General features: G+C 61.8%; 56 protein-coding genes (2 of these 56 running past the window's edge). 23 read left to right on the top strand and 33 right to left on the bottom strand.

Features of this window, described 5'->3' with window-relative positions:
* Together aat and AC3WWH_RS06805 are read left to right on the top strand one after the other, a co-directional pair.
* A protein-coding gene (gene aat, locus AC3WWH_RS06810; protein WP_057252268.1) for a leucyl/phenylalanyl-tRNA--protein transferase crosses the window boundary here: on the top strand, window positions 1–43 show its end. 572 nt of this gene lie to the left of the window's left edge; only the last 43 of its 615 coding nucleotides appear in the window; its start codon lies beyond the left edge, outside the window; it ends in the stop codon at window positions 41–43.
* 188 nt (window positions 44–231) lie between these two features.
* On the top strand, window positions 232–1161 hold the full coding sequence (locus AC3WWH_RS06805; protein ID WP_058321532.1) for a DUF2167 domain-containing protein: 930 nt from the start codon (window positions 232–234) through the stop codon (window positions 1159–1161).
* A 68-nt stretch (window positions 1162–1229) separates the two neighbouring features.
* Here AC3WWH_RS06805 and AC3WWH_RS06800 read toward each other — a convergent pair whose 3' ends face one another.
* The 5 genes from AC3WWH_RS06800 to gatB all read right to left on the bottom strand — a co-directional run bounded on the left by AC3WWH_RS06800 (window position 1230) and on the right by gatB (window position 4903).
* Window positions 1230–1682, bottom strand: a complete 453-nt coding sequence (locus tag AC3WWH_RS06800) for a DUF2155 domain-containing protein (RefSeq protein ID WP_057252269.1) — start codon at window positions 1680–1682, stop codon at window positions 1230–1232.
* A 125-nt stretch (window positions 1683–1807) separates the two neighbouring features.
* The gene (locus AC3WWH_RS06795; RefSeq protein WP_058321468.1) at window positions 1808–2203 is read right to left on the bottom strand and encodes an NADH:ubiquinone oxidoreductase subunit NDUFA12; all 396 of its coding nucleotides are present in this window, start codon (window positions 2201–2203) and stop codon (window positions 1808–1810) included.
* A 108-nt stretch (window positions 2204–2311) separates the two neighbouring features.
* Entirely contained in the window at window positions 2312–2782 is a 471-nt protein-coding gene (locus AC3WWH_RS06790; RefSeq protein ID WP_093232281.1) for a GNAT family N-acetyltransferase, read from the bottom strand.
* Between the two features lie 114 nt (window positions 2783–2896).
* Complete coding sequence (locus AC3WWH_RS06785; protein WP_058321469.1) at window positions 2897–3397, bottom strand: GNAT family N-acetyltransferase; 501 nt, start codon at window positions 3395–3397, stop codon at window positions 2897–2899.
* 3 nt (window positions 3398–3400) lie between these two features.
* Window positions 3401–4903: an Asp-tRNA(Asn)/Glu-tRNA(Gln) amidotransferase subunit GatB gene (gene gatB, locus AC3WWH_RS06780; protein WP_058321533.1), complete on the bottom strand. Its 1503-nt coding sequence runs from the start codon at window positions 4901–4903 to the stop codon at window positions 3401–3403.
* A 159-nt stretch (window positions 4904–5062) separates the two neighbouring features.
* Here gatB and AC3WWH_RS06775 point away from each other — a divergent pair, with 159 nt between their 5' ends.
* Both AC3WWH_RS06775 and AC3WWH_RS06770 read left to right on the top strand, forming a co-directional pair.
* Window positions 5063–5371: a DUF1294 domain-containing protein gene (locus tag AC3WWH_RS06775; protein WP_058321470.1), complete on the top strand. Its 309-nt coding sequence runs from the start codon at window positions 5063–5065 to the stop codon at window positions 5369–5371.
* 179 nt (window positions 5372–5550) lie between these two features.
* Complete coding sequence (locus AC3WWH_RS06770; protein WP_058321471.1) at window positions 5551–5805, top strand: YjhX family toxin; 255 nt, start codon at window positions 5551–5553, stop codon at window positions 5803–5805.
* Window positions 5806–6018: 213 nt separating this feature from the next.
* On the opposite strand, the gene AC3WWH_RS06765 is transcribed toward AC3WWH_RS06770, so the two are convergent.
* The 4 genes from AC3WWH_RS06765 to AC3WWH_RS06750 all read right to left on the bottom strand — a co-directional run bounded on the left by AC3WWH_RS06765 (window position 6019) and on the right by AC3WWH_RS06750 (window position 9164).
* A complete protein-coding gene (locus AC3WWH_RS06765) occupies window positions 6019–6447 on the bottom strand; it encodes a GNAT family N-acetyltransferase (RefSeq protein ID WP_058321472.1) in 429 nt (142 codons plus the stop codon).
* Window positions 6448–6529: 82 nt separating this feature from the next.
* Window positions 6530–8011, bottom strand: coding sequence for an Asp-tRNA(Asn)/Glu-tRNA(Gln) amidotransferase subunit GatA (gene gatA / locus AC3WWH_RS06760; RefSeq protein ID WP_057252275.1), 1482 nt, complete (start codon window positions 8009–8011; stop codon window positions 6530–6532).
* Window positions 8012–8062: 51 nt separating this feature from the next.
* Complete coding sequence (gatC, locus tag AC3WWH_RS06755; RefSeq protein WP_057252276.1) at window positions 8063–8350, bottom strand: Asp-tRNA(Asn)/Glu-tRNA(Gln) amidotransferase subunit GatC; 288 nt, start codon at window positions 8348–8350, stop codon at window positions 8063–8065.
* A 109-nt stretch (window positions 8351–8459) separates the two neighbouring features.
* Window positions 8460–9164: a metal-dependent hydrolase gene (locus AC3WWH_RS06750; RefSeq protein ID WP_058321473.1), complete on the bottom strand. Its 705-nt coding sequence runs from the start codon at window positions 9162–9164 to the stop codon at window positions 8460–8462.
* A gap of 81 nt (window positions 9165–9245) precedes the next feature.
* Between AC3WWH_RS06750 and ruvX the strand changes: the two genes are divergently transcribed.
* Window positions 9246–9731 (top strand): Holliday junction resolvase RuvX, encoded by a 486-nt coding sequence (gene ruvX, locus AC3WWH_RS06745; protein ID WP_058321474.1) that lies wholly within the window; start codon window positions 9246–9248, stop codon window positions 9729–9731.
* Here the strand turns inward: ruvX and AC3WWH_RS06740 are convergent.
* Entirely contained in the window at window positions 9677–10018 is a 342-nt protein-coding gene (locus AC3WWH_RS06740) for a DUF6105 family protein (protein ID WP_058321475.1), read from the bottom strand. The genes ruvX and AC3WWH_RS06740 overlap by 55 nt on opposite strands.
* Before the next feature lie 126 nt (window positions 10019–10144).
* Here AC3WWH_RS06740 and AC3WWH_RS06735 point away from each other — a divergent pair, with 126 nt between their 5' ends.
* The gene (locus tag AC3WWH_RS06735) at window positions 10145–10360 is read left to right on the top strand and encodes a hypothetical protein (RefSeq protein WP_156433040.1); all 216 of its coding nucleotides are present in this window, start codon (window positions 10145–10147) and stop codon (window positions 10358–10360) included.
* Between the two features lie 31 nt (window positions 10361–10391).
* Window positions 10392–11327 (top strand): AEC family transporter, encoded by a 936-nt coding sequence (locus AC3WWH_RS06730; RefSeq protein ID WP_058321476.1) that lies wholly within the window; start codon window positions 10392–10394, stop codon window positions 11325–11327.
* A gap of 4 nt (window positions 11328–11331) precedes the next feature.
* Here the strand turns inward: AC3WWH_RS06730 and AC3WWH_RS06725 are convergent, their stop codons facing one another.
* Window positions 11332–12984 carry an acyl-CoA dehydrogenase family protein gene (locus AC3WWH_RS06725; RefSeq protein WP_057252281.1) on the bottom strand — a complete coding sequence of 551 codons (1653 nt, stop codon included), beginning with the start codon at window positions 12982–12984 and terminating at the stop codon, window positions 11332–11334.
* A 157-nt stretch (window positions 12985–13141) separates the two neighbouring features.
* Between AC3WWH_RS06725 and AC3WWH_RS06720 the strand changes: the two genes are divergently transcribed.
* The 10 genes from AC3WWH_RS06720 (at window position 13142) to rpmG (ending at window position 25074) form a co-directional block, all read left to right on the top strand.
* Entirely contained in the window at window positions 13142–14083 is a 942-nt protein-coding gene (locus AC3WWH_RS06720; RefSeq protein WP_057252282.1) for an aspartate carbamoyltransferase catalytic subunit, read from the top strand.
* A complete protein-coding gene (locus tag AC3WWH_RS06715; RefSeq protein ID WP_058329337.1) occupies window positions 14080–15372 on the top strand; it encodes a dihydroorotase in 1293 nt (430 codons plus the stop codon). The genes AC3WWH_RS06720 and AC3WWH_RS06715 overlap by 4 nt, the downstream gene beginning before the upstream one ends.
* Before the next feature lie 30 nt (window positions 15373–15402).
* Window positions 15403–16014 (top strand): glycerol-3-phosphate 1-O-acyltransferase PlsY, encoded by a 612-nt coding sequence (gene plsY / locus AC3WWH_RS06710; RefSeq protein ID WP_058321478.1) that lies wholly within the window; start codon window positions 15403–15405, stop codon window positions 16012–16014.
* Window positions 16014–17162: a DNA-processing protein DprA gene (dprA, locus tag AC3WWH_RS06705; protein ID WP_058321479.1), complete on the top strand. Its 1149-nt coding sequence runs from the start codon at window positions 16014–16016 to the stop codon at window positions 17160–17162. The genes plsY and dprA overlap by 1 nt, the downstream gene beginning before the upstream one ends.
* 228 nt (window positions 17163–17390) lie before the next feature.
* Window positions 17391–20057, top strand: a complete 2667-nt coding sequence (gene topA / locus AC3WWH_RS06700) for a type I DNA topoisomerase (protein ID WP_058321480.1) — start codon at window positions 17391–17393, stop codon at window positions 20055–20057.
* Between the two features lie 2 nt (window positions 20058–20059).
* Entirely contained in the window at window positions 20060–22432 is a 2373-nt protein-coding gene (rnr, locus tag AC3WWH_RS06695) for a ribonuclease R (RefSeq protein ID WP_058321481.1), read from the top strand.
* Between the two features lie 26 nt (window positions 22433–22458).
* Window positions 22459–22914, top strand: coding sequence for a DUF983 domain-containing protein (locus AC3WWH_RS06690; protein ID WP_057252287.1), 456 nt, complete (start codon window positions 22459–22461; stop codon window positions 22912–22914).
* Window positions 22911–23615, top strand: coding sequence for an NUDIX hydrolase (locus AC3WWH_RS06685; RefSeq protein ID WP_057252288.1), 705 nt, complete (start codon window positions 22911–22913; stop codon window positions 23613–23615). Before AC3WWH_RS06690 ends, AC3WWH_RS06685 begins: the two co-directional genes overlap by 4 nt.
* 13 nt (window positions 23616–23628) lie before the next feature.
* Window positions 23629–24813, top strand: a complete 1185-nt coding sequence (locus AC3WWH_RS06680; RefSeq protein WP_057252289.1) for an MFS transporter — start codon at window positions 23629–23631, stop codon at window positions 24811–24813.
* 93 nt (window positions 24814–24906) lie between these two features.
* Complete coding sequence (rpmG, locus tag AC3WWH_RS06675; RefSeq protein ID WP_034795357.1) at window positions 24907–25074, top strand: 50S ribosomal protein L33; 168 nt, start codon at window positions 24907–24909, stop codon at window positions 25072–25074.
* Window positions 25075–25658: 584 nt separating this feature from the next.
* Here the strand turns inward: rpmG and AC3WWH_RS06670 are convergent.
* Both AC3WWH_RS06670 and AC3WWH_RS06665 read right to left on the bottom strand, forming a co-directional pair.
* A complete protein-coding gene (locus tag AC3WWH_RS06670) occupies window positions 25659–27026 on the bottom strand; it encodes a PleD family two-component system response regulator (protein ID WP_057252290.1) in 1368 nt (455 codons plus the stop codon).
* Window positions 27027–27043: 17 nt separating this feature from the next.
* On the bottom strand, window positions 27044–27415 hold the full coding sequence (locus AC3WWH_RS06665) for a response regulator (protein WP_003537642.1): 372 nt from the start codon (window positions 27413–27415) through the stop codon (window positions 27044–27046).
* A gap of 156 nt (window positions 27416–27571) precedes the next feature.
* Between AC3WWH_RS06665 and AC3WWH_RS06660 the strand changes: the two genes are divergently transcribed.
* Window positions 27572–27841 carry a DUF3572 domain-containing protein gene (locus AC3WWH_RS06660; RefSeq protein WP_058321482.1) on the top strand — a complete coding sequence of 90 codons (270 nt, stop codon included), beginning with the start codon at window positions 27572–27574 and terminating at the stop codon, window positions 27839–27841.
* A gap of 2 nt (window positions 27842–27843) precedes the next feature.
* On the top strand, window positions 27844–28485 hold the full coding sequence (locus tag AC3WWH_RS06655; RefSeq protein WP_110878281.1) for a hypothetical protein: 642 nt from the start codon (window positions 27844–27846) through the stop codon (window positions 28483–28485).
* 17 nt (window positions 28486–28502) lie between these two features.
* On the opposite strand, the gene AC3WWH_RS06650 is transcribed toward AC3WWH_RS06655, so the two are convergent.
* Window positions 28503–29087: a GNAT family N-acetyltransferase gene (locus AC3WWH_RS06650; RefSeq protein ID WP_058321484.1), complete on the bottom strand. Its 585-nt coding sequence runs from the start codon at window positions 29085–29087 to the stop codon at window positions 28503–28505.
* Window positions 29088–29153: 66 nt separating this feature from the next.
* On the opposite strand from AC3WWH_RS06650, the gene AC3WWH_RS06645 reads away from it, so the two are divergent.
* Both AC3WWH_RS06645 and AC3WWH_RS06640 read left to right on the top strand, forming a co-directional pair.
* Entirely contained in the window at window positions 29154–30446 is a 1293-nt protein-coding gene (locus AC3WWH_RS06645) for a DNA polymerase IV (protein ID WP_058321485.1), read from the top strand.
* A 113-nt stretch (window positions 30447–30559) separates the two neighbouring features.
* Window positions 30560–31789 (top strand): L,D-transpeptidase family protein, encoded by a 1230-nt coding sequence (locus AC3WWH_RS06640; RefSeq protein ID WP_058321486.1) that lies wholly within the window; start codon window positions 30560–30562, stop codon window positions 31787–31789.
* A gap of 109 nt (window positions 31790–31898) precedes the next feature.
* Here the strand turns inward: AC3WWH_RS06640 and dnaE are convergent, their stop codons facing one another.
* Window positions 31899–35396: a DNA polymerase III subunit alpha gene (gene dnaE / locus AC3WWH_RS06635; RefSeq protein ID WP_057252296.1), complete on the bottom strand. Its 3498-nt coding sequence runs from the start codon at window positions 35394–35396 to the stop codon at window positions 31899–31901.
* Window positions 35397–35810: 414 nt separating this feature from the next.
* Here dnaE and AC3WWH_RS06630 point away from each other — a divergent pair, with 414 nt between their 5' ends.
* Together AC3WWH_RS06630 and AC3WWH_RS06625 are read left to right on the top strand one after the other, a co-directional pair.
* Window positions 35811–36383 (top strand): FG-GAP repeat protein, encoded by a 573-nt coding sequence (locus tag AC3WWH_RS06630; RefSeq protein ID WP_058321534.1) that lies wholly within the window; start codon window positions 35811–35813, stop codon window positions 36381–36383.
* Between the two features lie 79 nt (window positions 36384–36462).
* Entirely contained in the window at window positions 36463–36930 is a 468-nt protein-coding gene (locus AC3WWH_RS06625; RefSeq protein WP_058321487.1) for a DUF5680 domain-containing protein, read from the top strand.
* A 136-nt stretch (window positions 36931–37066) separates the two neighbouring features.
* Here AC3WWH_RS06625 and AC3WWH_RS06620 read toward each other — a convergent pair whose 3' ends face one another.
* From AC3WWH_RS06620 to AC3WWH_RS06535, 18 genes are all read right to left on the bottom strand, one after another.
* The gene (locus AC3WWH_RS06620) at window positions 37067–37753 is read right to left on the bottom strand and encodes an ABC transporter ATP-binding protein (protein WP_057252300.1); all 687 of its coding nucleotides are present in this window, start codon (window positions 37751–37753) and stop codon (window positions 37067–37069) included.
* A 16-nt stretch (window positions 37754–37769) separates the two neighbouring features.
* On the bottom strand, window positions 37770–39080 hold the full coding sequence (locus tag AC3WWH_RS06615; RefSeq protein WP_057252301.1) for a lipoprotein-releasing ABC transporter permease subunit: 1311 nt from the start codon (window positions 39078–39080) through the stop codon (window positions 37770–37772).
* A 19-nt stretch (window positions 39081–39099) separates the two neighbouring features.
* Entirely contained in the window at window positions 39100–40428 is a 1329-nt protein-coding gene (proS, locus tag AC3WWH_RS06610) for a proline--tRNA ligase (RefSeq protein WP_058321488.1), read from the bottom strand.
* A gap of 752 nt (window positions 40429–41180) precedes the next feature.
* Entirely contained in the window at window positions 41181–41450 is a 270-nt protein-coding gene (locus tag AC3WWH_RS06605; RefSeq protein ID WP_057252306.1) for a DUF1467 family protein, read from the bottom strand.
* Window positions 41451–41577: 127 nt separating this feature from the next.
* Window positions 41578–41982, bottom strand: coding sequence for a methylmalonyl-CoA epimerase (mce, locus tag AC3WWH_RS06600; protein ID WP_058321489.1), 405 nt, complete (start codon window positions 41980–41982; stop codon window positions 41578–41580).
* 58 nt (window positions 41983–42040) lie between these two features.
* Complete coding sequence (locus tag AC3WWH_RS06595) at window positions 42041–43708, bottom strand: ribonuclease J (RefSeq protein ID WP_058321490.1); 1668 nt, start codon at window positions 43706–43708, stop codon at window positions 42041–42043.
* A gap of 26 nt (window positions 43709–43734) precedes the next feature.
* On the bottom strand, window positions 43735–44499 hold the full coding sequence (locus AC3WWH_RS06590; RefSeq protein WP_058321535.1) for a biotin--[acetyl-CoA-carboxylase] ligase: 765 nt from the start codon (window positions 44497–44499) through the stop codon (window positions 43735–43737).
* Window positions 44499–45941: an NADH-quinone oxidoreductase subunit NuoN gene (gene nuoN / locus AC3WWH_RS06585; RefSeq protein WP_057252312.1), complete on the bottom strand. Its 1443-nt coding sequence runs from the start codon at window positions 45939–45941 to the stop codon at window positions 44499–44501. Before nuoN ends, AC3WWH_RS06590 begins: the two co-directional genes overlap by 1 nt.
* Window positions 45942–45960: 19 nt before the next feature.
* On the bottom strand, window positions 45961–47472 hold the full coding sequence (locus AC3WWH_RS06580; protein WP_057252314.1) for an NADH-quinone oxidoreductase subunit M: 1512 nt from the start codon (window positions 47470–47472) through the stop codon (window positions 45961–45963).
* Window positions 47472–49466 (bottom strand): NADH-quinone oxidoreductase subunit L, encoded by a 1995-nt coding sequence (gene nuoL / locus AC3WWH_RS06575; protein WP_058321491.1) that lies wholly within the window; start codon window positions 49464–49466, stop codon window positions 47472–47474. The genes AC3WWH_RS06580 and nuoL overlap by 1 nt, the downstream gene beginning before the upstream one ends.
* Window positions 49467–49473: 7 nt before the next feature.
* Entirely contained in the window at window positions 49474–49782 is a 309-nt protein-coding gene (gene nuoK / locus AC3WWH_RS06570) for an NADH-quinone oxidoreductase subunit NuoK (RefSeq protein WP_034803568.1), read from the bottom strand.
* Between the two features lie 27 nt (window positions 49783–49809).
* The gene (locus tag AC3WWH_RS06565) at window positions 49810–50424 is read right to left on the bottom strand and encodes an NADH-quinone oxidoreductase subunit J (RefSeq protein ID WP_057252871.1); all 615 of its coding nucleotides are present in this window, start codon (window positions 50422–50424) and stop codon (window positions 49810–49812) included.
* A 138-nt stretch (window positions 50425–50562) separates the two neighbouring features.
* Window positions 50563–51054: an NADH-quinone oxidoreductase subunit NuoI gene (gene nuoI / locus AC3WWH_RS06560; RefSeq protein ID WP_025426590.1), complete on the bottom strand. Its 492-nt coding sequence runs from the start codon at window positions 51052–51054 to the stop codon at window positions 50563–50565.
* 64 nt (window positions 51055–51118) lie between these two features.
* Complete coding sequence (nuoH, locus tag AC3WWH_RS06555; RefSeq protein WP_058321492.1) at window positions 51119–52162, bottom strand: NADH-quinone oxidoreductase subunit NuoH; 1044 nt, start codon at window positions 52160–52162, stop codon at window positions 51119–51121.
* Between the two features lie 20 nt (window positions 52163–52182).
* Entirely contained in the window at window positions 52183–54264 is a 2082-nt protein-coding gene (gene nuoG, locus AC3WWH_RS06550) for an NADH-quinone oxidoreductase subunit NuoG (RefSeq protein ID WP_057252318.1), read from the bottom strand.
* Window positions 54265–54374: 110 nt separating this feature from the next.
* On the bottom strand, window positions 54375–55025 hold the full coding sequence (locus AC3WWH_RS06545; protein ID WP_058321493.1) for a helix-hairpin-helix domain-containing protein: 651 nt from the start codon (window positions 55023–55025) through the stop codon (window positions 54375–54377).
* A 6-nt stretch (window positions 55026–55031) separates the two neighbouring features.
* Window positions 55032–56336 carry an NADH-quinone oxidoreductase subunit NuoF gene (gene nuoF / locus AC3WWH_RS06540; protein ID WP_058321494.1) on the bottom strand — a complete coding sequence of 435 codons (1305 nt, stop codon included), beginning with the start codon at window positions 56334–56336 and terminating at the stop codon, window positions 55032–55034.
* Between the two features lie 11 nt (window positions 56337–56347).
* Window positions 56348–56475: the 3' portion of an NADH-quinone oxidoreductase subunit E gene (locus tag AC3WWH_RS06535; protein ID WP_058321495.1), read on the bottom strand. It continues 1000 nt past the right edge of the window; the window shows 128 of its 1128 coding nt (coding positions 1001–1128); the start codon falls outside the window, past its right edge — the gene reads right to left on this strand; it ends in the stop codon at window positions 56348–56350.

Raw genomic sequence — 56475 nt, 5'->3', positions numbered from 1 at the left:
CATGCTCGGCAACGCGATGAACTCGCCAGACCTTTCGTTCTAGAGCGCCGTGCGTTCAAGTGAACGCACAAAGGACGCTCTGGCACTTTGAATGTAGAGCATCTTCCCGCTTCCAGTGGCTCCACTTGAGAGAGCGGGATGCTCTAGATACTCTTCGTTGGATATCTCCACCTGGAGATGTACTTCGTTCATATGTTCATCCACAGTTCGAACGTTTTCGAGGGCACTTGGATGAACAAGTTTATATTGGCATTGTCGGTTTTCATGGCTTCCAGCACGGCTGCGGAAGCAAAGACATATCGCGAGATGTTCGGCAGCGAGCCGAACCTGTCGCCTGAGTACTCGGCCATCGTCGGGTCGCTTGATTTCAAGCAGGGCAAGGTCTCACTGCCCGCCGCCCAGGCGCAGCTCGATATTCCAGCGGAGTTCTATTTCCTCGATCCTGCCGACACAAAGAAGGTCCTTGTCGACCTGTGGGGCAATCCTCCGGGCTCTGCCGAGGGTCATCTCGGCATGGTGTTTCCCGCCAAGTATGCGCCTGACGCCGACAAAGCCTGGGGATCGGTCATCGATTACCTGAAGGACGGTTACGTCTCGGATGCGGATGCGCTGACCACCGATTTTACCGAACTGCTGGCACAGCTGAAGGAAGCGTCTGCCGAAAACAACATCGAGCGCGAGAAGCAGGGCTACGATCCGATCACGCTGGTCGGCTGGGCCTCCCCTCCCCATTACGATCTGGCAACGCACACGATGCATTGGGCACGCGACCTGATCTTCGGCAAGGATCCAAACGCGCCCCATACCCTGAACTATTCTGTTCGCATCCTCAGCCGCGAAGGCGTGCTGCAGATGAACTTTGTTTCGGGGCTGGAGCAGCTCGACGAAATCAAGTCGGGACTGCCGGGTGTTACAGGCATGGTGCAGTTCGACGCCGGGCAGGCTTACGCAGACTTTAAGGAGGGCGATGCCGTCGCGGCCTATGGCATGGCGGGCCTTATTGCAGCCGGCGCCGGCGCCAAGGTTGCCGCCAAGGCCGGCTTGCTTGCCGTTGCGCTAGCCTTCTTGAAAAAGGGCGGCGTGCTGATCGTAATTGCAGGCGCTGCGGCCATGCGTTTCTTCAAGGGCCTGTTCGGCCGCAAGGAACCGCCAAGCGCATAGCGCCAAGGTGATGAGGGTAGCTGGATTACGGGTAGGCTGCCGCTTTTATGTCCGGCAGCCTCAGCGACCTACTGCTTCGCCGCGGTATCCGGCGGCGGCAGATCGGACGTCGCCTTGCAGGACTGCAGCCAGACATCATAGACCGGGTGCTCGACGGCGTTCAGGCCCGGGCTGTCGGCAAACATCCATCCGGTGAAGATGCGGCGGATCTTGCGGTCGAGCGTGATTTCCTCGACCTCGACAAAGGTCGTGATCTTTTGCGCTTCGGTATCATCGCGGCTGTAGCAGACGCGCGGTGTCACCTGGAGGGCGCCGAACTGGACCGTCTCGCCGATATAGACGTCGAAGGTGGTGATGCGGCCGGTGATCTTGTCGATGCCGGAGAAGACAGCGACGGCATTGGAGAGGCGCGCCGCGTCAACGGCTCCCGCCGAGGCGATCAGCGGCAAACCGGCAAGCAGGGACAAGCCCAACCGCCGTGCTCCTTGGCCGATTGCTTTGCGCAGATCAGAACCTGCCATTGTCGCCTGTCTCCCGCGTGCCCTGTTCATCGTCGATGGATTTCAGGCGCTAACCATCAATTGTGGCCGCGCCGTGATCGAGGAACCCATTCCGCGGCCCGTCGTCGTCTCTGAGAACAGATAATTCAGGAGCCCGGCGTCCAGGCGTCGTAGTCGCCGGTCACGCGCGGACGCTTGCCGGTGGAAGCAATCGAGCCCTGCGGGCGGTAGGCACCGGCCGTGCCGGTCGGGTTCGCGCGATGCGGCTTCTGCCATTCGCGCGGCGTGTATTTCTCATCGGCCGGCGAGACGTCGGTCCGGTGATGCATCCAGCCGTGCCAGCCGGCCGGAATGGCGGAGGCTTCGGCATAGCCATTGTAGATCACCCAGCGGCGGGTGCGGCCTTCTGAGTCCTTGCCGCCCTGATAGTAGACATTGCCGAGTTCGTCTTGACCGACCCGTTGACCATGGCGCCAGGTGTGAAAGCGCGTTCCGATCGTCTGTTCGTTCCACCAGGTGAAAATCTGCAGCAGGAGCTTCATGGATGCCGTCCTTGACCGGCCGTTGGGAAGGCGGCCAGATACCAAAACTATGTTCCCGCTTATGCCCCGCCGCTCATGGCTTGTCCAGTGATTCCGAGGCAAAGGCCGTCATTTCAACGGCATGAGGAAGCCGAAGTGACTGCGCGTGAAGCCGAGCCGCTCGTAGAAACGGTGCGCGTCGGTGCGCACAGCATTGGACGTCAGCCGGACCTTCTTCGCTCCTCGGTCGCGAGCCTCGGCGATCGCGTGGCGCATCATGCGTTCGCCGATCCCACGGCCACGCATATCCTCGCGCGTCTGAACCGCTTCGACGATCAGGCTCGAGCTGCCGCGACCGGAAAGCGACGTATGCAGCGCCGTCTGAAAGGTACCGACGATCTCCCGGGCAAGAACCGCGACAAAGAGTGTCTGCAGCGACGAGGCTTCGATTTGTTCGAAGGCGGCGACGTAGTCTCCGAAGGCTTCCGGAGCGGTCGTATCGCCATGACCACCGAGCTGATCATCGGCAAAGAGTGCCACGATGGCGGACAGATCTTCGCGCTCGGCCTTGCGGATCAAGAGTTCGGCTATCGCGTCCATGGTTCCCTCGGCTCGCTTCGTTCATCGACGGCGGACCAAGCACTGCAGTGCAAAGGTTTCATGACAGAGCCGCCCCCGATGAAGTTATCCACAGGGAGCTGCCAGGACTTGCACTTAGCCGAGAAGCCGCTTTTCCAGGATGATCGCCGGCAGACCGGATTGCTCGTCACCATGGTTGGCCGTCTCACCGACCTCGGCGAAGCCATGCGTTCGATAGAAGGCAAGCGCGTGCAGGTTCTGCGGCTCGACTTCGACGCGCATGCGCTCGGCATCCGGGAAGCAGGTTTCGAGCTCGGCGAAGATGTCGCGGCCGATGCCCTGCCGCTGGAACTTCGACAGCACATAGAGCTGATGCAGCACGGCAGTCTTGGCTTGCGTGTCGGACATGGCCGCAAAACCCATGCCGCCGATCTGGCGACCGTCATCTGCGACCAGGAACTCGGCGTTCTTGCGCGCGACCCGCGCTTTCAGCGCCGGCAGCGAATGCCAGCGCTCCGTCAGTTCGTTGACCTTCTCGACGCCATAGAAGGTGTCGTAGGTCGCATGCCACGTCCCGACCAGCAGGGCGCGAACCTTTTCGAGATCACGCTCGCTGGCCGTCCGCACGAAGAACATCGCTTATTCCTCGATGCCGAGTTTGGCCTTCACGAGGGCCTGCACGGCCTGCGGGTTGGCTTTGCCGCCCGTCGCCTTCATCACCTGACCGACGAACCAGCCGGCAAGCGAGGGCTTGGCCTGGACCTTGGCAACCTGATCGGGGTTGGCGGCGATGATCTCGTCGACTGCCTTTTCGATGGCGCCGGTGTCCGTCACCTGCTTCATGCCGCGCGTTTCGACGATCTGGGCCGGGTCGCCACCTTCGTTCCAGATGATCTCGAAGAGGTCCTTGGCGATCTTGCCCGAGATGGTCTCGGCCTTGATGAGATCGATGATGCCGCCGAGCTGAGCCGGGGAAACGGGAGTCTCTTCAATGGCTTTGCCGGCTTTGTTCAAGGCGCCGAGCAGGTCGTTGATGACCCAGTTCGCGGCGATCTTGCCATCGCGTCCTTCGGCTACAGCCTCGAAGTAGTCCGCGATCGACTTTTCGGAAACGAGCACCGAGGCATCGTAGACCGAAAGGCCGAGGTCTCGAACGAACCGGTCCTTCTTGTCGTCGGGCAATTCCGGCAGATCGGCCTTCAACGCTTCAACGAAAGCATCGTCGAACTCCAGCGGCAACAGGTCCGGGTCCGGGAAGTAACGGTAGTCGTGCGCGTCTTCCTTGGAGCGCATCGAACGGGTCTCGCCCTTGTTCGGATCGAACAGGCGGGTTTCCTGATCGATAGAGCCACCATCTTCGAGGATGCCGATCTGGCGGCGCGCCTCGTACTCGATTGCCTGGCCGATGAAGCGGATTGAGTTGACGTTCTTGATCTCGCAACGGGTGCCGAAACCCTCGCCCGGACGGCGCACGGAAACGTTGACGTCGGCGCGCATGGAACCTTCGTCCATGTTGCCGTCGCAGGTGCCGAGGTAGCGCACGATCGAGCGCAGCTTCGTCATATAGGCTTTGGCCTCATCCGACGAACGCATGTCCGGCTTGGAGACGATCTCCATCAGCGCCACGCCCGAACGGTTGAGGTCGACATAGGACATGGACGGATGCTGGTCGTGCATCGACTTGCCGGCATCCTGCTCGAGATGCAGCCGCTCGATGCCGATCTCGACGTCCTCGAACTGGCCCTGGCGATCAGGGCCAACGGAAATCATGATCTTGCCCTCGCCGACGATCGGATCCTTGAACTGGGAGATCTGATAGCCCTGCGGCAGGTCCGGATAGAAATAGTTCTTGCGGTCGAAGATCGAGCGCTTGTTGATTGCGGCCTTGAGGCCGAGACCGGTGCGCACCGCCTGCTTCACGCATTCCTCGTTGATGACGGGCAGCATGCCGGGCATGGCGGCGTCGACCAGCGAAACGTTGGCATTCGGCGCATTGCCGAACTCCGTCGAGGCACCCGAGAACAGCTTCGAATTGGAAAGCACCTGGGCATGGACTTCCATGCCGATGATGACTTCCCAGTCGCCGGTGGCGCCGGGGATGAAGCGTTTCGGATCGGGGGTGCGGACGTCGACAATGCTCATATCATGCTCTTCTTTGAAGCCTGAATTCTTGGTTTCTCGGTAGAACAATTGGTCCGCCGGTGCAAGTTGTTCGGCAGCATGCAGCCACCATCTCCGGACAGCCGCGCGTTAGGAGCGCCGCTTAACCATCGTTTAGCACCCTTGCGCCAAGATTTGCCGATGTCGACCACCACCGCACTGATATCGTTCGCAGCCCTCATCAACACCTTAAGTTTCGGGCTGTTCTGGTTTGACAAACGGGCGGCGCGCGCGGGCCGTTGGCGCGTCAGCGAACAGACGCTGCTGACGATTGCTTTTCTCGGCGGAAGTCCAGGGGCGATGGCTGCCCGGCACATATTTCGCCACAAGACGCGCAAGGAACCATTCCGAACTCGGCTGGCGCTCATCATCGTTTTTCAGGTGGCGGCCGCGGTGATCGGCACCCTGGCGTTGCAGGGGCACCTTGACGCGCTCGCGAACGTCTTCTAGGAAAGCACCGTCTTTCTGGAGTTTTGATGTTCTCGTATTCGCCTGAGTCCCGGTAAGGGCCCGTCCCCGCAATCTTCCTTTGATTGCGCGCACGGGCCGGAAACGTCACCCCGCTTTCCCAGTGATTTGCGGAACGTTTTCCTGCGTTCTTCCGAACGCTTTTCCGGAACATTCAGACAATGGACATCTCGCGCGCAGAACAGCGCATTCTTCATCATTTGGCCCAGGGCGGCCGCATCGAAATCATTCGCGAAAGCAAAGCGATCACCGAGATCCGCTGCTTCACCCGTGACGGCTGGGTCTACCCCGGCTTCGACCTGGACCTTTTCCGCAAACTGAAGCGCAAGAAGGCGATATCGTCTTCCGGCGGAAATCCCTATCGCATCACGGAACGCGGTTTGCAGCTGGTGCGCTCCGAACTCAACAACCGCTGAGCGGCTGAAACGGCGATACCGGACATCGAATGATGTCCGGTATCGCCGGCGCTTCACGCAAGGAGAAGCAACGAAAAGCCTCCCCTAACGTCAAACACCGGAAACCGCGCATTTCCGGATGGCAGCCGTGCACGGATATGCGCAGGGTGGGCGGTTCTAGTTTTGCTCGGTGAGGACTTTGCTCAGACCGATAAACTCGACATCACTGTCGAGTTACGGGGCGTAGGCGGTGGAAAGCCAACTCACCCCGTAGCCGCGGTTGCGGAAGAAGGTCACGGCTCGGTCGTTGCGCGCATGGGTCTTGGTGGTGGCGACATCGAACCCGTCCGCAACGATGCGACGCTCGATCTCGCCGAGCAGCAAAGCGCCGTGGCCCCTGCCCTGGACCGCCGGCTCGATCCACAGGTCGGATATCGCGTTGTCGAAGTCCTCTCGCGCCACCCAACCGCGAATGCCGCCTTCGGCTTCGATCAGTAAAACAGACAACCAGTGATCGGAAAGAAAACGGAAAAACGAGGCTTCTGCCACACGCCGCATTCTCTCACCATCGGCAAGACCGGCAATGGCGGATTGCCAAGCGGCGAGACCGATCGCCGTCAGCCGGTCGACATCGCCGGCGCGGGCATGACGGATGGCGGGCATGACGCGGGCTCCTTCCGCGACAAGAGTGACTGATCGCCTTCAGAAACAGTGGCGGTGCCGGCCCGGCACCGCCATCAAAGCCTTACCACCACTTGGTGGGCGTGAAGCGACCGGCGGCCTGTTCGATGATATGCGCCGTCTTGAACAGCGTCTCTTCCTCAAACGGCTTGCCGATCAGTTGGAGACCAAGCGGCAGACCCTTGTGGTCGAGGCCGCCGGGAACGGCAATGCCGGGAAGACCAGCCATGTTGACCGTTACCGTGAAGATATCGTTCAGGTACATCTTGACCGGATCGGACGCCAGGTCCTCGTCGGCAATGCCGAAGGCGGAGGACGGCGTGGCAGGCGTCAGGATCGCATCGACACCGGCATGGAAGGCCAGTTCGAAGTCGCGCTTGATCAGCGTGCGGACTTTCTGCGCCTGCAGATAATAGGCGTCGTAATAGCCGGCCGAAAGCACGTAGGTGCCGATCATGATGCGGCGCTTGACCTCCTGGCCGAAACCGGCGGCGCGGGTCTTCTCGTACATGTCGACGATGTCCTTGCCGTCGACGCGCAGGCCGTAGCGCACGCCGTCATAGCGGGCGAGGTTCGAGGAAGCTTCGGCCGGAGCGACGATGTAATAGGCCGGCAGCGCATACTTCGTGTGCGGCAGGGTGATGTCGACGATCTCGGCGCCGGCGTCCTTCAGCCAGGCAATGCCCTGCTGCCAGAGCGCCTCGATCTCCTCGGGCATGCCGTCGACGCGGTATTCCCGGGGAATGCCGATCTTCATGCCCTTGACCGACTTGCCGATGGAAGCTTCGTAATCCGGCACCGGCAGATCGACCGAGGTCGTATCCTTGGTGTCGACGCTTGCCATCGACTTCAAGAGGATCGCGGCATCGCGCACGTCACGGGCGATCGGGCCGGCCTGATCGAGCGACGAGGCGAAGGCGACGACGCCCCAGCGCGAGCAGCGGCCATAGGTCGGCTTGATGCCGACGGTGCCGGTAAAGGCGGCCGGCTGGCGGATGGAACCGCCAGTATCGGTCGCCGTGGCACCGGCGCAGAGATGCGCAGCGACGGCTGCAGCCGAACCGCCGGACGAGCCGCCCGGAACGAGGTCGAGATTGGAGCCCTTGGCGCGCCACGGGTTCTTCACGGCACCGTAGTAGGAGGTCTCGTTCGACGAGCCCATGGCGAATTCGTCCATGTTCAGCTTGCCGAGCATGACGGCGCCGTCGTTCCAGAGGTTCTGCGTCACGGTCGATTCGTAACGCGGCGCAAAACCGTCGAGGATATGGCTGCAGGCCTGCGTGTGCACGCCCTCGGTGCCGAAGAGATCCTTGATGCCGAGCGGGATGCCTTCGAGCGCACCGGCCTTGCCGGCGGCGATACGCGCGTCCGAGGCCTTCGCCATCTCGCGCGCCTTGTCCGGCGTTACGGCGATGTAGGCATTGATCGCCTCATTGGCGGCATCGATCGCGCCGATATAGGCATCCGTCAGTTCGACGGCGGTGATTTCCTTGGCGGCGAGTTTCGCGCGGGCTTCGGCAATCGTGAGGCTGATAAGGTCGGTCATGATGAAATCGGGCTTTCGCAATCGGGAACGTCGGGGCGGCAGGGGGTCTGGTTACTCGACCACCTTCGGAACGAGGAAGAAATTGCGATCGGAATTCGGCGCATTGGCAACGATATCGTCGGCCTTGTTGCCGTCCGACACGATGTCCGTCCGCTTCTTCATCTCCATCGGCGTGACCGAGGTCATCGGCTCGACGCCATCGACATTAACTTCGGAGAGCTGTTCGACAAAACCGAGGATGCCATTGAGCTCGCCCATCATCCGCTCGGCTTCCTCTTCGCTGACGGCGATACGGGCAAGGCGCGCAACGCGCTTCACGGTGGCAAGGTCTACGGACATGATCGTCTCCGGTAACTGGAACTTCCCCCGCTATAATGGCGCACGGCGAGCCACGCAACGGGGGAATTGCCGGAGTACCGGACCTCTCGTCAAAAGGCCCGGCGCAACATCAGACCTCGACGACGACGCCGACGTACGGTGTCTCCACCTTGGTGGATGCACTTTCCATGCCGGCAACGAAGGTCGCGGGGGTCTGGTCGATGATCGGGAACGAGCCGTAATGGCAGGGGATCGCCGTCGAGAACTTGAAAAAGCGCTGGCAGGCGAGTGCCGCCACCGCGCCGCCCATGGTGAAACGGTCGCCGATCGGCACGATGCCGATCTCCGGCTGGTGCAATTCGTTGATCAGCGCCATGTCGGAAAAGATATCCGTGTCGCCCATGTGGTAGAGCGTCGGCTCATCCTCGAAATGCAGTACCAACCCATTGGCATTGCCAAGCGAATGGGAAACGCCGTCCTCGGTGAGTTGCGCCGAGGAATGGAGCGCGTTGACGAAGGTCGTTGAAAACGCACCGAGGTTGATCGTGCCGCCGGTATTTCCCATTTCGAGCGCCTTGACGCCATGCCGCCCGAGCCAGGTAGCGAGATCGGCATTGGCGACCACGGTCGCACCGGTCTCCTTGGCGATCGCAATCGTATCGCCGACGTGGTCGCCGTGACCATGGGTCAGGAGGATGTGGGTGAGCCCGGCGGTCGCGTCCCTGCGATCTTCGTCCCGGAAGGCGGGGTTGCCGGTGAAGAAGGGGTCGATGAGGATTTTGGACTTTGCCGTTTCGATGTGAAAGGCGGCATGACCGAGCCATTTGATCTTCATGACGATCTCCCTGATGATTTGCGTGTCGGAACAGCATATGGAACAGACAGCCCTCCGCGCAAAGATCGAATCGATACCGACATGGCAATTCTCACCATCGAACAGCTGGCATCCCAGCTTCAACAGAACCAGGCGATCGCCGGGCTCGACCTTGGCACCAAGACGATCGGTCTTTCGGTCTCCGATCTCGGTCGCCGTTTCGCGACACCCCGCGAGGTGATCCGCCGGGTCAAGTTCGGGGTGGACGCGGAAGCCCTGTTGTCAGTGGCAGGAAAGGAAAAGGTCGCAGCCTTCGTCATCGGCCTGCCCGTCAACATGGACGGCAGCGAGGGACCGCGTTGTCAGGCGACCCGCGCCTTCGTGCGCAATATGGAGCAAAAGACGCCACTGCCTTTCATCTTCTGGGATGAAAGGCTTTCGACCGTTGCGGCCGAGCGCGTGCTGATCGAGATGGATGTGTCGCGACGGAAGCGGGCCGAACGCATCGATTCGGCCGCCGCCTCCTTCATTCTTCAGGGCGCGCTCGACAGACTGGCTTCGCTCGCGAGGGACGGCCTTTCGGACTGAGCTACGCCGGCACCGAAACGACGGCGATACCAGGCTGCGATCTCACGGCGCTTGCGAAAGCCGATAATGGCAAAAACCACAAAACTATCGAAGACGATCGCACGGGCGACGAGCGGCGGGATCGTCTCTGGCGGAATGCCGAGGACATTGCCGTAGACCTGGAACACGAGATCATGGGTCTGCCGCGTCAGCATGAAGAAGCCGAAGCTCATGTCGTAATAGGAGAGACCATACCACGACGTGAGGAACATGACCGGGCAGGCCCAAAGGATTAGAAACCACTTCATGCGGCTCCCCTTTCCGAGATGCGGCGGTAGACTAGCGGATATATGGCGCGGTCTGCCAGCAACAAGGCAAGCAGGGCCACCGTTGGGACCGCAATATCCAGCGCCAGTCCGGCGAAAAACATCATCATGATGATCAAAAGACCAGCTCTCACCGAACCGCTCCATTCCGGATCTGTTGAAATTCCTGGTCAATTTCGCCCCTACAGGCAAGGCGTGCAACGTAAACCATTTGTTAAGGTTAATTTTCACAAGCTAGGTTTTCTTGCGCTCACGCTTGCGGTTGCGCCCGATCATTCACCACAAAGCTGCAAGCCCATTCCGGTCTCTGCAAAATTCGGGTAGCGGTATCCCTCCCCCTCGCAGGTCCTCCTCCATGACCGTCGTCTTTGAAAGCATCCTCCCGATCTTCCTGCTGGTTCTGCTCGGCGTCTGGCTCAAACGCTCGACATTCGTCGACCAGAGCCTTTGGCTCGGGCTCGAGCAGTTCGGCTACTTCATCCTGTTCCCTGCCCTGCTGTTCTCGACGCTTGCCCAGGCAGACTTTGCCGGGTTGAAAGCCGACGCGACGGCCATCGCGACAATCGGCAGCGTCAGCCTGATGTCGGCCTTCGTGCTGCTCCTCTGGCCAGTGCTGCGAGACCGGCACGTGTCCGGCGCCTCGTTCACCTCAGTCTTCCAGACGGCAACACGCTGGAACGGCTTCATGGCGCTGGCAATTGCGCAGAAGCTTTACGGCCCAATCGGCCTGACGCTGACCGCGCTGGTGATGACGCTCGTGATCATCCCCATCAATCTCTACAATATCGGCGTGCTGGTCTGGTTCGGCGGGGGCAATCGTGACTTCAGGCGCTTCTTCGCAAAGATCGCCACCAATCCGCTGATCGTCGCCTCGGTGCTCGGCATTCTCGTCAACCTGGTCGGACTGAAGATCTACGGCCCCGTGATGACCACGATCGAGATGCTGGCAAGCGCCTCGCTCAGCCTCGGGCTGGTGATGGTCGGGGCAGGTTTGCGCGCTTCCGATGCGCTGAAGCCGAGCGCGACGGCGCTGCTCGCGGTCTTCCTCAAGTTGATCGTCATGCCGGTCTTCATGGTGAGCGCGAGCTATCTGCTCGGCATTCGGGGGGACGCCCTGCTGGTCATCGCGCTTGGCGCGGCCGTGCCGACGGCGATGAACGGCTATCTGCTCGCCAAGCAGATGGATGGCGACGCCGAACTCTATGCGGCGGTCGCAACCGTCCAGACGGTCGTCTCGTTCTTCACGATACCACTCGTCCTCTACCTGACGGCATACGCCGCAGAGGGCTGACGTCTTACGCCGCAGGGGGATAGAGAAGATCGAGAATGTAGGCGGAATCGAAGCGCGAATCGAGCATGCCGTAGGTCGAGCGCCATCCGGCAGCCAGGCGCGATTCGAGGAAAGCGTCGGCGATGCGGCCGGCACCGAGACGGTAGAGTTCTGCTGCTGCGGCGGCGAGCGCCAATTGCTCGACCAGCATGCGCGCAGCACCCTCGTCCCGTTCGCAGAGCGACATGGCGGCGCGCAACACGTCGATCGTCTTGCGGCCGGCTGGTCCGAGATCGCGCGCCAAAACGACGAAGAGCTGCTCGAAGAGGTCCTTGCCCTTGGCGAGTACGCGCAGCACGTCCAGCGCCATGACGTTGCCGGACCCTTCCCAGATAGCGTTGACAGGTGCTTCGCGGTAATGGCGCGCCAGCGCGCGCTCTTCCACATAGCCGTTGCCGCCAAGGCACTCCATCGCCTCGTAAATCAGTGCCGGGGCGATCTTGCAGGCCCAGTACTTGGCAACAGGCGTCATGATCCGCGCATAGGCCGCGTCTTCAGGGCTGTTGCGGGCCTTGTCGAACGCTTCAGCCAGACGGAACGAAAGGGCGCTTGCCGCCGCCACATCGAGCGCCATGTCGGCAAGCACGCGCGTCATCATCGGCTGGCTCACGAGCGGCTTGCCGAAGACCTTGCGGCCGCGGGTGTGGTGCACGGCTTCGGCAAGCGAGGCACGCATCATGCCTGCGGATGCCAACGCGCAGTCGAGGCGCGTCAGCGTGACCATGTCGAGGATCGTCCGGATGCCGGCGTCCGGAGCGCCGAGGATGAAACCGAACGTGTCGGAGAACTCGACCTCCGACGAAGCGTTGGAGCGGTTGCCGAGCTTGTCCTTCAACCGCTGGAAGCGCAGGCCGTTGGCGCTGCCGTCTTCCAGAAGACGCGGCACGAGGAAACAGGCAAGGCCCTCGCGGGTCTGCGCCAGCATGACGAAGGCGTCGCTCATCGGTGCCGACATGAACCACTTGTGGCCATTCAACCGATAGATGCCCTCGCCTACACGCTCGGCCGTCGAGGTATTGGCGCGGACATCGGTACCGCCCTGCTTCTCGGTCATGCCCATACCGACGGTGACGGCCGACTTCTGCATCCAGGGACGGTTCGTCGAGTCGTATTTGCGCGACAGGATCTTCGGCGCCCATTCCTTCTGCACCGCCGGAGACGCGGTGATCGCGGCAAGCGACGCGCTCGTCATCGTCAGCGGGCAGAGATGGCCGCATTCCAGCTGCGCCGTCAGATAGAAGCGGATGGCGCGTGTCTTGTGCGACTGGTTGCGCTCGTCAGCCAGGTTTTCCCAGGCCGACGCATGGAGGCCCGACGACATTGAGCGGCGCATCAGCGCATGCCAGGCCGGGTGGAACTCGACGACATCGAGACGCTCGCCGCGCGGACCATGCGTCTTCAGCTTCGGCGGACCTTCATTCGCCATGCGCGCCAGTTCCTGCGCTTCTGGCGAGGTGACGTAACGGCCGAGCACATCGAATTCGTCGCGCAGCGTCTTGCTCATCGACGAGGTGATATCCACCACGAGCGGATCGGAGCGATAGGCGTTGACACCGGACCAGGGCTTGGGCTGGTTCAGCTCGGCGAGTTTCTGTTCAGTCCGGTTCATCTGATTCATGGGCCGGTTCTAGCGCAAGTTTCTCGACCACGGAACGGGGCGCGAAAAAGATAGGATGGCCGTTGCAAGTTTTCTGCGGACGGTGACGCCCAAGCCTTGCCGTACCGGGGGCCAAGTCTTATAGAGCGACCACATTTCCAGAGCGCAAGGGCGGCCCATGATCACTTTCCCGCATCGCCACCTGCTCGGCATCAAGGGGCTCACGGAGCAGGATATCACCTATCTGCTCGATCGCGCCGATGAAGCCGTCCAAATCTCCCGTCAAAGAGAGAAAAAGACCTCGACGCTGCGGGGGCTGACGCAGATCAACCTCTTCTTCGAAGCCTCGACGCGTACGCAGTCTTCGTTTGAGCTCGCCGGCAAGCGGCTTGGCGCCGACGTCATGAACATGTCGGTCGGCAATTCCTCGGTGAAAAAGGGCGAAACGCTGATCGATACGGCGATGACGCTGAACGCCATGCACCCGGATGTGCTGGTGGTGCGCCATTCCTCGGCCGGTGCCGCCGCTCTCCTGGCACAGAAAGTCTCCTGCTCCGTCGTCAATGCCGGCGACGGTCAGCACGAGCACCCAACCCAGGCCCTGCTCGACGCGCTGACGATCCGCCGCGCCAAGGGTAAGCTCTCGCGCATCATCGTGGCGATCTGCGGCGACGTGCTGCACTCGCGCGTGGCGCGCTCCAACATCCTGCTCCTGAACCAGATGGGCGCCCGCGTGCGCGTCGTCGCTCCGGCGACGTTGCTTCCCTCGGGGATCGCCGAAATGGGCGTCGAGGTCTATCACTCGATGGCCGAGGGCCTGAAGGATGCGGATGTCGTCATGATGCTGCGCCTCCAGCGCGAGCGCATGGCCGGCTCTTTCGTGCCTTCGGTGCGCGAATACTTCCACTACTACGGGCTCGATGCGCAGAAGCTGAAGGCGGCCAAGGACGATGCGCTCGTCATGCACCCCGGGCCGATGAACCGCGGCGTCGAGATCGCCTCGGAAATCGCCGACGGCCCGCAGAGCGTGATCGAACAGCAGGTCGAGATGGGCGTTGCCGTACGCATGGCGGTGATGGAAACGCTGCTTCTCTCGCAGAACCAGGGGCCGCGCCTATGACCAGACCACTCGTTCTGAAGAACCTCCGCATCGTCGATCCCTCGCGCAGCCTTGACGAGGTCGGCACTGTCATCGTCGGAAACGACGGCCGCATCCTGGCCGCCGGCGCGGATGCACAGAACCAGGGCGCGCCCGATGGCGCCTTCGTCAAGGACTGCGATGGCCTGACCGCCGTTCCCGGCCTCGTCGATGCCCGCGTGTTCGTCGGCGAACCGGGCAGCGAACATCGCGAAACCTTCGAATCCGCGTCGCGCGCAGCAGCGGTCGGTGGCGTCACCACCTTCATTGCGATGCCCGACACGGATCCTGTGATCGACGATATCGCGCTGGTCGAGTACGTAAAGAAGACGGCGCGCGACAAGGCCCTCGTCAATGTCCATCCTGCCGCGGCCCTGACCAAGGGACTGGCCGGGGAAGAGATGACCGAATTCGGCCTGCTGCGCGAAGCCGGCGCCGTCTGCTTCACCAATGGCCGACGGTCGATCCACGACACGCTGGTTCTGCGCCGGGCCATGACCTACGCGCGCGAATTCGGCGCCGTCATCTCTCTTGAGACCCGCGACAAGTATCTCGGCGCCAACGGCGTCATGCACGAGGGCCTGCTCGCAAGCTGGCTCGGCCTTGCCGGGATCCCGCGCGAATCCGAGATCATCCCGCTTGAGCGCGACCTGCGCATCGCCGGCCTGACGAAGGCCGCCTACCACGCCGCCCAAATCTCGGTTCCCGAATCGGCTGAGGCCATTCGTGCAGCACGCCAGCGCGGCGCCAACGTCACCTGCGGCATCTCGATCAACAATCTGGCGCTCAACGAAAACGACATCGGCGAGTACCGCACCTTCTTCAAGCTTTCGCCGCCCCTTCGCAGCGAAGACGACCGGGTGGCCATGGCCGAGGCGCTGGCCGACGGCACGATCGACATCATCGTCTCCTCGCATGACCCGCAGGACGTCGACACCAAACGCCTGCCGTTTGCCGACGCTGCCGACGGTGCGATCGGCCTTGAAACGCTGGCAGCGGCCGCTCTTCGGCTGTACCACAGCGGCCAGGTTCCACTGATGCGCCTGATCGATGCCATGTCGACCCGCCCGGCGGCGATCTTCGGTCTCGACGCAGGCACGCTGAAGCCGGGCGCAAAGGCCGATATCGCGGTCCTCGACCTCGACGAGCCGTGGGTGCTCTACAAGGAAGCGATCGTCTCGCGCTCCAAGAACACGCCGTTTGAAAATGCACGCTTTACCGGCCGGGTTGTGCAAACCTATGTTGCCGGCAAGCTTGTGCATTCCGCATAAGCCCAAAGCGGTCGCGCGGGAGGGGAACCGGTGGATCTATTTTCCTGGCAGCTTGGGCTGCCCTTGACGTTGTTAAGCCTGGGCTTCGGCTATCTGCTCGGCTCGATCCCATTCGGACTGATCCTGACCCGCATGGCCGGGCTGGGCGACGTCAGAAAGATCGGCTCGGGCAATATCGGCGCGACCAATGTGCTGCGCACCGGCAACAAGAAGCTTGCCGCAGCGACCCTGCTGCTCGACGCGCTCAAGGGCACCGCGGCAGCCGCCATTGCATCTCATTGGGGCGTCGAAGCGGGGATCGCCGCAGGCTTCGCCGCCTTCATCGGCCATCTCTATCCCGTCTGGCTCGGCTTCAAGGGCGGCAAGGGTGTCGCCACCTATATCGGCGTCCTCCTTGGCCTCGCCCCACCGATGGTGCTCGCCTTTGCGGTGATCTGGCTCGCCATGGCGAAAATCAGCCGTTACTCCTCATTGTCCGCACTGGTTGCAACGGCTATCATCCCGGTTCTACTTTACGCGGTAGGGAACGAAAAGGTCGCTCTCCTCTTCGCGGCAATGACCATCATTAGCTGGGTGAAGCATCGCGCCAATATCCAGCGGTTGCTCGCCGGCACGGAAAGCAAGATCGGGGACAAGGGATAATGTCTGAAGGCAGCGCAGGACGAACCGGAGTGGCGCTGACCGAACGACAGAAAATCTCCTGGCTGCGGCTGATCCGCAGCGACAATGTCGGCCCCATCGCCTTCAGGGACCTCATCAACCACTTCGGCACCGCGGAAAACGCGCTCGACGCGCTTCCAGAACTATCCCGGCGCGGAGGGACCAAACAGGCCTATCGCGTGGCAACGGTAAGCGAGGCCGAACGGGAACTGGAAGCGGCGCGACGCTGCGGCGCGGTCTTTGTCGGCATCGGTGAGCCAGGTTATCCCTCAGCGCTTCGGCAGATCGACGGCGCTCCCCCGCTCCTCGCGATGAAGGGCGATCTCAAAGCAGCAACCCGCCCGTCGCTCGGCATTGTCGGCTCGCGCAACGCGTCGGTCAGCGGCGCCAAGTTCGCGGCGATGATTGCCCGCGATGCCGGTCGCGCCGGCTATGTCGTCACCTCGGGTCTCGCGCGCGGCATCGATACCGCCGCCCATCGCGCAAGCCTCGAAACCGGCACGATCGCCGCGCTTGCCGGCGGCTTGGATCGGCCCTACCCGCCCGAAAACATCGGCTTGCTTGACGAGATCACGTCGGGCCGGGGTCTGGCGATCAGCGAAATGCCCTTTGGCTGGGAGCCACGTGCACGCGATTTCCCCCGGCGCAACCGGCTGATTGCCGGCGTCAGCCTCGGCGTGACCGTCGTCGAGGCGGCCAATCGCTCCGGCTCGTTGATCACCGCGCGCTATGCCGCCGATTTCGGCCGGCTGGTCTTTGCCGTTCCGGGATCCCCACTCGATCCCCGGTGTCATGGCACGAACGACCTTTTGAAGCAGGGCGCGATCGTCACGACCTCGCCGGACGATGTCCTCGAAGCATTGCCGCCGCTCAGCCAGTTCGAACTACGCTTGCCAAGCGTCAGGGAGCCGGAGGGGCATGCGCAACCGAACGCCCCCACCGCGACCAGCGACAACGACCGTGCGGCCATCATCAATGCGCTTGGTCCGACGCCGGTCGAAACCGACGACATCGTCAGACACACCGGGCTTTCGCCAGCGCAGGTCTACCTTCTTCTCCTGGAGCTCGATCTCGCCGGGCGGCTCGATCGCCACGCCGGAGGACTCGTGTCTCTTACGACAAGCGAATGAGCGCCGGCGATGGCGACCCGCGGCCGTGAAGGCGAGCAGACACCCATTGCAGATTGCAGATGCGATGCAATCTTGCATGAGTTGCATCGCCACCTCTCATCGTTATTTTGGGTGAACCCTCTTGACCCCGCACGAATCCCTGTCCATTTCGGGGCATCGATACCAGGCGACACACGGCGCTGACAGCGCTGACGCCCGAACCAGAACCGGTTGTCTCAGAAAATGACGATGAATGTTGTAGTGGTGGAGTCGCCTTCCAAGGCAAAGACGATCAACAAGTACCTCGGGCCTAACTACAAGGTGCTGGCTTCGTTTGGCCATGTGCGCGATCTGCCGGCGAAGGACGGTTCGGTCCGTCCGGATGAAGACTTCGAAATGTCCTGGGAGGTCGATGGCGCCTCGGCCAAGCGCATGAAGGACATTGCCGACGCGGTAAAGTCCGCTGACGGCCTCATTCTCGCAACCGACCCGGATCGCGAAGGCGAAGCCATTTCCTGGCACGTGCTCGACCTCTTGAAGAAAAAGAAGGTGCTCGGCGACAAGCCGGTGAAGCGCGTCGCCTTCAACGCCATCACGAAGAAGGCCGTACTCGAGGCAATCGCCCATCCGCGCGACATCGACATCTCGCTGGTCGACGCCTATCTGGCGCGCCGCGCGCTCGACTATCTCGTCGGCTTCAACCTGTCGCCGGTCCTCTGGCGCAAGCTGCCGGGCGCCCGCTCGGCCGGCCGCGTGCAGTCCGTTACGCTGCGCCTTGTCTGCGACCGCGAATCCGAGATCGAGCGCTTCGTCTCCGAGGAATACTGGAACATCTCCGCGCTGCTGAAGACCCCGCGCGGCGACGAGTTCGAGGCCCGCCTCGTCTCGGCCGATGGCAAGCGCCTCGCGCCAAGGGCTGTCGGCAACGGCGAAGAGGCCAACCGGCTGAAGACCTTGCTCGACGGTGCCGCCTATGTCGTCGACAGCATCGAGGCGAAGCCGGTCAAGCGTAACCCCTCGCCACCCTTCACCACGTCGACGCTGCAGCAGGCTGCGTCCTCCAAGCTCGGCTTCTCCGCTTCGCGGACCATGCAGGTCGCGCAGAAGCTCTACGAAGGCGTCGACATCGGCGGCGAGACGGTCGGTCTGATCACCTATATGCGTACCGACGGCGTGCAGATGGCGCCGGAAGCGGTCGAGGCCTCGCGCAAGGCGATCGCCAGCCAGTTCGGCGACCGCTACCTGCCGGAAAAGCCGCGTTTCTATTCGACCAAGGCGAAGAACGCCCAGGAAGCGCACGAAGCCATCCGCCCGACCGACTTCAACCGGACGCCGGACCAGGTACGCCGCTTCCTCGACGGTGACATGCTGCGCCTCTACGATCTGGTCTGGAAGCGTGGCATCGCGAGCCAGATGGCATCCGCCGAGATCGAACGCACGACCGCGGAAATCACTGCCGACAACGGCGGCCAGAAGGCGGGCCTGCGCGCCACCGGCTCCGTCATCCGCTTCGACGGCTTCATCGCCGCCTATACGGATGCCAAGGAAGACGGCGAGCAGACGGATGATGGCGAGGAGGATGGCCGCCTGCCGGAGATCAACGCGCGCGAGAACCTCGCCAAGCAGAAGATCAACGCCTCGCAGCACTTCACCGAGCCGCCGCCGCGCTACTCGGAAGCGAGCCTGATCAAAAAGATGGAAGAGCTCGGCATCGGCCGCCCGTCCACCTACGCTGCGACGGTCACGACCCTGCTTGACCGCGACTACATCACCAACGACAAGCGCAAGCTCATACCCCAGGCCAAGGGCCGTCTGGTGACGGCGTTCCTGGAAAGCTTCTTCACCCGCTATGTCGGCTACGATTTCACGGCGTCGCTCGAAGAAAAGCTCGACCAGGTCTCGGCCGGCGAGGTCAACTGGAAGGATGTTCTTCGCGACTTCTGGAAGGATTTCTTTGCACAGATCGAGGAAACAAAGGAGCTGCGCGTTACCAACGTGCTCGATGCGCTGAACGAAGAACTGGCGCCGCTGGTCTTCCCGAAGCGCGAGGACGGCGGTGATCCACGCATCTGCCAGGTCTGCGGCACCGGCAAGCTGTCGCTGAAGCTTGGCAAATATGGCGCCTTCGTCGGCTGCTCGAACTATCCGGAGTGCAACTTCACCCGCCAGCTTTCCTCCGACAGCAACGGCGACCAGGAAGCGGCGGTCTCGAACGAACCGCAGGCACTTGGCAAGGACCCGCACACCGGCGAGGAAATCACGCTGCGCAGCGGCCGTTTCGGACCCTATGTCCAGCGCGGTGACGGCAAGGAAGCGAAGCGCTCGAGCCTGCCGAAGGGCTGGACACCATCAACGATCGACCATGAGAAGGCGGTCGCGCTGCTGTCGCTGCCGCGCGATATCGGCGCCCATCCCGAAAGCGGCAAGATGATCTCTACGGGCCTCGGTCGCTATGGACCGTTCGTGCTGCACGACGGAACCTATGCCAATCTCGAATCGATCGAAGACGTCTTCTCGATCGGCCTCAACCGTGCCGTCTCCGTGCTTGCAGACAAGCAATCGAAGGCCGGTTCCGGCCGCGGCCGTACCGCCACCGCCTCGCTCAAGGAACTTGGCGACCACCCGGACGGCGGCTCCATCACCGTTCGTGACGGACGTTACGGTCCCTATGTAAACTGGGGCAAGGTCAACGCTACCCTGCCCAAGGGCAAGGATCCGCAGTCGGTAACGGTCGAGGAGGCACTCGTGCTGATTTCGGAGCGTGCCGCCAAGGGTGGAACGACCAAGGGCAAGCCCGTGAAGGCCAAGACGACCAAGGCGGCGGCAAAGTCCGAGGACGGCGCAGCCAAGCCGACCAAGGCCAAGGCACCTGCCAAGAGCAAAACGAAGACGGCCGCCAAGGCCAAGAAGGGCTGACCTTGACCAGAATACCGCGCGATCCGACCGAACAGTCCGGCAGAAGAGCCATGGGCAAGAAGCCTGCTCGCGCGGCCAAGGGAGGACCGGCTCCGGCAAGCGAGCCCATCATCCACGGTGCGGTTCCGCCGCGTGACGTGCTGATGCGTTTCATTGCCGAAAACCCGGACCGCGCCTCCAAGCGCGAGATCGCCAAGGCCTTCGGGCTCAAGGGCGATACCCGTGTCGAGCTCAAGGCGCTGCTGAAGTCGCTGGAAGTGGACGGCCTCGTCGAAAAGAAGCGCAAGTCGCTGGTGCGTCCCGGCGCCCTACCCCCGGTGACCGTGCTCGACATCACCATCCGCGACGTCGACGGTGAACTGATCGGCCGTCCCGCCGAGTGGCTGGACGACGACGGCGTTGCGCCGGCGGTGCTGATCAAGCAGTCTGCTGTCGGCAAGGCCAAGGGCAAGGTACCTGTCGGCGGCCTCGGCGATCGGGTGCTCGCCAAGATCTTCCCCGCAAGGGAGCGTGGCGGTCCTGCCTATACTGCGCGCATCATCAAGGTGCTGGACAAGCGCAAGGACGCCGTGCTCGGTGTCTTCCGCGCCACACCAGGCGGCGGCGGCCGACTGATGCCGATCGAAAAGCGCGGCGAAGAAGTGCTGGTCGACCCTGAATTCACCGGCAACGCGCAGGATGGTGATCTCGTCGAAGCGCAGCTCTCGCGCCTCGGCCGCTACGGTCTGCCGCGCGCGCAGGTGCAAAACGTCATCGGCTCCGTGGCTTCGGAGAAGGCAATCTCGATGATTGCCATCCACGCGCATGGCATCCCCCACATCTTCCCCGAGCGTGTGATCGAAGAGGCGAACGCCGCCGGTCCCGCCACGATGGCGCATCGCGAGGATTGGCGCTCGCTGCCGCTGATCACCATCGACCCGGCCGACGCCAAGGATCACGACGATGCGGTTTATGCCGAACCCGACCCGTCCGAGGACAATCCCGGCGGCGTCATAGTCACGGTCGCAATCGCCGACGTCTCCTATTACGTGCGTCCGAAATCCGCGCTGGACCTCGAAGCGCTGAAGCGCGGCAACTCGGTCTATTTCCCCGACCGGGTGGTACCGATGCTGCCCGAACGGATTTCGAACGACCTCTGCTCGCTGAAGGAAGGCGTCGATCGTCCGGCGCTTGCCGTGCGCATGCGCTTCTCCAAGGAAGGCCGCAAGGCCGGTCACACCTTCCACCGCATCATGATGAAGAGTGCTGCCAAGCTCTCCTACCAGCAGGCACAGGCGGCGATCGACGGCAACCCGGATGACAAGACCGGGCCGATCCTCGACGCGATCCTGAAGCCGCTCTGGGAGGCCTATCGCATCCTCACGCGCGGGCGCGACCGGCGCCAGCCGCTCGAACTCAACATGCCCGAGCGCAAGATCATCCTGAAGCCCGACGGCACGGTCGATCGCGTTTTCGTGCCGGAACGCCTGGACGCCCACAAGCTGATCGAAGAGATGATGATCCAGGCAAACGTCGCGGCCGCCGAGACGCTGGAGCAGAAGCGCCAGGTGCTGATCTATCGCGTGCACGACCAGCCGTCGCTCGCCAAGCAGGAAAGCCTCCGCGAGTTCCTGGCGACGCTCGACATCTCGCTCGTCAAGGGCGGCAACATGCGCTCGAACCATTTCAACGGCGTTCTCGCCAAGGCCGAGGGAAAACCCTTCGAGACGATGGTCAACGAGATGGTGCTGCGGTCGCAGAGCCAGGCGATCTACAGCCCCGAGAATATCGGGCACTTCGGCCTGAACCTTTTGAAGTACGCACATTTCACCTCGCCGATCCGGCGCTATGCCGACCTGATCGTGCACCGGGCGCTGGTTGCCTCTCTCGGTCTGGGCGAAGGCGGACTGACGCCGCAGGAAGAGGGCGTGCTCGACGACATCGCCGCCGAGATCTCGACCTTCGAGCGTCGCGCCATGGCGGCGGAGCGCGACACCGTCGACCGGCTGATCGCACACCATCTGAATGGCCGTGTCGGCGAGGAATTCGAAGGCCGCGTCTCCGGCGTCACCAAGGCGGGACTCTTTGTCACCCTGCCGGCCTATGGCGCCGATGGCTTCGTTCCGATATCTACGCTCGGACGCGACTACTTCATCTATGATGAGGCGCATCAGGCGCTTTCCGGCGAAAAGACCGGGCTCGGCTATCGCCTCGGCGATCCCGTGCGCGTCAAGCTCGTCGAAGCTGTGCCGCTTGCGGGTGCGCTCAGGTTCGAGATGCAAAGCGAGGGGCGCAAGATGCCGACGGCAACGCGCTCCTTCCACAAGTCCGGCCGGCGCGATCGCACCGGAGCACGTAAGACGCCGGGAACGCGGCCGCCGCGAGGCAGGCGTTAGAACTCCCGTAAGGCAGAGGAATAGGCATGAAAGCAGCGGCGGGCGAAACACTTCAACTGGGCGGTAGCGAAAGCGATAAGCGCTCCGTTGGCCTTTCGATGAAGCGCGGCTTTCTCGGCCGTTGCCCGGCCTGTGGCAGCGGCAAGCTGTTTCGCAGCTACGTCAAGTCCGTCGATGCCTGCGCCGCCTGCGGCGAACGCATGGACCATCACCGCGCCGATGACTTCCCGCCCTATATCGTCGTGACGATCGTCGGCCACGTCGTGCTCGCGGGCTACATGATGACCGATCTCATCCTGCCGCTGACAACGTGGCAGCATCTGGCGATCTGGGCACCGATCACCGTGATCAGTTCGCTGGCGCTGCTGCAGCCGATCAAGGGTGCCGTCATCGGCCTGCAATGGGCGCTCAGGATGCACGGTTTCGGCGGCCACGAAGACGCACCGGAAGATGTCCTGCCGCCGCGAGACGACAGGGCATGACGTCTGCGCGGGGCCTGGGCGGCGAGGTCGAACGCCAACGTTCCGCAGCCGTCAGGCCACGCGATGCGGCCTCCGTCATGCTGCTCGACCGCCAAGGGGGACGCGTGCGCGTCCTGATGGGCAAACGGCACAGCGCCCATGTCTTCATGCCGGATCTCTATGTCTTCCCCGGTGGGCGACGCGATGCCGGCGATCACCGCATCGGCTTCGGCTCCGACCTGCACCCTTCCGTCCTGCATGCGCTGAAGGCGGCCGGCACGCGCGAGCTGACGGATGCACGCGCACGCGCGCTCGCCCTTGCCGCACTGCGCGAACTTTACGAAGAGGCCGGCATCGCCGTCGGGCAACCGGCTCCCTCTGCCACAGCGCCGGTTCCATTTCTTCCCGATCTTGCAAAGTTGCGCTATATGGCTCGGGCCATTACCCCTCCGGGCCACGCGCGGCGGTTCGATACGCGCTTCTTCGCATTGTTTGCGGACGAGGCCAAAATCGATCCGACACGCTTCCTGGACAGCCGGGAGCTTCAGGATTTGCAGTGGATCGATGTGAACGATTCTCCGTCTCTACGGATACCCGACATCACCGCCATCATACTTGCTGACCTCAGAAGCAGTCTCGACACCGATCCGTCGCTCCCCTGCGAACGAGAGGTGCCACTTTATGCCGCGCGCCGTGGGCGCCTCGTCCGCACGTTGCTCTAAGGACCCTCGTCGCATGTCACAGCCGTCGCCCGGTACAGTTGCACCGGTTGAGGAAATTCACTGGCGGTCGCTGATCGCCGCCGTTGCAGCGATCAGTGCGGTCGGCATTGCAATTGGTCTCGGTCTGCCGCTCCTGTCGATCATCATGGAGAAGCGCGGAATCTCCTCGACGCTGATCGGCTTGAACTCCGCCATGGCTGGCGTGGCATCGATGGTTGCCGCCCCGTTCACGACCAAGTTCGCTCATAGACACGGCGTCGCGCCGACAATGCTGTGGGCCGTCCTGATCGCAGCAACGAGTTCGTTCGGCTTTTACTACATTACCAACTTCTGGCTCTGGTTCCCGCTGCGGATCGTTTTCCATGGGGCGATCACCGTCCTCTTCATTCTCTCCGAGTTCTGGATCAACGCCACGGCGCCGCCGGCAAAGCGCGGCTTCGTACTCGGCATCTATGGCACGTTCCTGTCGCTGGGCTTCCTGACCGGGCCGCTGTTGTTTTCAATCCTCGGCAGTGAAGGCATCCTTCCTTTCATGGTTGGCGCCGGCGTCATCCTGCTTGCCTCGGTGCCGATATTCCTCGCACGCGACGAAAGCCCCGTCATCGACGAGAAGCCGGAGCGGCATTTCCTGCGCTACGTCTTCCTCGTGCCCACCGCAACCGCCGCCGTGTTCATCTTCGGCGCGGTCGAATCAGGCGGTCTTTCGCTGTTCCTCATCTTCGGCACGAGAGCCGGTTTCAGCGAATCGCAGGCGGCCCTCCTGCTGACGGTCATGGGGGTCGGAAATTTCATCTTCCAGATCCCGGTCGGCATGTTGTCCGACCGCGTCAAAGACCGGCGCACCCTGCTCTCGGCCATGACTGTTATCGGCCTTGTTGGCGCGCTGTTCCTGCCGCTTCTGGTCGAAAGCTGGTTCCTGATGGCGATCGTGTTGCTGTTCTGGGGCGGCTGCGTCTCCGGGCTCTACACGGTCGGCCTCAGCCACCTTGGCTCGCGGCTGCAGGGCGCCGATCTTGCCGCCGCCAACGCCGCTTTCGTGTTCTCCTATGCCGTCGGCACCGTTGCGGGGCCGCAGGCCATCGGTGCTTCAATGGATGCCACCGGCAACAATGGCTTTGCCTGGGCGATCGCCGGATTTTTCGGCCTCTATGTCGCGCTTTCGGTGGTCAGGATCGTTTTGAATCCAAAACGGCCTTGACTTTTCGGCCGCGATTTGTAGTTTCGCGCCAACCTTGCCCGTGGCCCGCAACCGGTTGTCCACGGCTTTCATTGTTACAAAGGCAGGACGACCATGGCAAAAGCCACCACCATCAAGATCAAGCTGCTTTCGACAGCCGACACGGGTTTCTTCTACGTCACGACCAAGAACAGCCGTACGATGACGGAAAAGATGACCAAGACCAAGTACGACCCGGTCGTCAAGAAGCACGTCGAGTTCAAGGAAACCAAGATCAAGTAAGATCGACCGTTTCTCGGGGATTTAGGGCGCCGACCGCAAGGTCAGGCGCCCTTTCCTTTTGGACGTCCGGGAAATGGCACGCAAGGCACCGCTGGCCTCGCTGACAGGTCAAAGGATGCTTGAAAGACATGCCGACTCGGCGCCCCCTCGCCCGGAACCGAGAAAGCAAAAAACGCCGCCCCAAGATGGGACGGCGCTTCGGAAAAGGGGGTCGGCTGGCGTCTGACTGCGGCACGAGGATTCCGCAGAAGTCAAAAGCCAACCGACCGACCCCACGACCCAGGAGATGCGGCGGACCTGAGCATCATGGGGTAAGCAAAATGTTGGTAGGCGATGCCTACTTGTTCATCAGCATCACCTGAAAATGGAAAAAAATCAACGAATTCTTAATGCGCGAAGCGGTGCCGCTAAGCGCATGGTTAATTCTGTATCAGAGTAAGACAGGCACGCGCATGGGCGCCGCGGCTACCCAAACTCCCCGGTAGCATCGGCTGTGGCGAGAATACAACTTTAAATGCGACCCGCAAGAGGTGCCCCAAGAAAATCACTGGGTCGCGGAGCGCCCGGATTGGACGGACAAACGCTCAGGCGGCCGCCGCCACCACGCGGTTGCGGCCCTCGTGCTTGGCCTGGTAGAGCGCCGTATCCGCGCGCTTCAGCAGAGCCTCGGCCGTGTCAGCACCCGGCCTGAGCGTCGCTATTCCCATCGACGCCGTTACCTTCAAAACGCCATCCGCCTGCGGAACCGGGAACGGCAGGCTTTCGATAATCATGCGCAAGCGCTCGGCGACGCCCGCCGCCATTTCAGCCGACGTATCCGGCATCACGACGACGAATTCCTCTCCGCCGAAGCGGCAGGCAAGATCGGCCCCGCGCACGGTGGTGCGAATGCGGTTGGCGAACTCCCGCAGCACTTCGTCGCCGGCATCATGGCCGTAGGTATCGTTGACCTGTTTGAAACGGTCGATGTCGGTCATGCAGATGGAGAGCGGCCGGCCGCGCGCCGCAGCCCGGTCCATCAACAGTTTCAGGTGGGTGTCGAAATAGCGGCGGTTGTGCAAGCCTGTCAGGCCATCGGTGACGGCAAGTTCGATGGTCTGCTGCACGCTCGAGCGCAGCCTGTCATTGCAATGCTTGCGCCGGATCTGGGTCATGGAGCGGGCAATCAGTTCATTGGGATCAACCGGCCGCATCAGATAATCGGTCACGCCGAGATCGAGCGCACGCACCACCATCTCGTCGCTGCCCTGCTCCGCGATCAAGAGGATCGGGATGAAGCGCGTCCGCTCCAGCGAGCGCAACTGCGAACACAGCCGCAGGGGATCGTAGTCGTCGAAATTCGCATTGACGATGACCAGGTCGAAGTTGTTCTCGGCCGCTTCGAAGAGCGCCGCCTGCGGATCGGAAATCACCGAAACATCGGCGATCGGCTTGAGGGCGCGTTGCAGCCGCTCCTGTGACGAGCCACGGCCATCGACGAGCAGAACATTGCCCGGCTCGTCCGGACGATCCGCACCGCCGACGTCTTCGAGGCCGATGGTCTGCGCCGTCTGGGCGCGCAGGCGCAATTCATCGCTGACATTCTTCAACCGCACCAGGCTCTTCACGCGCGACATTAGCTGGAGATCGTTGACGGGCTTGGTCAGGAAGTCGTCGGCGCCGGCCTTCAGGCCGCGCACGCGATCCGACGGCTGGTCGAGCGCCGTCACCATGACGACGGGAATATGCGCCGTGCGCGGATTGGCCTTCAGACGTTCGCAGACCTCGAAGCCATCGAGGCCGGGCATCATAACGTCGAGAAGCACGAGATCGATGGGCGTCTTCTCGCAAAGCGCCAGCGCCGAATAGCCGTCATTGGCCGTCAGTACATCGAAATACTCGGCGAGCAGCCGGGCTTCGAGCAACTTCACATTGGCCGGAACATCATCAACGACAAGAATACGCGCAGTCATATCAATTTTCCCGCCGCTCAGGCATCGCCCAGGTAGGTTTTGATCGTTTCTATGAACTTCGGTACGGAAATCGGCTTGGAAACATAGGCTTCGCATCCACCCTGGCGGATCCGTTCCTCGTCGCCCTTCATCGCAAATGCGGTGACCGCAATGACCGGAATGACGTGAAGCTCGTCATCTTCCTTCAGCCATTTCGTCACTTCCAGACCGGATACTTCCGGCAACTGGATGTCCATGAGAATGAGATCGGGCCGGTGCTTGCGCGCGAGCTCGAGCGCCTCCATGCCGTTGCGCGTCTGGATCGTCGCGTAGCCGGAAGCCTCAATCAGGTCGCGGAACAGTTTCATGTTCAGCTCGTTGTCTTCAACAATCATTACCTGTTTGGGCATGTCGATCCCTTGCTGTCCATCATCGTCTTGCAAGTCTCCTCAGGACATTTAACTTGCAGAGCCGACGACTCGACCCATTTCCTCAACTTCAGAGATAGGCCTATTTGGTTGAAAAATAGGTAACTCCGCACGTAAAAACCATACGGGGACGAAGCATTGAAGAGCGCTGACGAAATCGCCATCGACATCCTTGCCTGGCTCGCGGGCGAGCCTGAGCTTCTGTCCCGTTTTCTGGCACTGACGGGCACCGATCCAACGGCGTTGCGCAATGCCATTGCCGAACCCGGCTTCATGGGCGGTCTCATCGCCTTTCTCATGGACCACGAGCCGACGCTGATGGCATTCTGCCAGGCAACCGGCACGGCACCGCAAGATGTCGTGCGCGCCCATGCGGCGCTTTCTGACCATTCGGGTTTTGAGGATTGAGCGTGCCAGGCACGTCCACAAGCGACCGCATTCAGCTTCGAGAGCGCCCGCTGATCGTCAGTGACGTCGATGAAGTCGTGCTCGAATTCATCAATCCCTTCAAAGCCTTTCTCGATAGCTGCGGCCACGTGCTGCTGCCCCGATCGTTCCGCCTGACCGGCAACATCATCGATCGCGCGAACGAACAACCGCTGGCGGAGGCGGAGGTCAAAGCCCTGCTTGATTCCTTCTACGGGACGCAGGATCGCTGGCAGACGCCGGCTGCACAGGTCGTCGAGACCTTGGCTGCTCTGTCGGAGGAGGCGGACATCGTTTTCCTGACGGCCATGCCGCCGCATCACGCCGCGATCCGCCGTGCCTTGCTGGACCGGCTTGGCCTTCCCTATCCGCTGCTTGCCTCCGAGGAACCGAAGGGACCGATCGTCCAAAATTTGCACGGCGGACGCCCGGTTCCGCTGGTCTTCGTGGATGACATTCTTCGCAACCTGCAGTCGGTCCAGCATCACACGCCGTCCTGCCTGCTGATCAACCTGATGGTTAACGCGGAGTTTCGCGCGCTTGCACCAAAGCCGGACGCCGGCATCCGCGCTGTGGCCGACTGGCCGGAAGCGGCGGCCACCATCCGCGCGCATTTCGAGGGCTAGTTCAGCGCCGGTTCCCATCAGTGCAAATCCAATCGCATCAGCGGTCTACCATCCTTGCGGCGCGCCACGATGTCGAATCCTGCAGCCTCGAAGACCGTCGTCGCGCCGACCCAAAGGGCGACTGACTTGGACTGTTTGGCACGATCGATCGGACAAGCATCGAGATAGCGCGCGCCGCCCGCCCTGGCGTGGTCGATCGCGGCGCGCACGATTTGATGGCTCAAGCCCCTGCCCCGCAGCTTCGACTGCATGAACAGACAGCTCAGCGCCCAGATCGTCGGATCGGTCGCCTCACGGTCCTCCAGCGGTCGCGCGACCGTGCGCGGCGAATTGAACTGCGGAACATCCTGGCGCGGACCAACCTGAACCCAGGCCACCGGCGTTCCCTCGAAATAGCCGAGGATACCGGGCGACGGCGCGGTATCGATACGAGCCTTGATAAAGGCCTTGCGCTCCCTTGCCGGCATCGCCGTTCGAACGGAATGCGGCAGGCGCAACGCGGTGCACCAGCAACCGCCATAGGCACCGTTCGGCCCAAAAAGCTGCTCGAAATCCGCCCAACTATCTGCCGTGACAGGTGAGAACTGGAGTGTGATTTCCAACAGAGCCTCCCTTGAGACTCACTAGCGTAGAGCGTAAGGTCGCGATGTTCAATATTTGTTCCTGATATGCCCGACAGCGCTGCTCAATCTCCAGGCTTCTGCCGCGACTGCCTCAAGGAACAGGCCGCTAGCGCGCGGCGCTGCACGGCCTGCGGCAGTCCGCGCCTGCTGCGCCATAGCGAGCTCTACGATCTGACCTTGGCGCATATCGATTGCGACGCGTTCTACGCGTCGATCGAGAAACGCGACGATCCGGAGCTTGCCGACAAGCCGGTGATCATCGGCGGCGGCAAGCGCGGCGTGGTGTCCACAGCCTGCTACATCGCCCGCATTCACGGCGTACGCTCGGCAATGCCGATGTTCAAGGCGCTGGAGGCCTGCCCGCAGGCCGTGGTCATCAAACCCAACATGGAGAAATATGCGCGCGTCGGCCGCGAGGTCCGCACGCTGATGCAGGAGTTGACGCCGCTGGTGCAGCCACTGTCGATCGACGAAGCATTTCTTGAGCTCAGAGGCACCGAGCGACTGCATCACGATCCGCCGGCCCGCACCCTCGCGCGCTTCGCCCGCCGTGTCGAGCAGGAGATCGGCATCACCGTTTCGGTTGGCCTCTCCTATTGCAAGTTCCTCGCCAAGGTGGCTTCCGATCTGCAAAAGCCGCGCGGCTTTTCCGTCATCGGTCAGGCCGAGGCGCTGGAGTTCCTGAGGGAAAAGCCGGTCACTCTGATCTGGGGCGTCGGCAAGGCCTTCGCCGCCACCCTGGAACGCGATGGCGTGCGCACGATCGGGCAATTGCAGACCATGGAGGAAGCCGACCTGATGCGCCGCTATGGCACCATGGGGCAGCGGCTCTATCGCCTGTCGCGCGGGCTCGACGAGAGGGCGGTCGAAATCGACGGCGAGGCGAAGAGCGTTTCCGCGGAGACGACGTTCAATGACGACATCGCACGCTACGACGACCTGGTCACGCACCTTAGGCGCCTGAGCGAGCAGGTGGCCCACCGGCTGCGAAAGTCCGAACTCGCGGGCCAGACCGTCGTTCTGAAGCTCAAAACCACCGACTTCAAGCTTCGCACCCGCAACCGGCGGCTCGACAGCCCCACCCGGCTTGCCGACCGCATTTTCCGCACCGGGCTTCAGCTTTTGGAGAAAGAGGCGGATGGCACGAAGTATCGCCTGATCGGGATTGGCGTCAGCGATCTATCCGCCCCGGATCTGGCCGACCCTCCGGACCTTGTCGATCCGGCGGCAACCCGCCGGGCAGCGGCCGAAGACGCCATGAACAAGCTGCGCGACAAGTTCGGTAAGGAGAGCGTCGAGACCGGCTATACCTTCGGTACCCGCAAACGCGATCACTGAACTTAGATACACGGCGATCACGCAACCTTGATGTGGCCCACACACGGACTGGATGAATTCCTTAAAGATTGCCGGCTAGGCTCGTTCGCCAAGTCACGTGTTGGGTTGAGTGTATGGTATCGCGTTTCGCTCTCACCGCCAGCTTCGTCGCTCTGCTTTTGTCGCCGGCCACCGGCTTTGCAGGCAGTCGCGGGCCGCTGCAAATCATTGTCTCGAAAGACCAGCAATCGCTCGTCGTCTATGACGGCGATGCCGTGATTGCGACGTCACCGGTGTCGACCGGCAAGCCCGGCCATGCGACGCCGACCGGAATCTTCTCTATCCTGGAAAAGCGACGCCATCATAAGTCGAACATCTATTCGAACGCGCCGATGCCGTTCATGCAGCGGCTCACCTGGTCGGGTATTGCACTGCACGGCTCCAACCACGTGCCCGACTACCCCGCCTCGCATGGCTGCGTGCGCCTGCCGAGTGCTTTCGCCGCCTCGCTCTACAAGATGACCGAGCGCGGCGTGCATGTGCTGATCTCGGACCGGCAGATATCGCCCGCAGAGGTTAAAAGCGCCCTCCTCTTCCGTCCGGTTCCGGTAAATATCCAGCCGCCGCTTTCCGATGTTCCGCTCAGACCGGCGATCAGCCAGGCCGGAGATACGCCGGTGGAAGTGGCGATGAGAGAGCCGACCGGCGGTGCCGGCACGTCCAGATCGATGGAAGAACCGATCCGCATCCTGATCACGCGCAGCGACGCGCGCGACACCATGCGCGAGGTTCAAACCTCGTTGGAATTCCTCGGATACGCGCCCGGCTCGATCGACGGCCATGCGGGCACGGCAACCATTGCGGCGCTCCGCGCCTTCCAGACGGGCGAAGGTCTCGAGAGTGATGGCAAGCTGACGCCGGAACTGACCGACAAGCTCCTGCGTAAGGCCGGCCGAACGCCGCCGCAGAACGGCAAGATCCTCGTACGGCAAGGTTTCAAGCCGCTTTTCGAAGCCGGCCTCACCATCGACAAACCGGAAGAGGCCCTTGGGACGCATTTCCTCCAGTTCCGGCACAATGAAGAAGAAGGCGCCGAAGGCAAATGGTTCGGCGTCTCGCTTGAAAACCACCTGCCCGCCTCGATGAAGAAGCGGCTCGGCATTTCCATTGAGGCCGACCCCTTCGCTTATAACGGCATACAGCGCACGCTGGCGCGAATGACGATATCCGACGACGTTCGCAAGCGGGTTGAAGGACTGCTGGCTGAGGGCTCGTCGCTCTCGATCGCCGACACGGAAAGCGGGCTGGAGACTGGCCAGGGCACCGATTTCATCACCGTCACCCGATCGCGTCCCGGTGACTGATCCCCAGCAACCGCAGGAAAGCACAATGTGCGCTTTCTGTCCCAGCTGCCCACCCTCAAGGTGATCGGTGCGATTTCTTCGCTTCGAACGAAACGGAGAAGTCCGCCGATCAAACCAACTCGACGTCGACCACGCCCGGCGCGGAGCGCAGCGCCGCAGCGATCTCCGGCGAGATCCGGAACTTTTCGCTCAGTTCCACCTCGATCTCGCGCTGACCGTTGTCCTTGATGACGACGAAGGAGACGAGACCGTCGCCCCTGGTGTTGAGGTGCGAGGCGATCGATTTCAGCGGGCCGGAATCGCGCACATAGACGCGCAGCGCCTTCTGCAGTTGCAGCGATTCTTCCTCGAGCGAGCGCAGGGTCTGGATGCGCAGCCCGATGCCTTCCGGCCGCTCCTCGGCGGCAACCGTCATGACCAACGATTTGCCCGGCTCCAAGAGGTCGCGATACTGGTGCAGCATTTCGGAGAACAGCACGGCCTCGAATTGGCCCGAGGAGTCCGAGAAGGCGACGATTCCCATCTTGTTGCCGGTGCGCGTCTTGCGCTCCTGCTTCGAGGTCACCGTGCCGGCAAGCCGGCCGGCGGTTGCCCCCTTCTTCACCGCGCCGGCGAAATCGCCGAAGGTCTGCACGCGCATCTTGGCGAGCAGCGCATTGTAGGTGTCGAGCGGATGGGCGGAAAGGTAGAAACCCAGCACCTGGAATTCGCGGTGCAGCTTTTCCGAAGCGAGCCAAGGCGTGTAGGTCGGGAGCGCAATACGCTCCGGCCCGGTTGCCGCCCCCGCCCCGAACATGTCGCTCTGGCCGCTCGTCTTGTTCTCCTGTGCACGCTGGGCGAAGCCGAGGATGCGGTCGAGCCCGCCGACCAGTTCCGCACGGTCATAGCCGAAGCATTCGAACGCGCCGGCAGCGATCAGGCTTTCGAAGACGCGACGGTTGAGAAGCTTGGGGTCGATCCTGAGGCAGAAATCCTCAAGGCTCGCGAAGGTCCGGTCGCCGCGCACTTCGACGATATGCTCAACCGCGGATTCGCCCACGCCCTTGATTGCGGCAAGCGAATAATAGATGCGGTTTTCGCCCGTCTGGAAATGTCGGAATGAGGACTGCACCGACGGTGCAATCACCTCGATGCCCAGGCGCTTCGCGTCCTGGCGGAAGTCGTTGACCTTTTCCGTATTGGACATGTCGAGCGTCATCGACGCCGCCAGGAACTCCACCGGATAGTGCGCTTTCATATAGGCGGTCTGGTAGGAGACGATGGCGTAGGCCGCTGCGTGCGACTTGTTGAAGCCGTAGTTGGCGAACTTGGCGAGCAAGTCGAAAATCAGGTCCGCCTGCGGCTTCGACACCTCGTTCTTCACGGCGCCGTCGACGAAGCGGGCGCGCTGCTTGTCCATCTCCTCCTTGATCTTCTTACCCATGGCGCGGCGCAGAAGATCGGCCTCGCCGAGCGAGTAGCCCGAGAGCACCTGGGCGATCTGCATCACCTGCTCCTGGTAGACGATAACGCCCTGCGTTTCCTTGAGCAGATGATCGATCTTCGGATGGATCGATTCGACCTCTTCCTCGCCATGCTTGCGGGCATTGTAGACCGGAATGTTCTCCATCGGGCCTGGGCGATAGAGCGCCACCAGCGCGATGATGTCCTCGATGCAGTCGGGCCGCATGCCGATCAGCGCCTTGCGCATGCCGGCGCTTTCCACCTGGAACACGCCAACCGTTTCGCCGCGCGACAGCATCTCATAGGTCTTCGGGTCGTCGAGCGGGATGCTCGCCAGATCAACCTCGATGCCGCGCTGCTTCACGAAATCGACCGCGACCTTCAATACGGTCAGGGTCTTCAGGCCGAGGAAGTCGAACTTGACGAGGCCCGCCTGCTCCACCCATTTCATGTTGAACTGGGTGACCGGCATGTCGGAGCGCGGATCGCGATACATCGGCACGAGCTGAGACAGCGGACGGTCGCCGATCACGATACCGGCGGCGTGGGTCGAGGCGTGGCGATAGAGGCCTTCGATCTTCTGGGCGATGTCGAGAAGCCGCGCGACGACTGGCTCCTTCTCGGCTTCCTCCTGCAGGCGTGGCTCTTCCTCGATCGCCTTGGAGAGCGGCGTCGGATTGGCCGGGTTGTTCGGCACCAGCTTGCAGATCTTGTCGACCTGGCCATAGGGCATTTCGAGCACGCGGCCGACGTCGCGCAGTGCGGCACGCGCCTGCAGCGAACCGAAGGTGATGATCTGCGCCACCTGCTCGCGACCATACTTGCGCTGCACGTAGCGGATCACCTCTTCGCGCCGGTCCTGGCAGAAGTCGATGTCGAAGTCGGGCATCGAGACGCGCTCGGGATTGAGGAAGCGCTCGAACAGCAGCGAGAAGCGCATCGGATCGACGTCGGTGATCGTCAGCGCATAGGCAACGAGCGACCCTGCACCCGAACCACGGCCCGGCCCAACGGGAATATCGTGCTGCTTCGCCCATTTGATGAAGTCGGCAACGATCAGGAAGTAGCCGGGGAACTTCATGCGCTCGATAACGCCGAGTTCGAAGGCCAGGCGCTCGCGATACTCCTCTTCGCTATAGCCGGGCGCCATGCCGAGCCTGGCGAGACGCTCTTCGAGCCCCTCCTCCGCCTGGCGGCGCAGTTCGTCCGCCTCGGCGCGCTCCGCCTCTTCCGGATCTGCGGTGGCGCCGGTAAAGCGCGGCAGGATCGGTCCGCGGGTCTTCAGCATGAAAGAGCAGCGCCGTGCGATCTCGACAGTGTTTTCCAGCGCCTCCGGCAGATCGGCAAAAAGCGCAGCCATCTCCTTGCGGCTCTTGAGGTAGTGGTCCGGCGTCAGGCGGAAGCGGCTGTCGTCCGAAACCATCGCGTTGTGCGCGACCGCCATCAGGGCGTCATGGGCGTCATAGTCGGACGGTGACGGAAAGAAGGCTTCGTTGGTGGCAACCAGCGGAATGTCGAACTTGTATGCAAGGTCGATAATCCGGCTCTCATGGCGGCGGTCAAATCCGCCGTGCCGCTGCAGCTCGATATAGAGCCGGTCGCCGAAGAGATCATGCAGCGCCTCGAGACGCGCTTCGGCCAGTGCCGTCGAACCCGCCTTCAGGGCCAGGTCCACCGGGCCGCCCGACGCACCGGTCAGCGCGATCAATCCGTCCGTACCGTTTTCGGCAAGCCAGGAGCGCGTGATCCGAGTCGCCTGGCTGCCCTCGCCGCTGAGATAGGCACGGCTCACCAGATCCACGAGCCGGGTGTAACCATCATCGGTCGCGGCGATCAGGACGATCGCGGGCAGCTTCGCGAGATGTTGCGCGTGGCCGCGCCGTTCGCCATCCGCCTCGTCTTCCATGTCGATGGAAAGCTGGCAGCCGGTAATCGGTTGCAGTCCGTCGTCGGCTGCTTTCTGCGAAAACTCGAGCGCGGCAAAGAGATTGTTGGTGTCGGCGATCCCGATCGCCGGCTGATTATCGGCAACCGCCTTGCCGATGACCTTCTTCAGCGGCAGCGCGCCTTCGAGCAGGGAGAAGGCCGAGTGGACGCGCAGATGCACAAACTGCGGGTCCGAACCAAGCGCCTCGCTCGATGCTGCTTTGCCGTCGTCTGCCATTATTCGCACCCTGATTCCTGTCTGGTCGGCAGGATATCCCGTTTATCACCCGACATGTCCAGTTTCACCTGACACGTCGTCCCCCTTATTCAATCCAGGGGGCGCATTTCGGGAGGTGCTTGAGAGGAAATATCGACGCTCCTCAGAGGCCGAGCGCGATGAAAGAGATGCTTGCGATGAACAGGCTCATCGAAGCGAAGGCGGCGAGGTCACGAACAAAATCAGTCATAACATGGCTCCTTTTCCGTTATGTTTTTATTTTGTTCTATTTTTGTTCACGCGTCAAGCCAAGCACAGACGTTCTGTTGACGATGGTTAACACGGCAGTCGAATGCAGGTTAACTGCCAGGAAGCCGCTTGAGGAAGGCGCCGCGCCCGCATATCAAGAGGAACAACCAAGCGGAGCGTTCCGACATGCATGCACGCCTGATTCTGCCATTGCTGTTTCTGGTTCCGGCCGTCGCCTCCGCGGCCGAAACGATCGACCCTACCCGCATCGTCTCCGCGGCGACCGGCGACTGGAACAAGGACGGTGACGCGGACCTCGCCCTGATCGTGCGCCCCGCAGATGGAAGCGACGATGACAACGGTGTCTATCTCTATCTGACCGGTGAGAATGGCGCTCTTGAGCTGAAGGCGGCGATCCCGAACAAGATTTGGGGCGACTTTGACTTTGCGGGACAGGCGCCGTGGGTCGAGGCGCTGCCGAGCGGTTCTTTGCTCATCTCCAGCCACAACGATTCCATCGGACGTGACCGCTGGGAACAGAAACTGACGGTCGCCTACCGCAATTTCGAGTTCGTGGTCGCCGGCTATACCTACTCATCCTACGATACACTCGATCTAGACAACACATTGAAGTGCGACCTCAACGTTCTGACAGGCAAGGGCAAATCCAACGATAAGGCCATAGCCACCAAGGGCGAACTCGTCCTGCTCAAGGACTGGAACGACGATCGCGGCCAGAAGGCTTGCGGCGTTCAGTAATCAGGTGATTGTTCTCTATTTGTTCTTTACAACCAACACGGACCACGGCATCCTCGGCCAGAACATATGAGGAACCCACATGGCCGCGCTCGAACAACTGAAGGACTTTATCGTCGAAGCCAAATCGAAAACCTTTGTCGGCGGCGGCGTGCCGCGGCCTTCCTCTCGCCAAGGCTCCCATGACATCGGCTACGAAACGGGCAGTTGGCGCTATCTCGACAGCTATTACGGCGGAACCGATTTTGCAGGACAGGAAACGGTCTGGCAGGATGGCGAACCGCGCTGGGCGATGAACTACTTCGGCCGGATTATGCGCCCCGAGCTCATAACTGGAGAGAAGGCAGGTCTGGTCATCAAGGCTGCGCTACAGGCGATGTATCGTGAGAAGCGGCACTTCCTCGGCGGTATGGAGTTTCGGCATGCACATGGCTACTACATCGATAGCAGCCGCGGCGACACCGAACATTTTTCCGGCCGCGAGGTCATCTTCGTCGATGGCGAGGAAGCTTACGAACTCGACTATCGTGGCGGGCTGATCCGGCGTTAAAAGCGGCGCCAGAAGACGCGTACGCCGCGCCCAGGGCGGCGTGGGACGTGAACTGTGAGACGTTTCTTCCGCGCTGGCCAAAGACAGTGAGCGGCAACGGCGCTGGGCGATCAATGCGCCCGCTCGGCCGGTGCCATCAGTTCATCTCGACGACTTTGCCGTCCTCGATCGTCACGCGCCGATCCATCAGCCCCGCGAGTTCATGATTGTGCGTGGCGATCAGGGCCGCGAGACCCGACTGGCGCGCGAGCGCCTCAAGCGCTTCAAAGACATAGCCGGCGGTTTCCGGATCGAGATTGCCTGTCGGCTCGTCCGCAAGAAGCACGAGCGGCGCGTTGGCGACGGCGCGCGCGATCGCGACGCGCTGCTGCTCGCCGCCGGAGAGCTCCGTCGGGCGATGATCGGCACGGTGACCGATGCGCATGTAGTCGAGCAGCGCCCTTGCCCTATCGGCGGCCTCAGCCTTGGGCAAGCCGGCGATCAGCTGTGGCATCATGATGTTCTCAAGTGCCGAGAACTCGGGAAGCAGATGGTGAAACTGGTAGACGAAGCCGATCTCGTTGCGGCGGATCGCCGTGCGCCGATCGTCGTTGAGGCCACCACAGGAGACGCCGTTGACCAGCACTTCGCCGCCATCCGGGCGCTCCAGCAGGCCGGCGACATGCAGAAGCGTCGACTTGCCGGTTCCCGAAGGCGCAACCAGCGCAACCGTCTCGCCACTTCTCAGGGTAAAATCCGCACCCTTGAGGATGGACAGGAACGTTTCGCCTTCCCCGTAGTGTCGCTCGACGCCGGAAAGCTGCAGTGCCACGCGCGCATTCATTCAGTTGATGTCCTTGTCATTCGTAACGCAGGGCCTGCACCGGATCGAGGCGCGAAGCACGCCAGGCCGGGAAGATTGTGGCGAGGAAAGAAAGGGTGAGTGCCATGACGATGACGAGCGCGGTCTCATCGGCATTCATGTCGGCCGGAAGCTGGCTCAGGAAATAGAGCTCTGGGCTGAAAAGTGTGGTTCCAGAGATCCAGGAGAAGAACTGCCGAATGGATTCGATGTTGAGGCAGACGACGACGCCGAGCGCCACGCCGGCGACCGTTCCCGCCGCGCCGATCGCGGCACCCGTCATGAAGAAGATACGCATCACCGAGCCGGAGGTCGCGCCCATCGTTCTGAGGATCGCGATGTCGCTGCCCTTGTCCTTCACCAGCATGATCAGGCCGGAAATGATGTTCAGCGCGGCGACGAGCACGATCAGCGTCAGGATCATGAACATGACGTTGCGCTCGACTTCGAGCGCCGAGAAGAAGGTCTTGTTGCGGTCGCGCCAGTCAGTAATGAAGATCTGTCGGCCCGCGGCATCCTCGATCGGCTGGCGCAGTTCGTCGACGACATCAGGATGCTCGACGAAGATCTCGATCGACTGCGCAAGCCCCTCCGCGTTGAAAAAGAGCTGCGCCTCTTCAAGCGGCATGAAGATGATCGTCGAGTCGTATTCCGACATGCCGATCTCGTAGATCGCCGAGACGGTGTAGGCTTTGACGCGCGGATTCATGCCAAGCGGCGTTACGTCGCCATTGGGCGAGGTCAGCGTGATCGTTCCGCCGACGCGGATGCCGAGTTGCTCGGCCATGCGCGAACCGATCGCGACACCGGAGCCGGAGGCAAAGCCGACCATGTCGCCGGACTGGATATGGTCGGAAACCGACTTCATCTTGCCGAGATCGTCGGCGCGGATGCCGCGCACTAGCGCTCCAGTGGAACTATCGCCGATGCCTTGCGCCAGAACCTGGCCCTCGACCAACGGGATTGCCATGGTGACGCCCTTGACGCCCGAGAACTTGGTCGCCAGCTCCGCATAGTTGTTGAGTGGCCCGTCGATCGGCTGCACGATCATGTGACCGTTGATGCCGAGAATGCGGGAAATGAGCTCGGTGCGGAACCCGTTCATCACGGCCATGACAATGATTAGCGTCGCAACGCCGAGCATGATGCCGATGAAGGAGAAGCCGGCGATAACCGAAATGAAGGCTTCCTTGCGCCTGGAACGCAGGTAGCGCCACGCCACCATGCGCTCAAAGGCGGAAAAGGGACGGCTGGAGGACTTTTCAGGCTGCGTTGCGGCCTGCACCTGATCTTCAGTCACGGCGGTCATCCTGCCTTCCCTCGCCTCTTCACTTCGTTGCGATCAGCTTGTTGATCGCAGCTTCGACGGTCATGGTCTCGCGCTCGCCGGTCTTGCGATCCTTGACCTCGACTTCGCCGTTGGCGATCGAACGCGGGCCGACGATGATCTGGACCGGGACACCGATCAGGTCCGCAGTCGCGAACTTTGCACCGGCGCGGTCGTCCGTGTCGTCGAGCAGTGCGTCGAATCCCGCCTTGCCGAGTTCGGAGTAGAGCGTCTCGCAGGCGCCGTCGCAAGCGGCATCGCCCGCTTTCATGTTGATGATGACGCCATCGAACGGCGAGATCGACTTCGGCCAGATGACGCCGTTGTCGTCATGCGACGCTTCGATGATCGCCGGCACGAGGCGGGTCGGGCCGATGCCGTAGGAGCCCATGTGCACGGCATGCTCCTTGCCGTCGGGGCCGAGAACCTTGGCGCCCATGGCTTCGGAATACTTGGTGCCAAAGTAGAAGATGTGGCCGACCTCAATGCCGCGGGCCGACAGGCGGTCGCCTTCGGCAACCGCATTGAAGGCGGCCTCGTCGTGCATTTCCGATGTTGCGGCGTAACGCGAGGTCCACTTGTCGAAGATCGCCTTCAGGCCGGCGACGTCCTCGAAGTTGGTTTCTTCGCCCGGAATATCGAAGCCGAGGAAGTCCTTGTGGCAGTAGACTTCAGATTCGCCGGTGTCGGCGAGGATGATGAATTCGTGGCTGAGGTTACCGCCGATCGGGCCGGTGTCGGCACGCATCGGAATGGCGCGAAGACCCATGCGCGCAAACGTGCGCAAGTAGGCCGCGAACATGCGGTTATAGGCGTGTTCTGCCCCCTCGCGATCGAGATCGAAGGAATAGGCGTCCTTCATCAGGAACTCGCGCGAACGCATGGTGCCGAAGCGCGGACGGATCTCGTCGCGGAACTTCAGCTGGATATGGTAGAGGTTGAGCGGCAGGTCACGATAGGACTTCACGTAGGACCGGAAGACGTCCGTGATCATTTCCTCGTTCGTCGGGCCGTAAAGCATCGGCCGGTCCTGGCGATCCTTGATGCGCAGCATCTCCTTGCCATAGGCGTCGTAGCGGCCGCTTTCCTGCCAGAGCTCTGCGGACTGCAGCGTCGGCATCAAGAGTTCGATTGCGCCTGAGCGGTTCTGCTCTTCGCGGATGATCGCATTGACCTTGTCGAGAACCCGCTTGCCCAGTGGCAGCCAGGTATAGATGCCCGAGGACTGCTGCCGGATCATGCCGGTACGGAGCATGAGGCGGTGGGAAACGATTTCCGCTTCCTTAGGATTTTCCTTCAGGATGGGCATGAAAAAGCGGGACAGGCGCATGACGGGTTCCAGAACTTGATGAACGTCGCACTATCGGCGGATTCGGGCGAAATGACGTTGAGCTCGGGTGCCTTCTTCGCCGGTAGACTGGCAAGGGCGACCGTTGCTTCTCGGGGTCGAGCTCTCCATTATCCATCGCCGGCAAAGCCAACGTGAACCTTTATGAGCCTTGCGTTCATAGCTGCTTCGCAGGCGGAAGAAAACCCTACTCTCAGGCCATCGCCGGAAAGATCGGAGCCACTGATTTTGAGGGGAAAAGACCGGAAAAGCCTGCGTCAAAGAGCACGCTAGTAACAAGATTACGACAGGAGTTGTCAACGGGAATATTTTACCCAACTGTAGCAAAAATGCAAAAAAACAGGATGACACAGCTTAATGTTTGGGCTAATTTCGGCTCACAAAACAGGCATGAAGACTAAATTCTTGCCGACTTTCGCGGTCAAGTCTTGGGAGGATAAGATCTTAGGCGCGCCTCGTCGCTGCCGCCGGAAACGGATTAGGATCACGCGAAACTTGAAAAACAAGGCTTTTAGCCTTGTTTTTTTTTGCTTTTCTCGACTCCGTCGCGAGCACGAAGCAGGTGTAGAAATTGAACTATGTCAATTCGGCGGCGGTCAATCCTGCAATTGCGCTGGTTCCACCCACAGCATCGCGCGCGGCGTCATCATGACGCAGAAATCCAGCACTCGGCATCCTGAAAACTCTCCGATTGCCTTGCGGTTCGGCTCAGCCCATCCGCCTTGCCGAAATTCTCAATAGAATTTCGGGTAAAACCGCGGAATAGAATCGATCCCGTAGCCAAGTTTGACGGAGACGATATACCAGGCGAGTTGGATGACAGCCGCGATGGCCGTGGTCAAAAGCACGACCCGTTTCGCATTGAACTTGGCCGGCGCGCTTTCGACGCTTCCCGGGACGACGCTGTTTTCTTCCGCTTGCGTGCGCACTCCCAAGGGAAGAACGGCAAACAGCGTGATCCACCAAATGATGAAGTAAATAGCAAAAGTTGAAAACAGTGGCATTTCCGGCTCCCGGTGAAGGCGATCGACGCAACGACCGCAGGCCGTTTCGCCGCGACTTCCGCGACATTCTGTCCGCCTTATAGCGCCGCCTGCCCGATCAGACAAATGCGCATCGCGCGGTCAACTGTCACACCTCTTCGAGTTCGATCAGCGTACCCTGGAAATCCTTGGGGTGCAGGAAAAGCACCGGCTTGCCATGCGCACCGATTTTCGGCTCGCCGTCCCCCAGAACGCGAGCGCCGGCCGCACGCAGCGCGTCGCGCGCGGCGAGGATATTGTCCACCTCGTAGCAGATGTGATGCATCCCGCCCGAAGGGTTCTTCGCCAGGAAAGCGGCGATCGGCGAGGTCTCGCCGATCGGCTCCAACAGCTCGACCTTGGTGTTGGCCAGCGTGACGAACACCACGGTTACGCCGTGTTCCGGCAACGTCTGCGGCTCGGTGACGGATGCACCAAGCGTCGAGCGGTAGCTTTCGGCGGCGGAGGCAAGATCCGGCACGGCGATGGCGATATGGTTCACTCTTCCCAGCATTGCGATCCTCCCGCGTCCTGTACCGGCCCCGCTTACACTGCCGCGAGGCGACCGCCAATCAGACTTTGGTGACGAACACCGTCACAATCGGCTTCTTGCCCCACGTCTGGTTGGCTGTGCTGCGAACGGCGCGGCGCACCGCCTCCTGCAGCATGGCCAGATCCTTGCGCTTTGCCCGCGGAATGCTCTCGACCGCACCGAGGATCGCGTCATAGAGCGTATCCTCCATGTCTTCGCCCTCGTCATCGAATTCCGGCAGACCGATCGCAACGATGTCCGGGTCGCCAAGGAAATCGTAGCGGCCATCAAGAACGACGTTGACGGCGACGTGCCCTGCGAAGGAGAGCTTGCGGCGTTCGCCGATGCCCATCTCTTCGAAATCGCCGATGAGGTTGCCGTCCTTGTAGATGCGGCCATGCGGCGCTTCGTCGATGACCTCGGCCGGGCCTGGTGCAAGACGCAGCATTTGACCGTTCCGAAGGCGCGGAACGCTGGCGATGCCCGACTGCTGACCAAGTTCGGCATGGGCCGTCAGATGCGCGGCTTCGCCATGAACCGGAACGAGAATCTGCGGGCGCAGCCATTGATACATCTGCTGCAGCTCGGTGCGGCGCGGGTGACCGGACACATGCACCAGCGCCTCACTGTCGGTGATGATGTGTATGCCTTGCTCGACCAGGCCATTCTTGATGTCGTTGATCGCCTTCTCGTTGCCGGGGATGGTGCGCGAGGAGAAAACGACCGTATCGCCGGCGGAAAAAGCCACGTTGCGCATCTCGTCGCGGGCAATCTTGGCGAGTGCTGCCCGAGGCTCACCCTGGCTACCGGTCAGGATGACCACGACCTTGTCGCGCGGCACGTAGCCGAACTCGTCTTCGGCAAGGAAAGGCTTGATCCCTTCCATCAGGCCGAGATCCGCGGCCACGGCGACGACCCGCTTCATCGAACTGCCGAGCAGCAGCACATCCCTGCCCGCCTCTTCCGCCGCCTCGGCGATCGAGCGAATGCGCCCGACATTCGAGGAGAAAGTCGTTATCGCGACCCGGCCCTCGGCGTTGGCGATGATCTTCGTCAGGCTCTCGGAGACTTCCTGTTCCGACGGCGAAACACCATCACGCATAGCATTGGTGGAATCGCAGATAAGCGCCAAGACGCCTTCGTCACCAATCTGGCGGAAGCGCGTCTCGTCGGTCAGGGGCCCAAGCGACGGATGCAGGTCGATCTTCCAGTCGCCGGTGTGAACGACAGTGCCGACCGGCGTGCGGATGATCAGCGACATCGGCTCGGGGATCGAATGGTTGACACCGACCGCCTCGATCTCGAACGGGCCAACATTGATGCGGTCGCCCTGTTTGAAGATCGTCACCGGGATCTCACTGCGGCTTCTCTCGAAATCGCGCTTGGCTTCCAGCATGCCTGCCGTGAACGGCGAGGCATAGACCGGAACGTTGAGGCCCGGCCAGAGATCGTTCAGGCCGCCATAATGGTCCTCGTGGGCGTGGGTAATGATGATGCCCTTGAGATTGCGGCGCTCTTCCGCCAGGAAGCTGATATCTGCGAGAACCAGATCCACGCCCGGAAGGTCCGGCCCCGGAAAGGTGACGCCGCAATCGACCATGATCCACTGGCGGCTTCCAGGCCGCCCGTAGCCGTATAGGCCAAGATTCATGCCGATTTCGCCGACGCCGCCGAGCGGCAAGAACACCAGTTCTTCTTCTTGCGCCATATTGTAATGCGCCCTTGTTCTAGGAATTATCCGAAAAATACGTCGCCGGCGGCAATCGCGTGCATCGTGCCTGACCCGGTATCGAGCATCAACCGCCCGGTCTCATCAATACCGGCAAAGCGACCCGAAAGCGACCGGTCCGGCAGGTTCACAGTTATCGTCTCACCGATGCCGCGGGCGGCGGATCGCCACTGTTCTATGGTCTTTGCAATACCTGCGCCGCGCTCCCACAGCGACAACGTCTCCGCCATCGTCATGAACAGCCGCGCGAAAAGTTCGTCGGGAGAAACCGAAGCGCCTTCCTTCCTCAACGAGGTCACGGGATAGAGGGCTTCATCCGGCTGCACGGCAATGTTGATGCCACAGCCAATGACCAGTGCCTGGCGCCCATCTGCAAGCGCCTCACCCTCGAGCAGGATGCCGCAGGTCTTTTTGCCGTCGATGAGAATATCGTTCGGCCATTTGATCTCGACCGGTGCAGCGCCCGGCGGCATCACCTGGCGGATTGCCCGGTGCACGGCAACGGCAACCGCGAGCGGCAGGGAATGCAAATGCTCGATCGGCGCCGGATCAATCAGGAGAAGCGATGCGTAGAGATTGCCGGGCTCAGAGAACCAGGCGCGACCGCGGCGTCCCCGGCCACCGGTCTGCCTGACAGCGGTGACCCAGAGATTGCCCGGGTCGCCCTGGCGCGCACGCGCCAGGCATTCGCTGTTTGTTGATCCAACCGCATCGAGAGCGACGTGCCGGAAATCGTCGGGCGATATCCGGCCGCCGCTTTCAAGGGCGATCAAAAGAAGGTCCGCGCCGCGGCCTCGGCAGCGCTTCCAAGCGGACCGCCGATCAGGACGTATCCAAGGACGAACAGACCCGAGAGACCGAACACCAGTTTCAGTTCGCCAGCCGTACGGGCGAACTCGCCCTTGGCGTCATCGAACCACATCACCTTGATGACGCGCAGGTAGTAATAGGCGCCGACAACGGATGCGAGGACGCCGATGATGGCGAGTGCATAGAGCTGCGCTTCGATTGCGGCCATGAACACGAAGTACTTCCCGAAGAAGCCTGCCATCGGCGGAATGCCGGCGAGCGAGAACATCAGGACGGTCAGTACGGTCGCCATGAAGGGGTTTGTCTGCGAGAGACCAGCGAGGTCGTCGACGTTTTCGACGTTTTCGCCTTCCTTGCGCCGCATCGCCAGGATGCAGGCGAAGGTGCCGAGCGTCATGACCATGTAGATGAGCATGTAGAGCAGCACGCCGCGAACACCCGCCATCGAGCCGGCAGCAAGGCCGACCAGCGCGTAGCCCATGTGGCCGATCGAGGAATAAGCCATCAGACGCTTGATGTTCTTCTGGCCGATCGCCGCGAAGGAACCGAGCAGCATCGAAGCGATCGAGATGAAGACGATGATCTGCTGCCAGTCGGCAACGACGGGTTCAAAGGCATTGATGACGATACGCACAAGGATCGCCATGGCCGCAACCTTCGGCGCTGCCGCGAAGAAGGCGGTGACCGGCGTCGGCGCACCTTCGTAAACATCAGGCGTCCACATGTGGAACGGCACGGCCGAGATCTTGAAGGCGAGACCGGCGAGCACGAAGACGAGACCGAAGATCAGGCCGAGCGAACGTCCCTCCGCCGTCAGTGCAGCGGCGATCTGGGTAAAGCCGGTGTGGCCAGTGAAGCCGTAGATCAGCGACATGCCATAGAGCAGCATGCCCGAGGAAAGCGCACCGAGCACGAAGTACTTGAGGCCGGCCTCGGTCGAGCGAATGCTGTCGCGGTTGATCGCAGCGACGACGTAGAGCGCCAGCGACTGCAGTTCCAGCGAGAGGTACAGCGACATCAGGTCGTTGGCCGAGATCATCAACAGCATGCCGAGCGTTGCCAGCACCAGAAGCACCGGGAACTCGAAGCGATCAATCTGGGCGGAACGCGCGTGACCGACTGTCATCACCAGTGCCGTGATCGAACCGATCAACGCCAGCACCTTCATGAACTTGGCGAAGGGATCCGACAGGAAGGCGCCGCCATAGGCCGAGCCTTCGCCGGTCTTTAGCACGAGCCAGAGACCGGCGATGATCAGAACGGCAACCGCAAGGCCGGTGACCGTCGACGCCGATTTTTCGCCGGCAAACACGCCGATCATCAGCAATGCCATCGCGCCGACCGCGAGGATCAACTCGGGGATCGAGAGTTGCAGGCTTGCAAGGAGGGTTTCAGCAGTCATGTCCAATCACGTCCTGTGGTCATTGCACCGAAAGCGCAACGTTTTGCGCTGCCTGCAGGGCTGCGGAGTAGTTGTTGACGAGCAGATCCACGGAAGCCGCGGTTGCATCGAAGATCGGTGCCGGATAGACGCCGAAAAAGATCGTCAGGATCACCAGCGGATAGAGGATCGCCTTTTCACGACCGGAAAGATCGAGCAGAGACTTCAGGCTTTCCTTCTCCAGCGCACCGAAGATCACTCGTCGGTAGAGCCAGAGCGCATAGGCGGCCGAAAGGATCACACCGGACGTGGCGAAGAGCGCCACCCAAGTGTTGGCGCGGAAGGCGCCGACCAAGGTCAGCACTTCACCGACGAAGCTAGACGTGCCCGGCAAGCCAACGTTGGCCATGGTGAACACCATGAAGGCGACGGCGTATTTCGGCATATTGTTGACGAGACCGCCATAGGCCGCGATCTCGCGGGTGTGCAAACGGTCATAGACGACGCCGACGCAAAGGAAGAGTGCGCCGGAGACGATGCCGTGCGACAGCATCTGGAAGATCGCGCCCTGAACGCCCTGAACATTGGCGGCGAAGATGCCCATCGTCACATAGCCCATATGCGCGACCGACGAATAGGCGATCAGCTTCTTGATGTCGGTCTGCATCATCGCCACCAGCGAGGTGTAGATGATGGCAACGACCGAGAGCGTGAAGACGAACGGCGCGAAGTAATCGGATGCCAGCGGGAACATCGGCAGCGAGAAGCGCAGGAAGCCGTAACCGCCGAGCTTCAGGAGGATACCGGCCAGGATGACCGAGCCCGCCGTCGGCGCCTGAACGTGCGCATCCGGAAGCCAGGTATGGACTGGCCACATCGGCATCTTCACCGCGAAGGAGGCGAAGAAGGCCAGCCACAACCAGGTCTGCATCTGGCGCGGGAAGTTGTAGGCGAGCAGCTGCGTGATGTCGGTGGTACCGGCCTGCCAGTACATCGCCATGATCGCGAGCAGCATCAGCACCGAGCCGAGCAGCGTGTAGAGGAAGAACTTGTAGCTGGCGTAAACGCGGTCCTTGCCACCCCAGACGCCGATGATGAGGAACATCGGGATCAGGCCAGCTTCGAAGAACACGTAGAACAGCACGATATCGAGCGACACGAAGACGCCGATCATGAACGTTTCCAAGACCAGAAACGCGATCATGTATGCCTTGAGACGCTTCTCGATCGACAGCCAGCTTGCGAGCACGCAGAACGGCATGAGGAAGGCCGAGAGCACGACGAAGAGCACCGAGATGCCATCGACTCCGAGATGGTAGGAAATGCCGGTGCCGAGCCACTCGTGCTTTTCGAGCATCTGGAAGCCGGGGTTCGACGCGTCGAACTGGTACCAGATGTAGACCGACACCGCGAAGGTGAAGATCGTCGTCAGCAGCGAAACGTTCAGGATGTTCCGGCGGCCGTAGGCGCTGTCTTCCCTGACAAGCAAGAGAAGCAGTACGCCGACGAGCGGCATGAAGGTGACCGCGGAAAGTACGGGCCAATCGGTCATCAGAAGGAACTCCTGAACATCATCCAAGTAACGAGCGCGGCAATGCCGATCAGCATCGCGAACGCGTAGTGATAGAGGTAACCAGTCTGCAGGCGGACAACGCGGTCAGTAACGTTGAGCACACGTGCGGCAATGCCGTTCGGGCCGTAGCCATCGATCACGCGACCGTCGCCTTCCTTCCAGAGGAAGGTGCCGAGCCACTTGGCCGAGCGCACGAACAGCAGGTCGTAGAGCTCGTCGAAGTACCACTTGTTGAGCAGGAACTGGTAGAGGCCACGGTGCTGGTCTGCCAGATACTTCGGCAGTTCCGGCCGGCGGATATACATGTACCAGGCGGTGAAGAGGCCGAGCGCCATGGCGCAGAACGGGCTCCACTTAACCCACAGCGGTACGTGGTGGTACTCATGCAGGACTTCGTTTTCAGCCGATGTGAACAGCGCACCCTTCCAGAACTCGGCATAGCCTTCGCCGAAGAAGTGGTCGTGGAAGAGGAAACCTGCGATCAGTGCGCCGGCGGCGAGAATGTAGAGCGGCACCAGCATGACCTGCGGCGACTCGTGCACGTGATGCATGACATCCGACGACGCACGGGGCTTGCCGTGGAACGTCATGAAGGCCAGGCGCCACGAATAGAAGCTGGTGAAGAGCGCGGCGACCACCAGCAGGGCGAAGGCGAAACCGGATACCGAGCTGTGCGCGGCAAACGTCGACTCGATGATCGCGTCCTTCGAGAAGAAGCCAGCCGTACCGAAGAGCGTACCGGGAATACCGACACCGGTCAGCGCGATCGTACCGATGAACATCATCCAGTAGGTGACCGGGATGTGCTTCCTGAGGCCACCCATGTAGCGCATGTCCTGCTCGCCATCGACGGCGTGAATGACCGAACCGGCACCCAAGAACAGGAGAGCCTTGAAGAAGGCGTGCGTGAACAGGTGGAAGATCGCTGCGCCATAGGCGCCGACGCCGAGCGCCACAAACATGTAGCCGAGCTGCGAGCAGGTCGAGTAGGCGATGACGCGCTTGATGTCGTTCTGAACGAGACCGACGGTCGCGGCGAAGAAGGCGGTGATGGCACCGATGATCGTCACGACGGTCAGTGCGTCCGGCGACAGTTCGAAGAGCGGCGACATGCGGGCGACGAGGAAGACGCCGGCGGTAACCATGGTTGCGGCATGGATAAGTGCCGAAACCGGAGTCGGGCCTTCCATGGCATCCGGAAGCCAGGTGTGCAGCAGGAACTGCGCCGACTTACCCATCGCGCCCATGAAGAGCAGAAGGCAGGCCGCAGTGATCGCGTCAGCCTTGTCAAGGTGCATGCCGAACAGGGTGACAACCGCCTCCCCTGCTGCAGCGCCTTCGGCCGGCAGGTAGGTCTGGGCGGCGGCGAAGATCGTCTCGAAGTTGACCGAGCCGAACAGCACGAAGACGAGGAAGATGCCGAGCGAGAAGCCGAAGTCGCCGACGCGGTTGACGATGAAGGCCTTCATCGCGGCAGCATTCGCCGACGGCTTCTTGTACCAGAAGCCGATGAGCAGGTAGGACGCGAGACCCACACCTTCCCAGCCGAAGAACATCTGCACCAGATTGTCCGACGTGATGAGCATCAGCATCGCGAAGGTGAAGAGCGACAGATAGGCAAAGAAGCGCGGACGATGCGGATCGTGGTGCATGTATCCGATCGAATAGACATGCACGAGCGTCGACACCGTGTTGACGACGACGAACATGACCGATGTCAGCGTATCGACGCGGAACGCCCATTCGACATCGAAGCTGCCGGATTGGATCCAGCGCAGCACCGAAACCTTGATCATCTCCTGGTGGCCCAAGGCGACGTCGAAGAAGACGTACCAGGACAGCGCAGCGGCGATGATCATCAGACCGCTTGTCACATATTCCGATGCCTTGGCGCCGATCGAAGTACCGAAGAGGCCGGCGATCAGAAAGCCGATCAAAGGCAGGAAGACGATAGCCTTGATGATGGTATCCATAGCCCAATCAGCCCTTCATCATGTTGACGTCTTCAACAGCGATCGAGCCGCGGTTGCGGTAGAAGACGACGAGAATTGCAAGTCCGATAGCCGCTTCCGCAGCCGCGACGGTCAGGATGAACAGGGCAAAGACCTGGCCAGTGATGTCATTCAGGAACGCCGAGAAGGCGACCATGTTGATGTTGACCGCGAGAAGAATGAGTTCGACCGACATCAGGATAACGATGACGTTCTTCCGGTTCAGGAAGATGCCGAAGACGCCCAGCGTGAACAGGATGGCGCTGACGGTGAGATAGTGGGAAATTCCGATTTCCATTTTATGTTCCTCGATCTCGCGTCCGACTTAGATGCCCTGGCCCGGCTTGACCGTGACCACTTCGACGGCGGTCTCGGGCGTACGGGCAACCTGCTGCGGGATATTCTGGCGCTTGATGTTTTCGCGGTGGCGCAGGGTCAGCACGATGGCGCCGATCATGGCGACGAGCAGCACAAGGCCGGCGATCTGGAAGAAGTAGACGTAGTGGGTATAGAGCACGTCGCCGAGGGCTGCCGTGTTCGTCCGCTCGGTGACGGCCGGGATCGGCATCGAAATCGCCTTGGCGATCTCAGGCGAGAACGTTGCGCCGCCGACCACGATGATAAGCTCGGCAGCCAGGATCAGGCCGATCAGCGCGCCGATCGGCGCGTATTCGAGCACGCCCGCCCGCAATTCCGCGAAGTCGATGTCGAGCATCATGACGACGAACAGAAACAACACCGCGACCGCACCGACATAGACGACCAGCAGGATCATCGCCAGGAACTCGGCGCCGGTCAGCAGGAACAGGCCTGCCGAGTTAAAGAAGGTCAGGATCAGGAACAGAACCGAATAAACCGGGTTCCTGGCCGCAATGACCATAAATGCCGACGCCACCGCGATGAAGGCAAAGAGATAGAAAAAAAGAACCTGCAGACCCATGATCGGTGCCTTCTTCGTCTTGCACGGCGTGAGGCGCTTCAGGCCCCACTCCACAGGCAAAGCCGGACACGCGTCCGGCCGTTGCCCAAACCTATGTCACATGCACCGCCCTCCCCGGGGCGGCGCTACGCTCTGGCCTCAGCGATAGGGCGAGTCCATTGCGATGTTGCGGGCGATTTCGCGCTCCCAACGGTCGCCGTTGGCGAGGAGCTTGTCCTTGTCGTAGTAAAGCTCTTCGCGCGTCTCGGTGGCGAACTCGAAGTTCGGGCCCTCGACGATGGCATCAACCGGACAGGCTTCCTGGCAGAAACCGCAATAGATGCACTTCACCATGTCGATGTCGTAGCGCACCGTACGGCGAGTGCCGTCGTTGCGGCGCGGACCGGCTTCGATGGTGATAGCCTGTGCAGGACAGATCGCCTCGCAGAGCTTGCAGGCGATGCAACGCTCTTCACCATTCGGGTAACGGCGCAGCGCATGCTCGCCACGGAAGCGCGGGCTGACCGGCCCCTTTTCAAAGGGGTAGTTCAACGTCGCCTTCGGCTTGAAGAAATAGCGCATCGACAGAAAGAACGCGCCGACGAATTCCTTCAGGAACAGCGAGCTGACGGCTTGCGAAAGACCGGCCATCATTTACCTCCAGAGTTGCCGGCCTGGGAGCGACCGGCGGTATGCTGCCAAGCGTGAGCCATCGTCATGCGGCTCCCGTCAGCTTGAGAACGAATGCAGTGATCACGACCATTGCAAGAGAGATCGGCAGGAAGACCTTCCAGCCGAGACGCATCAGTTGGTCGTAGCGGTAACGCGGAACGAAAGCCTTCACCATTGCGAACATGAAGAACACGAAGGATGCCTTCAGAACGAACCAGATGATGCCGGGAACCCAATTCAAGAACCAGACGTCAACCGGGGGCAGCCAACCGCCGAGGAACAGGATCGTCGTCAGCGCGCACATCAGGCAGATGGCGGCATATTCGCCGAGCATGAACATCATGTACGGGGTCGAGCCGTATTCGACCATGAAGCCGGCGACGAGTTCGGATTCGGCTTCGGGCAGGTCAAAGGGCGGGCGGTTCGTTTCGGCCAGCGCCGATATGAAGAACACGATGAACATCGGGAACAGCGCCAGCCAGTGCCAGTCGAGGAACGACGCCGGCAAGCCGAGGTTCGTGCCGATGCCGGTCGACTGCGCGTTGACGATGTCCGTCAGGTTCAGCGAGCCGACGCAGAGCAGGACGGTAACGATGACGAAGCCGATAGAGACTTCGTAGGAGACCATCTGTGCCGCGGAGCGGAGCGCGCCGAGGAAGGGATATTTGGAATTCGACGCCCAGCCGCCCATGATGATGCCATAAACTTCAAGAGAAGATATGGCGAAGACGAAGAGGATGCCGACGTTAACGTTCGCGATGACCCAGCCGGCGTTGAGCGGGATCACCGCCCAGGCGGCAAGCGCCAGCGTGACGGAGACGAGCGGGGCGAGCAGGAAGATCGCCTTGTTGGCGCCAGCCGGAATTACCGGCTCCTTGAAGACGAACTTCAAAAGGTCGGCGAAGGACTGGAAAAGTCCCCACGGGCCTACCACATTCGGACCACGGCGGAGTTGAACTGCAGCCCAGATCTTACGGTCGGCGAGCAGAACGTAGGCGATAAAAAGCAGCAGCGCGACCAGGAGCAGCAGCGACTGGGCGACCATGATGATCGTGGGCCAAACATAGGTCGAAACGAAAGCGTCCATGATACTCTATTCCCTCGCGCTCATTCCGCCGCAGCTTTGAAGTTGTTGCGTGCCAAAGCCGAGCATTCGGCCATGACGGCGGATGCGCGCGCTATCGGGTTCGTCAAATAGAAGTCTTTGACCGGAGACGCAAACACGGATTTGCCCATCTCACCGGCTTTTTGGCCGAGTGCGGCAATTTCGTCGCCGTTGCCGGTCGCGATCGCGTCGACATCCGCGAAATGCGGGTGAGCCGCATAGAGCTTCGAGCGCAATTCGCCAAGCGAATCAAAGGGCAGCTTCTTGCCGAGAACGTCGGAGAGTGCGCGAATGATCGCCCAGTCCTCACGCGCATCACCCGGTGCGAAGCCGGCGCGATTGCCGACCTGAACGCGACCTTCCGTGTTGACCCAGGTGCCGGACTTTTCGGTGTAGGTCGCACCCGGCAGGATGACGTCGGCGGCATGCGCGCCGTTGTCGCCGTGCGAACCGATATAGACGGTGAAGCCGGACTTGCGACCGGCAAGGTCGATCTCATCGGCGCCGAGCAGGAAGAGAACGTCGGAAGCGGTAACCATTTCGGCCGCCGTCTTGCCGTTCGCACCCGGTACGAAGCCGAGGTCGAGACCACCGACGCGGGAAGCAGCCGTGTGCAGAACGGCAAAGCCGTTCCACTCGGCAGTGACCGCACCGACGGCGCCCGCGAGCTTGGCGGCGGCAGCAAGAACGGCAGCGCCGCCCTCCCCTGCAATCGCGCCCTGGCCGATGAGAATCATCGGGCGCTGCGCCTTCTTGAGCGTCGCGGCAAACTTGCCCTTGCCGGAGACGAGTTCGGCGAGCGTTTCGGTGCCGGCGCCGAGATATTCGTATTCGTAGCGCAGCTCGCCGGGCTCCCCGATCACGGCGATCGGGAAGTTGCCCATGCGGTAGCGCTTGCGGATACGGGCGTTGAGGACCGAAGCCTCGAAGCGCGGGTTGGAGCCGATGATCAGCAGCGCATCAGCGCTTTCGATGCCGGCGATGGTCGGGTTGAAAAGGTAGCTGGCGCGGCCAAGCGACGGGTCGAGTGCGGCGCCGTCCTGGCGGCAATCGACGCTCTCGGAGCCGAGTGCTGCGATCAACTGCTTCAGCGCGTACATTTCTTCGACCGAAGCGAGGTCGCCGGCGATGGCGCCGATCTTGTCGCCGGAGGTCTTGGCAACGGCAGCCTTGACCGCCTGGAAGGCTTCGCCCCAGGTCGCCGGCTGCAGTCGGCCGTCCTTCTTGACATAGGGACGATCGAGACGCTGCGTCTTCAGGCCGTCCCAGATGAAGCGGCTCTTGTCGGAGATCCACTCTTCGTTGATGTCCTCATTGACGCGCGGCATGATGCGCATGACTTCGCGACCGCGGGTGTCGACGCGGATCGCAGAACCGAGTGCATCCATCACGTCGATGGATTCGGTCTTGTTCAGCTCCCACGGACGAGCAGTGAAGGCAAATGGCTTCGAGGTCAGCGCGCCGACCGGGCAGAGGTCAACGACGTTGCCCTGCAGTTCGGACGTCATCGCCTGCTCGAGATAGGTGGTGATCTCGGCGTCTTCGCCGCGGCCAATCAGGCCAAGCTCGGCAATACCGGCGACTTCGGTCGTGAAACGGACGCAACGCGTGCAGTGAATGCAGCGGTTCATCACGGTCTTGACCAGCGGGCCGATATACTTGTCTTCGACGGCGCGCTTGTTTTCCTGATAACGCGAGCTGTCGATACCGAAGGCCATCGCCTGGTCCTGCAGGTCGCATTCGCCGCCCTGGTCGCAGATCGGGCAGTCGAGCGGGTGGTTGATCAGCAGGAATTCCATCACGCCTTCGCGGGCCTTCTTGACCATCGGCGTGGTCGTGAAGACTTCCGGCGTCTCGCCGTTCGGGCCCGGACGGAGGTCGCGCACGCCCATGGCGCAGGAAGCGGCGGGCTTTGGCGGCCCTCCCTTCACTTCGATAAGACACATGCGGCAGTTGCCGGCGACCGACAGCCGCTCATGGAAACAGAAGCGCGGAACCTCGGCTCCGGCCTCTTCGCACGCCTGAAGCAGCGTGAAATGATCCGGTACCTCGATCTCTTTTCCGTCGACTTTCAGCTTTGCCATCTTCGTACTCAATCCTGTCTTCCGTCCATCGGCCTTCCGGCGACGGACAATTCCAACACAGCCTTGCTGCTTGCGGGCGATGACCGTCTCAGGTCCCCGCCCCTATTGTCTCACGCGCCCTTCAGCGCCTTGGCCTGTCCAACCCAATCGTCCCGCTTGATGCGGCCGCCGAAACCGAGTTCGTCGTCAAAGCGGGCAACGTCCGCCTCGCTCCAGCCGGCGATATCGGCAAAACCGCGAATGCCCTTCGCGTTGAGCACCTGCTCCAGCTTCGGGCCAATACCGGAAATCCGCTTGAGGTCGTCAGCAGCTTGCGCCTTGGCGCGCGCCGCGCGAACCTTGACCGGCTTCTCGACCGCGACCTTCTCAACGGCCGGTTTTGCCGCAACACGATTTGGCGAAGCGGCGGGCTTCACGACCGTTTTCGCTTCTGCTTCTGCCGGGAGCGCCGTATCGGCGACAACGGTGGTTACGTCCTGCTCTGCCGGCTCCACCCGCTTCTGAGCCGCCTCGACCGCACCCTGCATCGCGCCGAACATCGCGCCAGCAAAGTGGCTGGTCAGACCGAAACCGATGGCTGTTACCGCCGCCACAGCGGCAGCCGGGTGAACCATCAGCGGGTGCAGCGACACCTGCGGCAGGCCCTTCATCCATTCGGCCATGCCGAACGGATCGGCCGGATCACCGCCGAGCGGACGCGCGAATGGAATGCCTGTTTCGGCCTGCCCTTTCATCTGTCCCTCCTCGCGTGCACCGGCCATCGCCTGTTACTCCGCCGCTTCCAGAACCGCGCCGTGCGACGAGGCATTGCGCGTGTATTCGTCGATGCGCTTTTCCATTTCCGGACGGAAATGCTTGATCAGACCCTGGATCGGCCAGGCGGCTGCGTCGCCAAGCGCGCAGATCGTGTGGCCTTCCACCTGCTTGGTGACGTCGAACAGCATGTCGATCTCGCGCTTCTGGGCGCGACCCTGAACCATGCGTTCCATGACACGCATCATCCAGCCGGTACCTTCGCGGCACGGCGTGCACTGGCCGCAGCTCTCGTGCTTGTAGAAGGCCGAGAGACGCCAGATCGCCTTGATGATATCTGTCGACCTGTCCATCACGATGACGGCGGCGGTTCCAAGGCTGGAACCGACTTCGCGCAGCCCGTCGAAATCCATGATCGCGTCCTTCATCTGCGCGCCGGGCACGCAGGGAACGGACGAACCGCCGGGGATGACGGCGAGCAGGTTGTCCCAGCCGCCACGAATGCCGCCACAGTGCTTTTCGATCAGCTCATGGAACGGGATCGACATCGCGTCTTCGACCGTGCACGGACGATTGACGTGGCCGGAAACCGAATAGAGCTTGGTGCCGTGGTTGTTCGGCCGGCCGAAGCTCGTGTACCAGCCGGCGCCGCGGCGCAGGATGGTCGGGGTGACGGCGATCGACTCGACGTTGTTGACCGTCGTCGGGCAGCCGTAGAGGCCCATATTGGCCGGGAACGGCGGCTTCAGGCGCGGCTGGCCCTTCTTGCCTTCGAGGCTTTCGAGCAGGGCCGTCTCTTCGCCACAGATGTAGGCGCCGGCACCATGGTGCACGTAGATGTCGATGTCGTAGCCGAGCTTGTTGTTCTTGCCAAGCAGGCCGTAGGCGTAGCACTCGTCGATAGCGGCCTGCAGCGCCTCGCGCTCGCGGATGAACTCGCCGCGCACGTAGATATAGGCGACATGCGCACCCATGGCGAAGCTGGCGATGACGCAGCCTTCGATGAGCGTGTGCGGATCGTGACGCATGATGTCACGGTCCTTGCAGGTGCCGGGCTCCGACTCGTCGGCGTTGACGACGAGATAGTGCGGACGGCCGTCGCTTTCCTTCGGCATGAAGGACCACTTGAGGCCGGTGGGGAAGCCGGCGCCGCCACGACCGCGAAGGCCGGAGGCCTTCACTTCGTTCACGATCCAGTCACGGCCCTTTTCGAGCAGCTGCTTGGTGCCGTCCCAGTGGCCGCGCGCCATGGCGCCCTTCAGGGACTTGTCCTTGAGGCCGTAGATGTTGGTAAAGATGCGGTCTTCATCTCTGAGCATAATTCACCTCTTTACCGCGGCTTCTTGCCGAAGACCTTGATGTATTCGGCTTCGCCGCCCTTGGCGAGCGCCTTGGCCTGCTTGACCCAGTCGTCGCGTTCGATGCGGCCCTTGAAATTCAGGTATCCGTCGACCCACT

This window comes from Ensifer sp. EB106-03-01-XG145, from assembly GCF_058792075.1.
The sequence above is the reverse complement of the archived record's forward strand: the minus strand, read 5'-3'. Positions and strand labels throughout refer to the sequence as shown.

Excerpts from the sequence above, each read along its gene's own strand:
- AC3WWH_RS06805 (WP_058321532.1), top strand. The coding sequence starts at position 232 with ATGAACAAGTTTATATTGGCATTGTCGGTTTTCATGGCTTCCAGCACG.
- AC3WWH_RS06800 (WP_057252269.1), bottom strand. The coding sequence starts at position 1,682 with ATGGCAGGTTCTGATCTGCGCAAAGCAATCGGCCAAGGAGCACGGCGG.
- AC3WWH_RS06795 (WP_058321468.1), bottom strand. The coding sequence starts at position 2,203 with ATGAAGCTCCTGCTGCAGATTTTCACCTGGTGGAACGAACAGACGATC.
- AC3WWH_RS06790 (WP_093232281.1), bottom strand. The coding sequence starts at position 2,782 with ATGGACGCGATAGCCGAACTCTTGATCCGCAAGGCCGAGCGCGAAGAT.
- AC3WWH_RS06785 (WP_058321469.1), bottom strand. The coding sequence starts at position 3,397 with ATGTTCTTCGTGCGGACGGCCAGCGAGCGTGATCTCGAAAAGGTTCGC.
- gatB (WP_058321533.1), bottom strand. The coding sequence starts at position 4,903 with ATGAGCATTGTCGACGTCCGCACCCCCGATCCGAAACGCTTCATCCCC.
- AC3WWH_RS06775 (WP_058321470.1), top strand. The coding sequence starts at position 5,063 with ATGTCGACCACCACCGCACTGATATCGTTCGCAGCCCTCATCAACACC.
- AC3WWH_RS06770 (WP_058321471.1), top strand. The coding sequence starts at position 5,551 with ATGGACATCTCGCGCGCAGAACAGCGCATTCTTCATCATTTGGCCCAG.
- AC3WWH_RS06765 (WP_058321472.1), bottom strand. The coding sequence starts at position 6,447 with ATGCCCGCCATCCGTCATGCCCGCGCCGGCGATGTCGACCGGCTGACG.
- gatA (WP_057252275.1), bottom strand. The coding sequence starts at position 8,011 with ATGACCGACCTTATCAGCCTCACGATTGCCGAAGCCCGCGCGAAACTC.
- gatC (WP_057252276.1), bottom strand. The coding sequence starts at position 8,350 with ATGTCCGTAGACCTTGCCACCGTGAAGCGCGTTGCGCGCCTTGCCCGT.
- AC3WWH_RS06750 (WP_058321473.1), bottom strand. The coding sequence starts at position 9,164 with ATGAAGATCAAATGGCTCGGTCATGCCGCCTTTCACATCGAAACGGCA.
- ruvX (WP_058321474.1), top strand. The coding sequence starts at position 9,246 with ATGGCAATTCTCACCATCGAACAGCTGGCATCCCAGCTTCAACAGAAC.
- AC3WWH_RS06740 (WP_058321475.1), bottom strand. The coding sequence starts at position 10,018 with ATGAAGTGGTTTCTAATCCTTTGGGCCTGCCCGGTCATGTTCCTCACG.
- AC3WWH_RS06735 (WP_156433040.1), top strand. The coding sequence starts at position 10,145 with ATGATGATCAAAAGACCAGCTCTCACCGAACCGCTCCATTCCGGATCT.
- AC3WWH_RS06730 (WP_058321476.1), top strand. The coding sequence starts at position 10,392 with ATGACCGTCGTCTTTGAAAGCATCCTCCCGATCTTCCTGCTGGTTCTG.
- AC3WWH_RS06725 (WP_057252281.1), bottom strand. The coding sequence starts at position 12,984 with ATGAATCAGATGAACCGGACTGAACAGAAACTCGCCGAGCTGAACCAG.
- AC3WWH_RS06720 (WP_057252282.1), top strand. The coding sequence starts at position 13,142 with ATGATCACTTTCCCGCATCGCCACCTGCTCGGCATCAAGGGGCTCACG.
- AC3WWH_RS06715 (WP_058329337.1), top strand. The coding sequence starts at position 14,080 with ATGACCAGACCACTCGTTCTGAAGAACCTCCGCATCGTCGATCCCTCG.
- dprA (WP_058321479.1), top strand. The coding sequence starts at position 16,014 with ATGTCTGAAGGCAGCGCAGGACGAACCGGAGTGGCGCTGACCGAACGA.
- topA (WP_058321480.1), top strand. The coding sequence starts at position 17,391 with ATGAATGTTGTAGTGGTGGAGTCGCCTTCCAAGGCAAAGACGATCAAC.
- AC3WWH_RS06690 (WP_057252287.1), top strand. The coding sequence starts at position 22,459 with ATGAAAGCAGCGGCGGGCGAAACACTTCAACTGGGCGGTAGCGAAAGC.
- AC3WWH_RS06685 (WP_057252288.1), top strand. The coding sequence starts at position 22,911 with ATGACGTCTGCGCGGGGCCTGGGCGGCGAGGTCGAACGCCAACGTTCC.
- AC3WWH_RS06680 (WP_057252289.1), top strand. The coding sequence starts at position 23,629 with ATGTCACAGCCGTCGCCCGGTACAGTTGCACCGGTTGAGGAAATTCAC.
- rpmG (WP_034795357.1), top strand. The coding sequence starts at position 24,907 with ATGGCAAAAGCCACCACCATCAAGATCAAGCTGCTTTCGACAGCCGAC.
- AC3WWH_RS06670 (WP_057252290.1), bottom strand. The coding sequence starts at position 27,026 with ATGACTGCGCGTATTCTTGTCGTTGATGATGTTCCGGCCAATGTGAAG.
- AC3WWH_RS06665 (WP_003537642.1), bottom strand. The coding sequence starts at position 27,415 with ATGCCCAAACAGGTAATGATTGTTGAAGACAACGAGCTGAACATGAAA.
- AC3WWH_RS06645 (WP_058321485.1), top strand. The coding sequence starts at position 29,154 with ATGCCCGACAGCGCTGCTCAATCTCCAGGCTTCTGCCGCGACTGCCTC.
- AC3WWH_RS06640 (WP_058321486.1), top strand. The coding sequence starts at position 30,560 with ATGGTATCGCGTTTCGCTCTCACCGCCAGCTTCGTCGCTCTGCTTTTG.
- dnaE (WP_057252296.1), bottom strand. The coding sequence starts at position 35,396 with ATGGCAGACGACGGCAAAGCAGCATCGAGCGAGGCGCTTGGTTCGGAC.
- AC3WWH_RS06630 (WP_058321534.1), top strand. The coding sequence starts at position 35,811 with ATGCATGCACGCCTGATTCTGCCATTGCTGTTTCTGGTTCCGGCCGTC.
- AC3WWH_RS06625 (WP_058321487.1), top strand. The coding sequence starts at position 36,463 with ATGGCCGCGCTCGAACAACTGAAGGACTTTATCGTCGAAGCCAAATCG.
- AC3WWH_RS06620 (WP_057252300.1), bottom strand. The coding sequence starts at position 37,753 with ATGAATGCGCGCGTGGCACTGCAGCTTTCCGGCGTCGAGCGACACTAC.
- AC3WWH_RS06615 (WP_057252301.1), bottom strand. The coding sequence starts at position 39,080 with ATGACCGCCGTGACTGAAGATCAGGTGCAGGCCGCAACGCAGCCTGAA.
- proS (WP_058321488.1), bottom strand. The coding sequence starts at position 40,428 with ATGCGCCTGTCCCGCTTTTTCATGCCCATCCTGAAGGAAAATCCTAAG.
- AC3WWH_RS06605 (WP_057252306.1), bottom strand. The coding sequence starts at position 41,450 with ATGCCACTGTTTTCAACTTTTGCTATTTACTTCATCATTTGGTGGATC.
- mce (WP_058321489.1), bottom strand. The coding sequence starts at position 41,982 with ATGCTGGGAAGAGTGAACCATATCGCCATCGCCGTGCCGGATCTTGCC.
- AC3WWH_RS06595 (WP_058321490.1), bottom strand. The coding sequence starts at position 43,708 with ATGGCGCAAGAAGAAGAACTGGTGTTCTTGCCGCTCGGCGGCGTCGGC.
- nuoN (WP_057252312.1), bottom strand. The coding sequence starts at position 45,941 with ATGACTGCTGAAACCCTCCTTGCAAGCCTGCAACTCTCGATCCCCGAG.
- AC3WWH_RS06580 (WP_057252314.1), bottom strand. The coding sequence starts at position 47,472 with ATGACCGATTGGCCCGTACTTTCCGCGGTCACCTTCATGCCGCTCGTC.
- nuoL (WP_058321491.1), bottom strand. The coding sequence starts at position 49,466 with ATGGATACCATCATCAAGGCTATCGTCTTCCTGCCTTTGATCGGCTTT.
- nuoK (WP_034803568.1), bottom strand. The coding sequence starts at position 49,782 with ATGGAAATCGGAATTTCCCACTATCTCACCGTCAGCGCCATCCTGTTC.
- AC3WWH_RS06565 (WP_057252871.1), bottom strand. The coding sequence starts at position 50,424 with ATGGGTCTGCAGGTTCTTTTTTTCTATCTCTTTGCCTTCATCGCGGTG.
- nuoI (WP_025426590.1), bottom strand. The coding sequence starts at position 51,054 with ATGGCCGGTCTTTCGCAAGCCGTCAGCTCGCTGTTCCTGAAGGAATTC.
- nuoH (WP_058321492.1), bottom strand. The coding sequence starts at position 52,162 with ATGGACGCTTTCGTTTCGACCTATGTTTGGCCCACGATCATCATGGTC.
- nuoG (WP_057252318.1), bottom strand. The coding sequence starts at position 54,264 with ATGGCAAAGCTGAAAGTCGACGGAAAAGAGATCGAGGTACCGGATCAT.
- AC3WWH_RS06545 (WP_058321493.1), bottom strand. The coding sequence starts at position 55,025 with ATGGCCGGTGCACGCGAGGAGGGACAGATGAAAGGGCAGGCCGAAACA.
- nuoF (WP_058321494.1), bottom strand. The coding sequence starts at position 56,336 with ATGCTCAGAGATGAAGACCGCATCTTTACCAACATCTACGGCCTCAAG.